General features: G+C 44.8%; 56 protein-coding genes and 6 pseudogenes (1 of these 62 running past the window's edge). 34 read left to right on the top strand and 28 right to left on the bottom strand.

The window, feature by feature from the left end; translation table 11 throughout:
• From FPZ49_RS25815 to FPZ49_RS25835, 6 genes are all read left to right on the top strand, one after another.
• A partial coding sequence (locus FPZ49_RS25815; RefSeq protein WP_261381615.1) for a group II intron maturase-specific domain-containing protein occupies positions 1 to 609 on the top strand: 609 nt, incomplete at its 5' end.
• A 217-nt stretch (positions 610 to 826) separates the two neighbouring features.
• Entirely contained in the window at positions 827 to 1,762 is a 936-nt protein-coding gene (locus FPZ49_RS25820; RefSeq protein WP_144852609.1) for an ABC transporter ATP-binding protein, read from the top strand.
• The gene (locus tag FPZ49_RS25825; RefSeq protein ID WP_144852611.1) at positions 1,740 to 2,687 is read left to right on the top strand and encodes an ABC transporter permease; all 948 of its coding nucleotides are present in this window, start codon (positions 1,740 to 1,742) and stop codon (positions 2,685 to 2,687) included. The genes FPZ49_RS25820 and FPZ49_RS25825 overlap by 23 nt, the downstream gene beginning before the upstream one ends.
• Positions 2,688 to 2,711: 24 nt before the next feature.
• On the top strand, positions 2,712 to 2,876 hold the full coding sequence (locus FPZ49_RS36050) for a hypothetical protein (RefSeq protein ID WP_186446101.1): 165 nt from the start codon (positions 2,712 to 2,714) through the stop codon (positions 2,874 to 2,876).
• Between the two features lie 230 nt (positions 2,877 to 3,106).
• Positions 3,107 to 3,826: a response regulator transcription factor gene (locus tag FPZ49_RS25830; RefSeq protein ID WP_144852613.1), complete on the top strand. Its 720-nt coding sequence runs from the start codon at positions 3,107 to 3,109 to the stop codon at positions 3,824 to 3,826.
• Positions 3,816 to 5,189, top strand: a complete 1,374-nt coding sequence (locus FPZ49_RS25835; RefSeq protein ID WP_144852615.1) for a sensor histidine kinase — start codon at positions 3,816 to 3,818, stop codon at positions 5,187 to 5,189. Before FPZ49_RS25830 ends, FPZ49_RS25835 begins: the two co-directional genes overlap by 11 nt.
• 22 nt (positions 5,190 to 5,211) lie before the next feature.
• Here the strand turns inward: FPZ49_RS25835 and FPZ49_RS25840 are convergent, their stop codons facing one another.
• The 6 genes from FPZ49_RS25840 to FPZ49_RS25865 all read right to left on the bottom strand — a co-directional run bounded on the left by FPZ49_RS25840 (position 5,212) and on the right by FPZ49_RS25865 (position 11,024).
• A complete protein-coding gene (locus FPZ49_RS25840; protein WP_144852616.1) occupies positions 5,212 to 5,976 on the bottom strand; it encodes a YheC/YheD family protein in 765 nt (254 codons plus the stop codon).
• A complete protein-coding gene (locus tag FPZ49_RS25845; RefSeq protein WP_186446103.1) occupies positions 5,918 to 7,114 on the bottom strand; it encodes a glycosyltransferase family 4 protein in 1,197 nt (398 codons plus the stop codon). Before FPZ49_RS25845 ends, FPZ49_RS25840 begins: the two co-directional genes overlap by 59 nt.
• A gap of 303 nt (positions 7,115 to 7,417) precedes the next feature.
• Positions 7,418 to 8,209 (bottom strand): COG4705 family protein, encoded by a 792-nt coding sequence (locus tag FPZ49_RS25850; protein ID WP_144852620.1) that lies wholly within the window; start codon positions 8,207 to 8,209, stop codon positions 7,418 to 7,420.
• A gap of 99 nt (positions 8,210 to 8,308) precedes the next feature.
• The gene (locus FPZ49_RS25855) at positions 8,309 to 9,106 is read right to left on the bottom strand and encodes a polysaccharide deacetylase family protein (RefSeq protein ID WP_144852622.1); all 798 of its coding nucleotides are present in this window, start codon (positions 9,104 to 9,106) and stop codon (positions 8,309 to 8,311) included.
• Positions 9,107 to 9,129: 23 nt separating this feature from the next.
• Positions 9,130 to 10,326, bottom strand: coding sequence for an MGDG synthase family glycosyltransferase (locus FPZ49_RS25860; protein ID WP_144852623.1), 1,197 nt, complete (start codon positions 10,324 to 10,326; stop codon positions 9,130 to 9,132).
• A gap of 2 nt (positions 10,327 to 10,328) precedes the next feature.
• Complete coding sequence (locus tag FPZ49_RS25865; RefSeq protein ID WP_144852625.1) at positions 10,329 to 11,024, bottom strand: phosphatase PAP2 family protein; 696 nt, start codon at positions 11,022 to 11,024, stop codon at positions 10,329 to 10,331.
• 228 nt (positions 11,025 to 11,252) lie between these two features.
• Between FPZ49_RS25865 and FPZ49_RS25870 the strand changes: the two genes are divergently transcribed.
• The 5 genes from FPZ49_RS25870 to FPZ49_RS25890 all read left to right on the top strand — a co-directional run bounded on the left by FPZ49_RS25870 (position 11,253) and on the right by FPZ49_RS25890 (position 15,502).
• Positions 11,253 to 12,515 (top strand): DUF4097 family beta strand repeat-containing protein, encoded by a 1,263-nt coding sequence (locus FPZ49_RS25870; RefSeq protein WP_144852627.1) that lies wholly within the window; start codon positions 11,253 to 11,255, stop codon positions 12,513 to 12,515.
• The gene (gene liaF / locus FPZ49_RS25875) at positions 12,515 to 13,213 is read left to right on the top strand and encodes a cell wall-active antibiotics response protein LiaF (RefSeq protein WP_261381627.1); all 699 of its coding nucleotides are present in this window, start codon (positions 12,515 to 12,517) and stop codon (positions 13,211 to 13,213) included. The genes FPZ49_RS25870 and liaF overlap by 1 nt, the downstream gene beginning before the upstream one ends.
• On the top strand, positions 13,210 to 14,289 hold the full coding sequence (locus tag FPZ49_RS25880) for a sensor histidine kinase (RefSeq protein ID WP_144852631.1): 1,080 nt from the start codon (positions 13,210 to 13,212) through the stop codon (positions 14,287 to 14,289). Before liaF ends, FPZ49_RS25880 begins: the two co-directional genes overlap by 4 nt.
• On the top strand, positions 14,286 to 14,918 hold the full coding sequence (locus tag FPZ49_RS25885; RefSeq protein ID WP_144852633.1) for a response regulator: 633 nt from the start codon (positions 14,286 to 14,288) through the stop codon (positions 14,916 to 14,918). Before FPZ49_RS25880 ends, FPZ49_RS25885 begins: the two co-directional genes overlap by 4 nt.
• A gap of 131 nt (positions 14,919 to 15,049) precedes the next feature.
• Positions 15,050 to 15,502, top strand: coding sequence for a chromate resistance protein ChrB domain-containing protein (locus tag FPZ49_RS25890; protein WP_144852635.1), 453 nt, complete (start codon positions 15,050 to 15,052; stop codon positions 15,500 to 15,502).
• Between the two features lie 20 nt (positions 15,503 to 15,522).
• On the opposite strand, the gene FPZ49_RS25895 is transcribed toward FPZ49_RS25890, so the two are convergent.
• The 3 genes from FPZ49_RS25895 to FPZ49_RS25905 form a co-directional block, all read right to left on the bottom strand.
• Positions 15,523 to 16,017 (bottom strand): Chromate resistance protein ChrB, encoded by a 495-nt coding sequence (locus FPZ49_RS25895; RefSeq protein WP_144852638.1) that lies wholly within the window; start codon positions 16,015 to 16,017, stop codon positions 15,523 to 15,525.
• A 289-nt stretch (positions 16,018 to 16,306) separates the two neighbouring features.
• Positions 16,307 to 17,083 (bottom strand): COG4280 domain-containing protein, encoded by a 777-nt coding sequence (locus FPZ49_RS25900; protein ID WP_186446104.1) that lies wholly within the window; start codon positions 17,081 to 17,083, stop codon positions 16,307 to 16,309.
• Positions 17,084 to 17,325: 242 nt separating this feature from the next.
• The gene (locus tag FPZ49_RS25905; protein ID WP_186446105.1) at positions 17,326 to 18,042 is read right to left on the bottom strand and encodes a glycosyltransferase; all 717 of its coding nucleotides are present in this window, start codon (positions 18,040 to 18,042) and stop codon (positions 17,326 to 17,328) included.
• Between the two features lie 597 nt (positions 18,043 to 18,639).
• Here FPZ49_RS25905 and FPZ49_RS25910 point away from each other — a divergent pair.
• Complete coding sequence (locus tag FPZ49_RS25910) at positions 18,640 to 19,665, top strand: HoxN/HupN/NixA family nickel/cobalt transporter (protein ID WP_144852643.1); 1,026 nt, start codon at positions 18,640 to 18,642, stop codon at positions 19,663 to 19,665.
• Between the two features lie 60 nt (positions 19,666 to 19,725).
• On the opposite strand, the gene FPZ49_RS25915 is transcribed toward FPZ49_RS25910, so the two are convergent.
• Positions 19,726 to 20,769 (bottom strand): IS1595 family transposase, encoded by a 1,044-nt coding sequence (locus FPZ49_RS25915; RefSeq protein ID WP_144852645.1) that lies wholly within the window; start codon positions 20,767 to 20,769, stop codon positions 19,726 to 19,728.
• A gap of 298 nt (positions 20,770 to 21,067) precedes the next feature.
• Between FPZ49_RS25915 and FPZ49_RS25920 the strand changes: the two genes are divergently transcribed.
• The 5 genes from FPZ49_RS25920 to FPZ49_RS37015 all read left to right on the top strand — a co-directional run bounded on the left by FPZ49_RS25920 (position 21,068) and on the right by FPZ49_RS37015 (position 24,041).
• Positions 21,068 to 21,655, top strand: coding sequence for a DedA family protein (locus FPZ49_RS25920; protein WP_144852647.1), 588 nt, complete (start codon positions 21,068 to 21,070; stop codon positions 21,653 to 21,655).
• Positions 21,656 to 21,949: 294 nt separating this feature from the next.
• Entirely contained in the window at positions 21,950 to 22,624 is a 675-nt protein-coding gene (locus FPZ49_RS25925; RefSeq protein ID WP_144852649.1) for a response regulator transcription factor, read from the top strand.
• Positions 22,621 to 23,028, top strand: coding sequence for a hypothetical protein (locus FPZ49_RS37005; protein ID WP_261381616.1), 408 nt, complete (start codon positions 22,621 to 22,623; stop codon positions 23,026 to 23,028). The genes FPZ49_RS25925 and FPZ49_RS37005 overlap by 4 nt, the downstream gene beginning before the upstream one ends.
• A gap of 155 nt (positions 23,029 to 23,183) precedes the next feature.
• Positions 23,184 to 23,651 carry a histidine kinase dimerization/phospho-acceptor domain-containing protein gene (locus tag FPZ49_RS37010; protein ID WP_261381628.1) on the top strand — a complete coding sequence of 156 codons (468 nt, stop codon included), beginning with the start codon at positions 23,184 to 23,186 and terminating at the stop codon, positions 23,649 to 23,651.
• Between the two features lie 36 nt (positions 23,652 to 23,687).
• Complete coding sequence (locus tag FPZ49_RS37015; protein ID WP_261381617.1) at positions 23,688 to 24,041, top strand: sensor histidine kinase; 354 nt, start codon at positions 23,688 to 23,690, stop codon at positions 24,039 to 24,041.
• 298 nt (positions 24,042 to 24,339) lie between these two features.
• Here FPZ49_RS37015 and FPZ49_RS25935 read toward each other — a convergent pair whose 3' ends face one another.
• A complete protein-coding gene (locus tag FPZ49_RS25935; protein WP_144852651.1) occupies positions 24,340 to 25,353 on the bottom strand; it encodes a sensor histidine kinase in 1,014 nt (337 codons plus the stop codon).
• A complete protein-coding gene (locus tag FPZ49_RS25940) occupies positions 25,350 to 26,042 on the bottom strand; it encodes a response regulator transcription factor (protein ID WP_144852653.1) in 693 nt (230 codons plus the stop codon). Before FPZ49_RS25940 ends, FPZ49_RS25935 begins: the two co-directional genes overlap by 4 nt.
• Before the next feature lie 143 nt (positions 26,043 to 26,185).
• On the opposite strand from FPZ49_RS25940, the gene FPZ49_RS25945 reads away from it, so the two are divergent.
• Positions 26,186 to 27,727 carry a multicopper oxidase family protein gene (locus FPZ49_RS25945; protein ID WP_144852655.1) on the top strand — a complete coding sequence of 514 codons (1,542 nt, stop codon included), beginning with the start codon at positions 26,186 to 26,188 and terminating at the stop codon, positions 27,725 to 27,727.
• A gap of 290 nt (positions 27,728 to 28,017) precedes the next feature.
• Here the strand turns inward: FPZ49_RS25945 and FPZ49_RS25950 are convergent, their stop codons facing one another.
• The 5 genes and pseudogenes from FPZ49_RS25950 to FPZ49_RS37620 all read right to left on the bottom strand — a co-directional run bounded on the left by FPZ49_RS25950 (position 28,018) and on the right by FPZ49_RS37620 (position 32,283).
• Positions 28,018 to 28,260, bottom strand: a complete 243-nt coding sequence (locus FPZ49_RS25950; RefSeq protein ID WP_144852657.1) for a spore germination protein — start codon at positions 28,258 to 28,260, stop codon at positions 28,018 to 28,020.
• Between the two features lie 265 nt (positions 28,261 to 28,525).
• Positions 28,526 to 29,233, bottom strand: coding sequence for an ExeA family protein (locus FPZ49_RS25955; RefSeq protein ID WP_261381618.1), 708 nt, complete (start codon positions 29,231 to 29,233; stop codon positions 28,526 to 28,528).
• An 88-nt stretch (positions 29,234 to 29,321) separates the two neighbouring features.
• A pseudogene (locus tag FPZ49_RS25960) lies at positions 29,322 to 30,697 on the bottom strand (DDE-type integrase/transposase/recombinase).
• An 878-nt stretch (positions 30,698 to 31,575) separates the two neighbouring features.
• Positions 31,576 to 31,941 (bottom strand): annotated as a pseudogene (locus FPZ49_RS25965) (glycosyltransferase); the annotation flags it as partial.
• A gap of 105 nt (positions 31,942 to 32,046) precedes the next feature.
• Positions 32,047 to 32,283, bottom strand: coding sequence for an MGDG synthase family glycosyltransferase (locus FPZ49_RS37620; protein WP_391563871.1), 237 nt, complete (start codon positions 32,281 to 32,283; stop codon positions 32,047 to 32,049).
• Between the two features lie 518 nt (positions 32,284 to 32,801).
• Here FPZ49_RS37620 and FPZ49_RS25975 point away from each other — a divergent pair.
• The 3 genes from FPZ49_RS25975 to FPZ49_RS25985 all read left to right on the top strand — a co-directional run bounded on the left by FPZ49_RS25975 (position 32,802) and on the right by FPZ49_RS25985 (position 36,441).
• Complete coding sequence (locus FPZ49_RS25975; RefSeq protein WP_261381621.1) at positions 32,802 to 33,836, top strand: alkaline phosphatase family protein; 1,035 nt, start codon at positions 32,802 to 32,804, stop codon at positions 33,834 to 33,836.
• A gap of 80 nt (positions 33,837 to 33,916) precedes the next feature.
• Positions 33,917 to 34,726, top strand: a complete 810-nt coding sequence (gene bacA / locus FPZ49_RS25980) for an undecaprenyl-diphosphate phosphatase (RefSeq protein WP_144852663.1) — start codon at positions 33,917 to 33,919, stop codon at positions 34,724 to 34,726.
• A gap of 1,031 nt (positions 34,727 to 35,757) precedes the next feature.
• Positions 35,758 to 36,441, top strand: coding sequence for a response regulator transcription factor (locus FPZ49_RS25985; RefSeq protein WP_144852665.1), 684 nt, complete (start codon positions 35,758 to 35,760; stop codon positions 36,439 to 36,441).
• 402 nt (positions 36,442 to 36,843) lie between these two features.
• Here FPZ49_RS25985 and FPZ49_RS25990 read toward each other — a convergent pair whose 3' ends face one another.
• Positions 36,844 to 38,046 (bottom strand): threonine synthase, encoded by a 1,203-nt coding sequence (locus FPZ49_RS25990; protein WP_144852667.1) that lies wholly within the window; start codon positions 38,044 to 38,046, stop codon positions 36,844 to 36,846.
• A 782-nt stretch (positions 38,047 to 38,828) separates the two neighbouring features.
• Here FPZ49_RS25990 and FPZ49_RS37625 point away from each other — a divergent pair.
• Positions 38,829 to 38,879 (top strand): annotated as a pseudogene (locus FPZ49_RS37625) (hypothetical protein); the annotation flags it as partial.
• 46 nt (positions 38,880 to 38,925) lie between these two features.
• Here FPZ49_RS37625 and FPZ49_RS37025 read toward each other — a convergent pair.
• Positions 38,926 to 39,105 carry a hypothetical protein gene (locus FPZ49_RS37025; protein WP_261381622.1) on the bottom strand — a complete coding sequence of 60 codons (180 nt, stop codon included), beginning with the start codon at positions 39,103 to 39,105 and terminating at the stop codon, positions 38,926 to 38,928.
• A gap of 144 nt (positions 39,106 to 39,249) precedes the next feature.
• On the opposite strand from FPZ49_RS37025, the gene FPZ49_RS26000 reads away from it, so the two are divergent.
• Both FPZ49_RS26000 and FPZ49_RS37920 read left to right on the top strand, forming a co-directional pair.
• Positions 39,250 to 40,218: a C40 family peptidase gene (locus tag FPZ49_RS26000; protein WP_144852671.1), complete on the top strand. Its 969-nt coding sequence runs from the start codon at positions 39,250 to 39,252 to the stop codon at positions 40,216 to 40,218.
• Between the two features lie 914 nt (positions 40,219 to 41,132).
• Positions 41,133 to 42,028: pseudogene (locus FPZ49_RS37920) on the top strand (transposase).
• 75 nt (positions 42,029 to 42,103) lie between these two features.
• Here FPZ49_RS37920 and FPZ49_RS26010 read toward each other — a convergent pair.
• The gene (locus FPZ49_RS26010; RefSeq protein ID WP_144852673.1) at positions 42,104 to 42,898 is read right to left on the bottom strand and encodes a YheC/YheD family protein; all 795 of its coding nucleotides are present in this window, start codon (positions 42,896 to 42,898) and stop codon (positions 42,104 to 42,106) included.
• 628 nt (positions 42,899 to 43,526) lie between these two features.
• Between FPZ49_RS26010 and FPZ49_RS37925 the strand changes: the two are divergent.
• Positions 43,527 to 44,154: pseudogene (locus FPZ49_RS37925) on the top strand (transposase).
• A gap of 434 nt (positions 44,155 to 44,588) precedes the next feature.
• Here FPZ49_RS37925 and FPZ49_RS26020 read toward each other — a convergent pair.
• Both FPZ49_RS26020 and FPZ49_RS37040 read right to left on the bottom strand, forming a co-directional pair.
• Positions 44,589 to 45,179, bottom strand: a complete 591-nt coding sequence (locus FPZ49_RS26020) for a C40 family peptidase (protein WP_261381624.1) — start codon at positions 45,177 to 45,179, stop codon at positions 44,589 to 44,591.
• Positions 45,180 to 45,431: 252 nt separating this feature from the next.
• Positions 45,432 to 45,545 (bottom strand): phosphatase PAP2 family protein, encoded by a 114-nt coding sequence (locus FPZ49_RS37040; protein ID WP_261381625.1) that lies wholly within the window; start codon positions 45,543 to 45,545, stop codon positions 45,432 to 45,434.
• Between FPZ49_RS37040 and FPZ49_RS37045 the strand changes: the two genes are divergently transcribed.
• The 6 genes and pseudogenes from FPZ49_RS37045 to FPZ49_RS37930 all read left to right on the top strand — a co-directional run bounded on the left by FPZ49_RS37045 (position 45,514) and on the right by FPZ49_RS37930 (position 51,578).
• Positions 45,514 to 45,732: a hypothetical protein gene (locus FPZ49_RS37045; protein ID WP_261381631.1), complete on the top strand. Its 219-nt coding sequence runs from the start codon at positions 45,514 to 45,516 to the stop codon at positions 45,730 to 45,732. The two genes, FPZ49_RS37040 and FPZ49_RS37045, sit on opposite strands and share 32 nt — an antisense overlap.
• Positions 45,733 to 46,807: 1,075 nt before the next feature.
• Positions 46,808 to 47,092, top strand: coding sequence for a hypothetical protein (locus tag FPZ49_RS26030; RefSeq protein ID WP_144852675.1), 285 nt, complete (start codon positions 46,808 to 46,810; stop codon positions 47,090 to 47,092).
• Positions 47,093 to 47,221: 129 nt separating this feature from the next.
• A complete protein-coding gene (locus tag FPZ49_RS26035; RefSeq protein WP_144852677.1) occupies positions 47,222 to 47,920 on the top strand; it encodes a response regulator transcription factor in 699 nt (232 codons plus the stop codon).
• A complete protein-coding gene (locus FPZ49_RS26040; protein ID WP_144852679.1) occupies positions 47,917 to 49,284 on the top strand; it encodes a sensor histidine kinase in 1,368 nt (455 codons plus the stop codon). The genes FPZ49_RS26035 and FPZ49_RS26040 overlap by 4 nt, the downstream gene beginning before the upstream one ends.
• A 772-nt stretch (positions 49,285 to 50,056) precedes the next feature.
• Positions 50,057 to 50,587: a DedA family protein gene (locus FPZ49_RS26045; RefSeq protein WP_144852681.1), complete on the top strand. Its 531-nt coding sequence runs from the start codon at positions 50,057 to 50,059 to the stop codon at positions 50,585 to 50,587.
• A gap of 542 nt (positions 50,588 to 51,129) precedes the next feature.
• Positions 51,130 to 51,578, top strand: a pseudogene (locus FPZ49_RS37930) (CBM96 family carbohydrate-binding protein).
• A gap of 411 nt (positions 51,579 to 51,989) precedes the next feature.
• Here FPZ49_RS37930 and FPZ49_RS26055 read toward each other — a convergent pair.
• On the bottom strand, positions 51,990 to 52,334 hold the full coding sequence (locus tag FPZ49_RS26055; RefSeq protein WP_144852685.1) for a helix-turn-helix domain-containing protein: 345 nt from the start codon (positions 52,332 to 52,334) through the stop codon (positions 51,990 to 51,992).
• A 134-nt stretch (positions 52,335 to 52,468) separates the two neighbouring features.
• Here FPZ49_RS26055 and FPZ49_RS26060 point away from each other — a divergent pair, with 134 nt between their 5' ends.
• Positions 52,469 to 52,792, top strand: coding sequence for a hypothetical protein (locus FPZ49_RS26060; RefSeq protein WP_144852687.1), 324 nt, complete (start codon positions 52,469 to 52,471; stop codon positions 52,790 to 52,792).
• Here FPZ49_RS26060 and FPZ49_RS26065 read toward each other — a convergent pair.
• Both FPZ49_RS26065 and FPZ49_RS26070 read right to left on the bottom strand, forming a co-directional pair.
• On the bottom strand, positions 52,789 to 53,001 hold the full coding sequence (locus tag FPZ49_RS26065; RefSeq protein ID WP_144852689.1) for a helix-turn-helix domain-containing protein: 213 nt from the start codon (positions 52,999 to 53,001) through the stop codon (positions 52,789 to 52,791). The genes FPZ49_RS26060 and FPZ49_RS26065 overlap by 4 nt on opposite strands.
• Positions 53,002 to 53,053: 52 nt before the next feature.
• Positions 53,054 to 54,409, bottom strand: a complete 1,356-nt coding sequence (locus FPZ49_RS26070; RefSeq protein WP_144852691.1) for an IS4 family transposase — start codon at positions 54,407 to 54,409, stop codon at positions 53,054 to 53,056.
• Positions 54,410 to 54,905: 496 nt separating this feature from the next.
• Between FPZ49_RS26070 and FPZ49_RS26075 the strand changes: the two genes are divergently transcribed.
• Both FPZ49_RS26075 and FPZ49_RS26080 read left to right on the top strand, forming a co-directional pair.
• Entirely contained in the window at positions 54,906 to 55,559 is a 654-nt protein-coding gene (locus FPZ49_RS26075) for a TnsA endonuclease N-terminal domain-containing protein (protein WP_144852693.1), read from the top strand.
• Complete coding sequence (locus tag FPZ49_RS26080; protein ID WP_144852695.1) at positions 55,552 to 55,977, top strand: hypothetical protein; 426 nt, start codon at positions 55,552 to 55,554, stop codon at positions 55,975 to 55,977. Before FPZ49_RS26075 ends, FPZ49_RS26080 begins: the two co-directional genes overlap by 8 nt.
• 281 nt (positions 55,978 to 56,258) lie before the next feature.
• Here FPZ49_RS26080 and FPZ49_RS26085 read toward each other — a convergent pair whose 3' ends face one another.
• The 3 genes from FPZ49_RS26085 to FPZ49_RS26095 all read right to left on the bottom strand — a co-directional run.
• Entirely contained in the window at positions 56,259 to 56,504 is a 246-nt protein-coding gene (locus FPZ49_RS26085; RefSeq protein WP_144852697.1) for a hypothetical protein, read from the bottom strand.
• A gap of 196 nt (positions 56,505 to 56,700) precedes the next feature.
• Positions 56,701 to 57,009, bottom strand: coding sequence for a tyrosine-type recombinase/integrase (locus FPZ49_RS37640; protein WP_186446110.1), 309 nt, complete (start codon positions 57,007 to 57,009; stop codon positions 56,701 to 56,703).
• On the bottom strand, positions 56,940 to 57,671 hold the 3' portion of the coding sequence (locus tag FPZ49_RS26095) for a tyrosine-type recombinase/integrase (protein WP_144852699.1). It continues 45 nt past the right edge of the window; the window shows 732 of its 777 coding nt (coding positions 46–777); the start codon falls outside the window, past its right edge; the stop codon is at positions 56,940 to 56,942. Before FPZ49_RS26095 ends, FPZ49_RS37640 begins: the two co-directional genes overlap by 70 nt.

Consider the following 57,671-nt stretch of genomic DNA (forward strand, 5'->3'; position numbering starts at 1 on the left):
GATCAGTTCCATGAAACGGTAATCGGGTCACCGCAGGGCGGAGTGATATCTCCACTGCTTGCAAACATTTATTTGAATCATTTCGATTGGAGTATGAAGGAATTGGGCTTCGCCGTAGTACGGTATGCAGATGACGCAGTCATCCTTTGTAAAACGAAGGAAGCAGCAGGAGCAGCCTATGAAGCGGCGAAGAGCATTCTGGAAGAGGAACTCCATCTAAGAATGCATCCGGAGAAAACGAAGATCGTGCACTTCGATGAAGGATTCCGCTTTTTAGGGTTCGACTTTTGGAAGGGATATCTTTTACTTCCCGAAACGAAAGTGAAGAAGTACAAGGATAAAATTCGTAAGATCACCAGAAGACAACAAGGGAATAACCTTGACGAGATGATAAAGCAATTAAATGAAGTGGTGCGAGGATTTGGCAACTATTTCGGGATAGGAAACGTAAAGAAAAAGTTTCTGGCATTAGACAAATGGACACGGATGAGGGTTCGCGCCTTTATACGGAAAAAGAAGTCGACGGTTTCAAATTCACTGCTTCCAAACAAGTTGTTAGAGGAAGTGGGAATGGTATTTCTAACAAATTTACTCACCACACGTTTCTAATTCAGGAATGAAATTTGCAGCCTGGCGACGGGTGAAGACGACTCGCTCCTGAAGATGGGGAACTGACAAAGGAAAGCCGTGTGCGGGAAATCCGCATGCACGGTTTGACGGGGAGTCCGAGGGAGTAATCCCTCGTCTTACCCTACTTTCTTCTCATTAAAATTTCATTTGGCTACTTTATAATGAGGACAGCATTTGAGCGTAGGAGGGGACGTAGATGGCTGAGCCAATTCTTAAGATATCTAATTTATCGAAAAAAATCGGAAATAAGCGCATTGTCGACCAACTGAATTTCGAAGTTCCCCGTGGAGAAATTTTCGGGTTTCTCGGACCCAATGGTGCGGGAAAAACGACAACGATTCGCATGATGGTGGGCTTGATGAGCATTACCGAAGGTGACATTTTAATTGATGGAGTAAGCATTTCGCAAGAATTCAGCAAGGCGATTGTCAAAGTAGGAGCCATTGTCGAAAACCCAGAGATGTATAAGTATTTGAGCGGGTATCATAATTTGCTCCATTTTGCTCGGATGGTTCCCGGAGTAACGAAGGAACGAATCCAAGAGGTCGTTCGATTGGTCGGTTTGGAAAAGCAAATCCACGATAAGGTTAGAACTTTCTCGCTTGGGATGAGACAGCGCTTAGGCGTGGCGCAAGCTTTACTGCATAAGCCGTCCGTCTTGATTCTAGATGAGCCTACAAATGGTCTTGATCCGGCAGGCATTCGAGAATTACGCGATTATTTATATAATTTGACGCGAAATGAAGGAATATCCGTCGTCGTCTCCAGCCACCTACTGTCGGAAATGGAACTGATGTGCGATCGAGTAGCCATTCTTCAGCAAGGCAAGCTAGTAGCCATTAAAACTGTTAAAGATTTAATGGGTGAGGGGACGTTGGGTTCCGTCGTATTTGATGTCGATCAGCCGGAAAAGGCTTATCAAATTCTTGCGAATTATCCATCCGCTCAGACGAGAAAAGCAGAAAACGGGATCGAATGCCGGCTGGAGAAAGAAGAGATTGCCGATGCCAATGAATTGTTGATTCGCGGCGGAGTCAGAGTGTACGGAATTAAGCGTATCACCGCTACATTGGAAGATGAGTTCCTGAAAATGACTGGAGGTGAACGGCTTGTTCAACCTGCTGCTAAATGAAAATATGAAGATTTACCGGCGTACTCGGACATGGATGATTATCGTTGGGCTTGTGTTAACCGTCATCGGATTTCTCATTGCCCAGCAATATAGTGTTAAGCCTTTTCAAACAGCGAATGCGGATTGGAAGGTCAACATGCAAAAGCAGGTACAAAATGATCAGCAGCTGCTCGCCAATATGGATCGGGGGGCTGACTGGAAAGCTCATGTAACAAGCCGTATTCTGGTCAATCAGTATCACATTGATCATAATATTCCGCCTACGGAAGACACCCTGTGGGGAAATATATTGCAAGCAGCTGATCTGATGGTCGTGGTGACGGTCTTAACCGTGATTATTTCCGGCGAAAGTGTGGCTGGTGAATATACGGATGGTACGATCAAGCTGCTATTGATTCGCCCGGTATCGCGTACCAAAATATTATTTTCCAAATACATTGCATCTATCATGTTTTCAGTCCTATTGTTCAGCGTGCTTTTTGTCAGTGCGTTCATCGTTTCGGGTGTGATCCACGGTTTTCATGATCTCGGCGTATCCTATGTATTTGCTTCGAACGACGGCATAGTACATGAAACCAATATCGTTCAGCATGCAATTAGCACTTACTTGTATCAAGCGGTGCAAATGGTCATGGTTGTTACACTGTCGTTTATGATCTCTGTTTTGTCCCGGAGCAGTGCTTTCGCCATCGCGCTTTCGATTGGTACGATGTTTGCGGGAACTAGTATCGTTGGATTTTTGTCGCAATTTCAATGGGCCAAATTTTATTTGTTCGAAAACACGGATTTAACCCAGTTTCTAACCGGCTCTCCCAATATTCCAGGAATGACCATGTTGTTTTCGATCACGATGATCGCAGTATACTTCATATTATTTCATGTGCTGGCATGGGCCGTATTTAAGAAACGAGATATTACAGCCTAAAGCAATAAACATGGAGGGATGAGTATGTCAAACGCTAATGAAGGAGATATCGAGCAATTTTTGGCTCAGGTACATCAAATACAAAGCAAAGTGAAGCATTTGATTGAAAAGTCCGATTTATCGCAGGAAGAGAAGCAATTTATATTGGAAAATATTATTATCATCCCTGTCCAGAAGGAGTACGGGTGACAAGGAAGCAGGATAACAGAATTTCTAACTGATTTCTCATTTTCGGCGTGCGATTTATAGTGCATTCTTCCTTTAAATTTCATATCTTATAGTGATAACAATCTCATAATCCCTTATGTCCCTCTTATGAAATAAGGGGGCTTTTTTTACTATGGATGAACATTAACATAGGAATTTACATTTTCTGTACACATAAGATGGGATATGAGGAAGGATGGAGGACCGGAAGAATGAGTGCTCAGATTCTAATTATCGAAGATGAAGAGAAAATTTCCAGATTACTCGAAATGGAACTTAATTTTGAAGGCTATGTAACGGGTAAAGCGGTTTCAGGCATAGAAGGCTTAGAGAAGGCGTTGATCGGAGGCTGGACTGTGATCCTCCTAGATATCATGCTCCCCAAGCTTAGCGGCATTGAAGTGCTTCGGCGTCTTCGTCAAGCGCAAGTGAGTACCCCCATCATTTTGCTTACGGCCCGAGATACGACTTCTGACATCGTACATGGATTAGATTTAGGCGCTAACGATTATGTGAAAAAACCTTTTAAAATGGAGGAACTTCTGGCACGTATCCGAACCTGCATCCGGAACCAACAGCTGATTACATCGCTGCGTTCTCCCAAAGAAGGCGAGAGCGATGTCATTGAGTTCGATGATTTGTCAATTTATCGCTTGAATAGAACGGTAATGCGTCAAAATGTCCGAATCGACTTAACTCCTAAGGAATTCGATTTGCTCCTTTATCTCGTCAGACATCGAAATCAAGTCCAAACTCGGGAGCAGCTTATTAACCATGTTTGGGGTTACGAGTTCGTAGGTGATACCAACATTGTGGATGTGTATATCCGTTATTTACGGAAGAAAATCGATTACCCCTTTAAAGGACAGCTCATTCAAACTTGCCGCGGCGTAGGTTATTGTATCAAAGAGGGGGAGACGCGTGAGGATTAAAACGAAAATCACCCTATTGACCACATCCTGGCTTATTGGGATACTGCTCGCTATGAACGTTGGAGTTTATTTTGCTTTTCTTAATATGACGACGGATAGCGAGCGGGATTGGCTATGCAGTAGGGTTGATCTTCTCATGAAGAAAGCTTCGATTGCCGAGTTCTTTGATCCAGGCAACAATGATTTGCTTCAAAGCTATTTGCCGGATCACGGGATGATTCGAGTATTGGACGCCTCCGGAGTTCCGGTCAAAACTTTTTATAGTCACGATGAACTGAAATCCGTACCAATCATGCCGGTCATGAAAAGACAGTCCTCCTTAGTATCGGGACCCGTGCTACCTCTGTTAATATTTCGAAATCCGATAACGGAGAATGACCGTGTTATTGGCACATTGGAGTTCGGTGAAGAGCTTGACGCGCTGGATGAGAACATCAGCATACTTATCCTTATTCAAATTTGTTCTTCCCTTGGTGCAATTGTGCTATGTTTTCTAGGCGGTTCGATTGTGGCAAAATGGATTCTAAAGCCTATTACGAAATTAGCTCTTACTATGGAAAGCATTGAGCGGAGTTTAGTATTCCAGAAAATTCACGTGGTAAATAAAGGGCATGACGAGATCAAAGCGCTTGCAGTTACATTCAATCGAATGATTGACCGCATTGAGGAGAGCTTTGCCAAGCAGCGCCAGTTTGTGTCCGATGCATCGCATGAATTGAAGACGCCCTTAACCATTATCGAAGGGTATGCGAGCTTGCTTCTCAGGTGGGGGCTGGAGGATGAAAAGAGCGGACGGGAGGCTGCGGAGTCCATTTATTCCGAAGCGCTAAGAATGAGGCAAATGACAATGCAACTGCTTCAACTGGCCGCATCGGAACAAATTGCTCCTATTACAGAAACCGTTGATATGGTCCAGCTTTGCGCTGAAACGATAACTCGCCTACGACATATGGTTCAAAGGGACATTCAGCTAGTAACGAAAGTAAGCCAGCTCATTGTGGAAGCCGATCCGCTGCAGATGAAGCAGATGCTTATCCTTCTTCTGGACAATGCGATTAAGTATAGTTCAGATTTAATACACGTCGAGCTTCTAGCCCAATCTGTAAATGCTGAGGAGACCATAGGTCTGGAAATTCGGGTAAAAGACCACGGAATCGGGATACCTAAGGAAGAATTGGCTCAAGTATTTGAACGCTTTTATCGTGTTGATCCATCCCGAGACCGGAAAACCGGAGGTACCGGGTTAGGCTTGTCCATAGCACGAAATATCGTGAATATGAACAGCGGGACGATTCGTATTAAATCCGAAGTCAATGTCGGCACTGAAGTGATTGTGTTTTTTCCTTTTCGAATTAAGCAATAGACGATGGCATAGCCACCATCGTCTATTGCTTTTTGCGAAATCTTCCGTTCGCTCGTGAATATCGGATCACGGTTTGAAACATACGCTTATTCTTTAATTGTTTAAATATGAAAGGATCGGGGGCCGTATTGACTTCAAAAACCCACGGGTGTAAATCCGAGTTAAACCCCAGATCGACACCAATTTCCCTGAACCCTGGGTGACTTTTTTGCAGATGCTCTGCAATACGTAGTCCTAATTTGCTAATTAGTGAGATAAATTCTTTAGTGGTAGCCTGGGATAGGTAAGGGCTTAGCAACGTTTCTAATGCAAGTGGTTTCCCTTGGCTATGATAGTTCGTCACAATCTTTTTTGGGGAGGCGAGTCTGCCAATATAACCGGTCACCTTCCATGGGAGACTTTTAGTCCGCTGAACCATCACCCGTACATCAAACGGCCGGGACTTGTATTTTAGCATTCGAATCCCTTTCTGAACTAAATAGTGTTTTTTCAGTTTGTTTTGGAGAATTGACTGATACATCTCGTCATACGTGGCAAAAGAAAGCTCTTTCAACCCATGCTGATAGAGATATATAACTCCTTCCTCGTTTGTCGTCTTTTTCACACACATCACACCAATACCAAAGGAACCATGAACAGGCTTAATGTACACCATGTTGTATTTATTAAGCATAGATAACAGATTTTTTCTGGAAAATCGTCGAGTTTCAGGAACAAAATGACTGAGGTCACGGTTTTTCAGTAGTAATTTCGTCTTGATCCACTTGCTCCCTAACGTTGTTTGCATTTGATATAACTCCTTTATCTTCTTTCTTTGAGCTATAAATTTTTATTAGCTTATTTGCGGTGTTCTTCCAGCTGAAGCGGGCAAGCACGTCTTCTCTGGCTTGCTTTGCCAATCTCTTAGCGATCTTTGAATTGTGGGCAACACGTATGATTTGCTTGGCAAATTGTTTCGGGTTACTAAAATCATCTACTAAGAGGCCATTTTGATCGTGTTTGATGATCTCCGCAATGCCTCCATTTTTTGACGCAATACATGGCAAGCCGGATGCCATAGCCTCCACATTTACAAGTCCGAAGGCTTCAAGACCTTGAGAAGGACACACAAAGCAATCGCCTGACCAGTAGAAACGGGGCATTTCGCTCCGTGAAACATAGCCCTTGAAAGAAACTGGGATGTTTAAAGTCTGGCCCAGCCTCTGTAAATAAGCTTTATAAGCACGCTTTCCTGTACCGCCAGCAACCAGAAGCTTAACGGAAGGGACAGATTTTTGAACAGTTTTTACCGCCTTCATTAGAACAGGGATACCTTTTCGAGGTATGAGTCGTCCTGCAAAAAGAATAGCAAATCTTCCGCTGACCTTATGCTTTCGCCTAGCGTGTATGCGTACTTGTAAAGTAGGGGGGCGGTATTCCTTCAGATTCACACCCAGGTGAACATAATGAACTTTATTCCGAAGATTTGGAAAACGCTTAAGAATGGTTTTTTTCAGTGAACTGCTGTTTCCAATGATTAAATCGGCATAACCTAGATCATTAGCTGCTTGTTTTAACGAGGTCATGGGAGGCGAAATAAAGGTGACGGAGTGCAAAAAGACAGCGATTGGAGTTGTTGGAAAGACCTTTCTGACGCGTTTTACAAATCGGGGTCTATTGTCAATTTGAATCATATCATAATGGCGGTGTGCAACTTTCTTGAGTGCATTCCTCAAATACGAGTCCCGGGTACTTCCTTGAACCCGAATAATGGTAACATTTCCCAATGAACTTTTGTAGGGTAAATTCGCACGCCGTTTACTTAGGATTGTCACTTTATGTTCGCTAGAGATGTTCTTGGCTATCGAATAAATGCTGTGCTCAACGGAACCACCCACGGAAGGGGGGACCGAAAGTTGCTCGGGAGCAATGATTAAAAGTCTCATCGTGCACCTCCATTTTGTGAAGAGCATTCATTTGACAATATATTCTTTCGCGGCAGCAATTAATGGGTATTAGCCCAAAACATCTCCATTCTAATGTAATTCTCATTAAAACGAATCTATTTGCCTTCATGAAGGGGATTTCGTAATTTCGGGAGGATAATCCATTATGACGGTCTGTTTTGCTATCCAATTTGTATTTTCCGACACTCGGGATTCTGTTCATACGAGAAATAGACACAGCTCTTGTTAATACCAAGAACTGTGTCCACTTACATTTCAGAAAACGGGATATTGCTGTGGCATTTAAGATGTTAAACTCGCTTCATTTAAGATTAACTTCTCTTGATTTATGTCTTTTTTAGTGAATCCAACATAGGCCACTAGAACAATAATAAAGATCGTTAACACCATACTAACTGTCCCCTGGTTATACCCAAGACCTCCATGTTTAGAAGGTGAACACATCCAATCCGTAAAGGAAGCGCCAGCCGGTCTTGTCATGATATAGGCAAACCAAAACGTTAAAATTTTATTTAAATTAAAAATGCGATTTAGCACAGCAGGTACAATTAATAGGATTGTGAAGATAATACCTGAATTCAAAAACCCTAAATGAAGTTTTTGTGCAAACATATCCCCAGCAGCTGTACCAAGCGCAAAGGTCGCAAATACCATAGCCCAATAAAAGCCTTCCCGGCGAGATGTATTTATACTATCGACCGACAATGTTTTCTCTTTCTTATACCAAACAATAAAAATAACTGCTAAAAGAGCAGCATAAAACACCGTTGATACAATTGGAGATCTTCCTAATGCGAAACTCATAATATCAGCAATCATGGTACCAAATATACTAATCATGGTTACTAGAAGCCAGTAGATCCAAGACACATACTTTTTCGCTTTCATTTGAAGAAGAAATGATCCAATAAGTAACACTGCTGTAACTGCACCTGCGACCACACCAAATTGATGATCTAAGTAATCAGAAAATATTTCGCCCATTCCCGTTGTTAAAACCTTTATAATCCAAAAATAAATAGTTACTTCTGGAACTTTTTTTGCCAAAACTGCTAATTTTGAATCTGTTCCCATACAGCATCCTCCTTTGTAAATGCAACTAGATCTGAAGCGAGTTTGATATGAACAATATAAATAATCTACATTAAAGATTAATGAGATTTTTAAATGTTTTTAGTTGAGCAGAGGCGATTTGTGTTCGTTTCGGCTATCAGGGAATGCTGAAACCTCGTGATCGTCGTGTACCACGTGTACTTCACTTAAAGTCAATGTCATTTCGTCCAGACGGACATAATGGAGCTTGGAATTCTTGAGCTCGTTTAACACGCTTTCCAAGGCGAGCAGCATGTATTTCGGCGCGTCAGGATCTGCGCCCCATGTGTTGCCACAATCGTGAAGCAGCACAACAGAGCCAGCGGAAGCGGAAGTAATTTGCCGTAGTAGCGTATCCTTTAGATTGTTCTCAGCGCTATTGCGCCTCCAATCGAAGCCCATGACAGACCAGAGTGCGAACTTGTAATGTTTGGCTAGCAGCAAATCAGCTAAAGAAAGAATCCCCCACGGTGGTCGGTAATAGTGAGGCCGCTCACCGGTGATAGCCTCGATCGCGTTCGCAGACCGTTCTAACTCTCGTCGGACAACCCATGGCGGCGTTAAGATGTTCATTTTATGGGTGTAATTATGAATACCGATAAGATGCCCATCTTGCTGCATGCGGAGGATTAATTCCGGGTGCTGTTCGGCTTTTTCACCAAGAACGAAAAAGGTAGCTTTGACCCTGTGCTTGGACATCAAATCGAGCAAGAGTGGAGTGTAAACCGGGTCCGGCCCATCGTCAAAGGTGAAGCTGACTTCTTGTGGATCCGCACCTTTGCAGATGGCGCCAACGCCGATTAAACGCGTAAGAACTAAGGGAAGAATCACATACAATAAAACAAAAGTGATAATAATGTAAGTAGAGAGATCTAGCATGACTACTTCATCCTTTCCAGTTATTACGCCTTCGCCGCGATGATAAACGAGTTCTCACCATTTCTCGAGGAAACATAGCGATTGTCCATTGTCATAATTGCGTCTAATGCGGTGGCGGCGCCGTGTTTTCGGCTAATCCGCTGCGCTGCCATCCTCATGCCATTTAACAAAGAGTCGTTCGATAACACATTCAGTAAGAAATCTGTTAACTCCCTTTCGTCGGATGCCTCCAGAGCTGCACCCGCACCCACAAGGTAAGCGGCATTGGCTTGTTCTTGGCCAGGCAGTGGTTTAAAAAGCAGCATTGGCAGTTCAAGGGAAAGTGCCTCGGTAACGGTGAGCCCTCCCGGTTTGGTCACGATCAAGTCGGATAAAGCCATAAGCTCATGAATTTCGTTAATGTACCCCATGATCCGGAAGTTGTGCAGAGCACCAATCGTTTCACCGAGGTACAATACTTCTTCCTCCATTAACATCTGCAGTTTCTTGTTACGGCCGCAAACGATAACGAATTGTGTATTTCTTGGCAAACCGCCGCTTATCAGCTTATTCAACAGATCCTTGCCGATTAATCCGAAGCCACCCCCCATGATAAGAACGACAGGTTGATTCGGAGATAAACCATATTTTACTCGTAGCTGATCTCGGTCATATTCTTTAGAGAATGGTTCACGGATGGGAATGCCAGTCAATTTGATTTGAGTATCCCGCACTCCGTACTGCAATAGCGCTTCCTTTACATGCTCGGCCCCTACCAGATAGCAGTCAGTGAAAGGATGGATCCAGTAGCTGTGATCGGTATAGTCCGTGATGACTGTGGCTGTCGCAACTTCTGTGAAACCGGCTGAACGTAGGAAAGACATCGCCGCCGCGGCTCCCGGAAACGTACTGACGACCTTCGTTGGTTGAATACTTTGCAGGAGTTCCAGCATCCGATACGTACGGAATGAGCGAATGCGCTTGAACAAGGCAGACCATTTGTTGTCGCTTCTCGTTTTGCGGTATAAGTATCCGTACACGGACGGCAAGTTCTTGACCCACTGCAAGTAGCAGAACTGACCGACCGAATGAAGGTACGGATGGGTCCATTCCATAAAATCGACTGCGACGATTTCCGCTTCCGGATGATGCAATTTCGCAGCTTCCATAATAGCTTTCGCAGCCTGAATGTGGCCGTCGCCCAGTGATCCGGTTAACAGCAATATTTTGTCACGTTTCATCTTTAAGCACCTCGTTTCAATGGTTGGACAGACTGTGGCAATTCCACTTCCAGTTTCAAAATGTCCGCGGCAGGAGTGCTTCGAAGAAAGTATTGCCGAACGCGCTTCAAAGTAAAGATAACCACTTCGGCAACAGCGATGGCGCCTGCAATATCAAGTAAAACATGTTGTTTAATGAATTGAGTAGAAGCAATGATGAGCAAGGATATGACTGTCACGGAAACACGGATCGACCTTGAGGCGGATGTAGCCCGAAGGTATGCCTTCATCATCAAGTAAGATGTCAGAACGTGTGTGCTGGGGAAACAGTTAAGAGGTTCGTCGAAGCTGTAAGCCATACGAACGATATTTGTCAGAAAGCTGCTTCCCACAAGCTCGGGCCTCGGTACATACGTTTGATAAAGGAAGTACACGGTATAGCAGGCGAGAAGTCCAAGGATGAACTGCAGGAGCGTCTCGTAATAAATCTCCCGCTGCTTCACGGCCAAATAAATGAAAGCAAACGGCAGAAATACGTACCATCCCATATAAGGGAGAATAAAAATTTTTAAAAATGGTATCGCCCGGTCCAGATCGGTAACAAGGCTGTTGGTAGGTCCGCCTGAATGATTTAAATAAACGTAGATCGCTCCAAGGAGCGGGATAATCAATAATGAAGTTAAAGCCAGTATAAGCTGCGTGGTCCTTTTTACGTTCATTAGGATTTCCTCCTGCGCAATTCATTATATCTGTAATGGTAAAATACAAGAGCATTTCATAAAACGTACCCGGGTAGTAACTTCATATAAGACTGTTTTGTAAAATAACTAAGACCACGGTCTTAGTACAAATCAAACCATAGCTCGTAGGGAATTTGCAGCCGTTCCAATATACTGAATGTATTAAAATGAACGAGTGTCGAATTCGTGAAAGAGGGAGACCGGGCTATGAGCCGTATTGTTGGAATAATCGCTATGCTGTTCGGCTTCATCTTGCTCGTCTTGTCTATGCCAGATCATTGGCCGACTTGGGGGGTGAAGGTAGAACGGGCTCCGATCCATAGCGTACAAGAGGTCCAGATTGACACTTCAGATGTCGATGTCCATATTGTTGAGGAAGATAGAGAGGATCTGGCTGTTACGTTAGAAGGAAATACTGAAGTGAAGCTGACTCCTCAAGGAACGGGTTTGGGCATCTTGATTACCCGCAAACCACTTTCCTTGTTCCCATGTGATGCTGTGGCGGTGATCCACCTACCGCAAACCTACGGCCGCAATATTTCGATAGCGGCCAATCACGGTGAGGTTACACTGGCTGGATTATCGGAGCAGCACAAACTTGGACTCAAACGTTTAAATGTCAGGGTTGACCATGGGGAGTTAGCGTTAACCGATGTGACGTTAGAAGACCTTCAATTTGCTATGGATAAAGGAAGGCTGCTTATCAGACAATCCTCATTGGGGAATAGCACGATGAAAATCCAATCTGGGAAAGTCGATTTAAACAAAGTAAACGGAAGACTCTACACTGAGCTCTCGACAGGAGTCTTCGAAGCGGATTCGGTGACGTCAGATAATGCGGAATTGACGGTTGGTAAGGGAGACATCAGCCTATCTCAATTTACAGGGGATTGGAACGCGTCCTTATCAGCTGGACATATGATCGTTAAAGGCGGTTCAGGCGGGAAAGGCGTTGTAACGATTGACAAAGGAGATTTCAATCTTGCCAGTTTTAAGGGGAAATTAGAAACAACCATAAACAAGGGCAATATGAATATTTCCGATTTCAGTGGAGACTTTAAGTCTTCTATTATTAATGGAAATTTTAATGCGCAGCGGATGATGGCAGGTGAGGGTGTGATTGATGCAGGAAACGGAAAAATCAATATCTCCGATTATACCGGAGGGCTTCAGGCAGACCTTCAAAAGGGGCAAATCAATATCGGGCTCAAAGAGGCTGTGAAAGCCATAGAGGTGAAAGCGGCTTCCGGAGATATTACTTTTGGGCTGCCACCAAATGGCGATTTTACAATCGATGCTTCAGCGGTCAAAGGAATGGTGGATAACGGCTCCAGGTTGTCGAATACGGGGGGAGCCGGGAATAATAAGACGTTACACGCCATTAGCGGCCAAGGCGTCGTACCTATTAGGTTAAATTCGAATGATGGAGATATTCATATTCACTCGAAAGGAGGCTCTGACAGTCGGTGATGAGACTTGTATGGAATCCTTGGACCCAGTTCATCCTTATTTTTACTGCTGCTTATGCCGTCGTTTTCCTGAGCCATGGGGGTGGCGAACTACTGGATCCTCTCTTTTGGGGTGGCGTCGGATATCTGCTATGCAGAACCGTTTGGTCTTGGATCGGGTTACCTGCATTTATGCTGGCAGGTTATCATACGGCCGTGTTTATGCAAATGAGCATCCTAGGTACTGTAGTAGGGACGGCACTCGTGTTTTCTGGATTATTGCTTGTATTAAAAAGGAGACCTGCTGCTGTAGTACTGTTATGGAAGAAGCTGGTACTTAGGGGAAGGTCCTTGTCTGGAGAAGATGGAGGCTTCGCAGCATTGTTTTCGGTTTTTAAACGTGAGTTAATGCATAAGTTAAACGGACTGAAGCTCTCGCATAAATTCGGTGATTTACATCTTGATCTATCCAAAATGCTGATATCTGAAGGGGAGCAGCAAGTTGTTATTGGGAAATGGGTAGGCAGCATAAGTATTTACGTCCCGTACGATCTTGAGGTTTCGATTACCTGTACGACGAATGTTGGCACAATTGATTTGTTCGGCGCACGGAAAAAATTGCGCGGCCAATTTCTAACGCCCGGTTACGCCGATACGGAGAGAAAGGTCATGCTGATCGTAGCTACCGGGATCGGGGATGTGACCGTGAGACGGCTATGAATCATCGACCAATTGCAAGTATCCGCTGGAAGCTTGCGGCATTATGCAGTATCGTAACCTTACTTGTTTTTGTGCTGTCCACCGGTACGTTCCTATTTGTATTTGACCTGTCACTGAGAGTGATATTCCTCGTTGAATGGCTTAATTTCCCTGTTCTATTGTGGATTGGCGTCATTGTAAACCTTATAGGGACTTCTGCCGGGTATATCATCGGACGAAATATGAAGGAGCGACTGGAAGAACTAGACGATGCGGTATATAAGTATGGAAGAGGACATTTTGGACATAGGCTACAAATCGAGGTCAGCAGCAAATTAGATGAGATCGGGCTGACTGCTCTACATTTGAACGAAATGGCCGAACAAATTGAGCGGCAGGTCGCCTCGCTTCAGAAGCTGTCTACGAAAAATGTGGAGCTTCTGGAGCAGTCCAATCGGACCGTCGTGCTGGAAGAGCGGCAGCGGATTGCCCGCGAGCTGCACGATGCGGTTAGCCAGCAACTTTTCGCTATCGCGATGATGACAGCGGCAATTTTGGAAAGCGATGAGCTGGGGGAAGGAAAGTTGCGAAAACGAATCGCAGCTGTGGAGAAGTTGGCAGAGACGGCGCAAAACGAAATGAGAGCTCTTCTGATGCAGCTGAGGCCACCGACGCTGGCTGATAAAAGCTTGAAAGAAGCCATTGAGCAGTTCCTTCATGAATGTGTCGAAAAGCAGCATCAGCTTAAGTTGCACTGGGAATTGGAGCAATTGCCGGAGTTGTCGAAGGGGATTGAAGATCACCTGTTCCGGATGGTACAGGAGGGAATGTCGAACATTCTGCGTCATTCAGAGGCAACCTCGGCGTCCGTGAGGCTTCGAGTAGTGGACGGACGTATGCTCCATTTGAGAGTTTCGGATAACGGGATTGGATTCGAGGTAAGCGTAATCAAAAACTCATCTTTCGGGCTAAAGACGTTACAAGAGCGTGCGAACGAAATTGGAGGGGTGGTTGATATCATTTCAGCACCGGGAAAAGGAACCCAAGTTGATGTAAAAGTACCTATTGTGATTAAAGGGGAGATAGAGGAGTCATGATACGAGTGTTATTGATCGACGATCACGAGATGGTACGAATGGGTTTAGCCGCTTATTTGGATACTCAAAAGGATATCGATGTAGTAGGGGAGGCGGCAAATGGAGCTGAGGGAGTGCGAGCGGCCACGGAATTGAACCCGGATGTGATTCTGATGGATCTAGTCATGGAAGTAATGAACGGAATTGAGGCTACAAAGGAAATTGTGCGGAACCGACCGGCTGCGAAAATTATTGTCCTTACGAGCTTTATCGACGACGATAAAGTGTATCCTGTGCTGGAAGCGGGGGCTTTGAGCTATCTTCTCAAGACGACGAAGGCCAAAGAGATCGCGGATGCAATTCGCGCGGCCGCCAAGGGAGAACCAGTGCTTGAAGCCAAAGTGACTGGGAAAGTACTGTCCCGGATGAGAAGCACTGCCGATGAGCGGCGTCCACACGAGGAGCTTACGGCAAGGGAATTGGAAGTATTGCAACTCATCGCCGAAGGTCGGACCAATACAGAGATCGCTGATGAGTTAAGCATCGCCATAAAAACAGTTAAAACGCATATTACGAATATTCTGGCCAAGTTGGAAGTTGACGACAGGACACAGGCAGCTGTGTATGCGCATCGTAATGGGCTTGTTTAGCGTAGTAGTATGGCCGTTGCGTTTTAGAGCGCTTAACTGAAGAGGTTCTACCAACCAAATTTCGAATAGCTGTCTTGTTCATCGTAGTATATAATGAAGAAAGTTATAAAGCTGTCAGGAGTTGGGATAGAGTGAAATGGGTCACGAGAGAACATGCGAATGTAGAGCGGGTGGCTTGTCCATGGCTCATATTAAAATTTATTGACCCGGAGGCGACCTTCGAGTTTGTCCCGAACGATACAAATCCGGCGTTGATTACGGATGGGACTCCGTTTGATATGAAGGGTGTTGAACTCGGTCATCACTATGGACGGTGCAGCTTTGAATCGATACTGATTAAATATACGCTGAACGAAAATCCAGCCTTAGCCATGATGGGCTCAATTATTCATGGGGCGGATATCCCGATCGATATCGATATAACTCCGGAATCCGCAGGGCTGCGGGCCATCGCCTTCGGATTCTATTACCTTGGGATTAGTGATCATGAAAAAATTAAACTGCAGCTTCCCATGTATGATGCGTTATATGCCTGGTGCGAACGTAAGACCGGCGAGAGGAAGTCGTCTAAGTCGTCTACATAAGTAATACACGTTTACTATCATTAAAAGCTGAGGAGCTGTCTTCGTAATTGATCCAGTTGCAGGCGCACATTTCGGCCCATGTCTGATTCGAAATAATCCCTGGATTCAATGCTTTGGAATTGCCTCATCAACTTCTGGAATTCTTCACGAATTTTCTGCATCTGCTCGTCATCGAATTCCCAGCTTTCCTCTTCTTCTAGTAAGCCCTTCAGCTTGCGAATGCCAGGGAGAAGTTCGGTATATTCCTCTGTACGGACAGTATTAAATTGCTCTACCATTACTTGATCTTTATCAGTTGTAAAAGTGGTTGAGAGTAGGGTATATTCCTGACCGCCAAACTCCTGGACCTTCTCGCCAAGCGCACCAATAAACAAATGTACGTCGTCCGCATCGGGCAGCAGGCAGACGCCGTCCTGTAAATAAATTGCGCCAAATCGTTTGAGCTCACGCCACAAATAGGTTCGATATTTGGTTGGCTTCGGAGGCACTTTATAAATAAATACGATCCATTTCATTTGCGTGTTTCTCCTTCATATCCACGTACATTTTGATATTACTTATTATAATACCACACAACAAAAACAGCGGCACCTTCACCGATCATGAACGGTAAGGGTGCCGCTGCTGCTTGCTTAGTGGCTTATCCTGTTCTTTTTGCGAAACTCCATTGCTAGACTTAGAATTAAAGTTCCAACTGTAAGTATAGTCAGCAGCCATGAGGCAAATATAGGCTCAAAGCCGCTTTGCAGCATTATTCCGGTAATTGTTATCGATGCAATTAGCCCGATTGCCAACCACCAATCATCAATGATGAGCCCCAATACGGTCTTGAGCACTGCCTTCACGGAGATTCACCTTCCGATTCTGTAGATTTCGCAATATCCCAACGCAAACAAATGATAGAACAAACAAGATGGCTATTAGTACGAGAATGGAAATGTCTTCATGCCACCATTCCACTCCTAAACCTTCACCGACCCAGAAAACGCCGAAGCCGCTAAGCATCAAGCCGACTACAAATTTCATCGTATTTTCCGGAATCATGGCAAGCGGTTTCCGGAGCATAACACCTGCAATTACTACAATGACTAAACCGAGCACGCTGCCAAGGATAGAGGATACCAATGAATCTGCAGCTAGACCTAGCGTAAGCACGATGAAAATAGCCTCGATGCCTTCTAGCAGCACTATATTAAACGTAGTCATAAACCCAAACCAATTCATTTTCTTGCCTTCCGTCCCATCATCACGTTGCCGCGCCAATTCCTCCTCAAAAGCCTCATTTTCTAAATGCAAAGCTTTCAACCCGGAATAACGAAGGATCGCTTTACGAAGCCAGCGCATGCCGAACAAGGTCATTAGAATACCGATCACGAGCTGAAATGTACCCAAGTGGACGAGACTCATCAGCGGCACACCAAACAAAGCCACCAAAGCAACTAAACAAACAATGGCGAGCGCCATACCGGAGAGAGAGCTCTTCCAACCCTTTACTACACCAACAGCGAGTACGATCGTTAAGGCTTCAACGAATTCTACGGCCGTACCAAGAAAGCTGGCTAAAATCAAATAAAAGTTCAATTTCGATCCCCCTAGCAATGTAATAGTAGTTACATTGTAACCGTTGTTACATTTATGATAGTGGAGAAGGTGGAATTTGTAAATATATTTTTTTCAGTTAGTCTTGGAATGATGGCTTAGGTGGACAGTTAAGTAACCTTCTACATTGCTTTAATCCCTCAAGTCACCGCGTTAATTCCATGTGACTGTAGGGTCTTTTTACTGTCAATCATAATGAAAATACCTTTGTGCATGAAATCGTATCATCTAGTCACAAGCTTCTTAAAGAAGCGGGTGCGTCTGACAAGCCTACTATGCTTTAGCCAGTAACGATCACGGACTTTCATTGAATGACTTTTTCGATTTTTTCTTCGGATGTAAACATAATTAAATCTATCTGTAGAATTGATTTTATAGCCCATAGCTCTACATGTTTTTAAGAAGCGTGCATCTTCTCCTAATGATACATTTGCAAATTTCACACGAGGGTAAACATTTCTTTTAAACATAATGGTTCCCCCGGCTACAAATCCGGCAAGCCGATCTCTTCGGTTTGGATAACGAATATACAAACAATTTCTTGATTCCAGATATACGAAAACAGAACTTTTCCATACTACATCCAAATTTTTTCCCTTTAAAATTCGCATCGATCTTCTTAAGTAATTCGGGGCATAGAAATCATCATCATCAAACTTCGCTATAAATTTGTATCTAGCCTTGCTAATGCCATAATTCAAACAGTTACCTAGCGAAGTTTTTTCAGGTAATCGACAAATGGTTACATTGCTTAAATATTTAGCTTTTTTTCGGTAAGGAGCCAGGCTGATATGATCTCGATTCACTATAATAATTAACTCTTTGCGGCGCTCAAGTTGGTTTAAAAAATTTTTAAATAGATTATTTAAAAACCTAGATTTATTCGTACATGTTATGACAGAGACACCATTCTTAAACTTTTGTTTATTGTGTTTTCTCAAGGGTATCAACCTTCTTTCATTGAGAAAAAGCTGATACCATACTATGGAATGCTTATAAAAAAATTGCTGATTATTACCTGCCGTGAAACTGAAAATTTTCTCATGAATTTTCTGGAGGAAGATTGGGATTATGTGCTGAATGTGAACTTGAGGAAAGTATGGCTGCTCAACCGGCAAACCGGAATGTACAGTGCTGAGGCAAAAGGGTATCATCAACGTGATATGATTCTCACCTAAATCTAATATTGTTTGGTCAAAGCATATGGGCTGCTGCCTAAGCAGGAACTTATTGAAACCATATCATGATATTGTCAAACTCATGATCCCTCTCCCTCGTCAAAGATAATGGGGGAGAGCATTTTTTATTTTATTGGCTATGTTAATCCTTAATGTTGATATTCAGCCAAAAATAAACCGCCCTGTAATGTGAAGGGTGGTTTATTATGCTATCGTACCCGTCGGAAAGACCATTATTTTCACCTTAGAGTTTATTAATAATTTCATCCTACGACAAAAAATGTGTTACAAAATCCCCAATACGTGTTACTATATATCTGGAAATATTATCTGCTTAATCAATGAGAGAGGAAGACAGCTGTGGGACAAAAATTGAAAAGTTATTATCGTTGGAAAGGATATGCGGTAGTCGTTGTCTTATTACATATTGTTGGTATTGCATTTTTACTATTATCTGTTGGTAATCATCCAGCTCTCATGGGATTAGGGTTTATCGCTTATACCTTGGGCTTACGGCATGCTTTCGACGCTGACCATATTGCAGCCATTGACAATACCGTTCGCAAACTCGTTCAACAGGATAAAAATCCAGTTGGGGTAGGGTTCTTCTTTTCTTTAGGACATTCATCCGTTGTATGTTGTATGGCTATTGTAACTGCATTTGCTGCGAAATGGGCAGAAACCAATATGCCCGAACTACAGGAGATTGGGGGAATTATTGGAGCTTCGGTTTCTGGTGTTTTCTTAGTTCTAATTGGGGTTTTAAACCTATTTATCCTCAAGAACATTTATCAAGTATTTTTAAAGATGCGTCAAAAATCATTTAACGAAAACAAACTTGAAGAATTGCTTCATTCCCGTGGGTTAATGTCACGTTTGCTAAATCCACTCTTCAAATTTGTCGCCAAAAGCTGGCATGTATACCCCATTGGATTTCTTTTTGGATTAGGATTTGATACTGCTAGTGAGGTTGCATTAATGGCTATCTCTGCTGGTGCAGCAAATAGTTCTATTCCTTTAATGGGGATCCTAGCGCTGCCTATTCTGTTCGCTGCAGGCATGAGTTTATTAGACACTGCCGATGGTATATTCATGACTACAGCCTACCGCTGGGCATTCCGTACACCTATTCGGAAAGTTTATTATAATCTAACGATTACAGCTTTATCCGTTGTGGCTGCCTTGGTTATTGGTATCATTGAACTGTTGCAGGTACTTACGCCTAAGATCGGCTTAACGGGGGTTTTCTGGGAGTGGATTGAAGATTTAGACTTCGGTAGTCTTGGTTATATTTTGGTTGCAGTATTTGTCTTGTCATGGGCTATCTCATTTGGAATTTGGAAATTCATGAAAATTGAAGAACGATGGGTACGAAATGAAACATAATAATAGTTATAAGCGCTGTATTTGTTAACTCCGTTGCGCAATCCTGCCCGATCGTATAGCTCAACAGTAAGCCATCCGTCGCAATCTGGCGTTCGTATCATTCACAGAAAACAGGCACGAAGACACCAACATGTTCTTCTTATTCGACGTTGTGTTCTCATAGTCCTTGCTGTCGAGGTAGCGGAACCATGCCAAATAATGATCCAAATACTTGGTTGCAACTCCATTGAAGCGATCCATCCATTTTTTCAGACGGCTATGGTAACTGTTGACGTTCTGGATATGGTAAACGCCTTTGACGCGTAGTTTTCCATCAGATTTGAATCGGTAATGCGCCAATCCTCTTTGGTTAGCATATGAACTGAACGCACGCCAGGAATCCGTACAAAGCACGTTGGAGTTCAACAGGTGAGAGCCGATTGCTTCATCCAGCTTCGTTGTACGGATGCGCCCGCGCCCAAGAACGCCCGAGAAGGTCATTTTCTGACGGTCACGAGCGACCAGCACACAAACTTGGTCGTTGCTGATACCACGGTGCTTAGCTTTACCGCCGCGTTTACGAGGCTTGCGTTCGGTAATATTTCGCCTGCCCTTTTCCGAATACAGGAAATAGGTCTCGTCCATTTCGACAATACCTTGGAATGCTTCGGTTGGAATCTGTTTCAGGGCAGCGAGAATCTTATGTCGCCAGTAAAACAGGGTCACAAACGAGACCTCTTCGTACATCAGTTCGGCGCATTTGCGTAGCGAAAAACCCTCAATCATGAGTTCGATAAATCGAACCCACAGATGAGGTCGCCGTGTCCGTTGGAGAGGGCTGTTCGTAAGGTCATTGAATGTTTGAAAGCATATTTTGCAACGATAACGCTGGCGCTTAACCGCGCCCGATCGTGTTTTAATGACGTACTTTCCGAAGCGCACGACGGCTCTGTTATGGCAATGCGGGCAGACCAGTCCCTCTCTATGCTTTTGCTCTTGGATTTCATCAATTACTCGTATGGGTGCCGCACCACCGTTGGTTTCTGACTGCAAAAAGAGAATAAGCTGTTGCTTATCCTTATTGTCCAATCCCTTAGCAAGTTTAATCAGTTCCTTCAAATCCATAAGGTAATCATCTCCGAGCTATATGATTACCCTAATTATAGAACAAATGTTCGAAAACTTCAAATAGCAACATTAAGATTTAACATAGCCATTTTATTAATAGCGATAGACGTTTCGTGGCAAAAACGAGGAATGTGAGTGTTGTTGATTGAGAAAAGTCAAGTATACGAACTATCATTAAAGAAGATTTTAAGTGACAGAACCATCTTTTTTCTATCGTTTTTCTCATCATTTATTCATTTAGCGCATGTTTAGTGGTAGCGTGTGAACAAGGAATAAATGAAAAGGATGTTGACGGATGGTACAACAATTGTTGCAGTCGATTGTGTCACTTGGTTATTTCGGCGTTATTTTAGGTTTAGCAATTGAAGTCATTCCTAGCGAGATTGTTCTTGCTTATACCGGGTTTATGGTCTTTGAGGGTCATCTCGGCTTCTGGGGGGCCGTCGCGGCTGGGACGATAGGTGGACTTGTGGCACAGGGTATCGTATACGTAATTGGCCGCTATGGCGGAAGACCGTTTTTTATGAAATATGGAAAGTTTATCTTTATTAAACAGACCCACATTCACCAAGCCGATCGATGGTTTGATCGCTATGGCTCTTCTGTTGTATTTTTTGCGCGTTTTATTCCGATTGTGCGCCATGCGATCTCCATTCCAGCTGGCATCACGAAGATGAACATATGGAAATTCAGCATTTACACGCTAGCTGCAACCTTACCTTGGTCTATCATATTTATTAAAATTGGCACGCAATTGGGAGCGAATTGGGATCATGTAAAAAATCAATCGCATACCCAACTGTTCGTGGCAGTAGGCTTTTCTGGTTTACTGATTGTATTTATGCTCCATAAGCTCATTGCTAACAAAAAGAATAGAGCATAAATCATTATGCTCACGCTGATTCGCCGAGTAAAAACGCAGAAAAGCGTTATGCACGGCAGGCCGGTGCCAAATGAGTGCTGTTTTATTTGAGTTGTCATGAAGATTAAATTTTATTCTTGGAAGGAAATACTACTATTTTCTTATACAAATTCCTTAAATCCAGCTCCAAGTGGATCAGCGAATCGCAAAAATCTGATTTGTTTGGAAGGAAGCGAAACCATTGATTTTGGAAAATATAATAAATAATTAATGGCACGCCTAGATTTCAATCGTTAGGATAAGGGACGTTATCGGATGAAACGCATTTTACTGATTGAAGATGAGAAAAATCTGGCTTTGTTTATCGAGTTGGAATTAAAGCATGAATCGTTCGCTGTAACCAAAGCGTTTGACGGATTATCGGGATTAAAGCTGGCATTGGAGCAAGATTGGGATCTGATTCTGCTGGACATTATGCTGCCAGAGCTGAACGGCATAGAAGTGTGCCGACGAATTCGTGCGGTGAAGCCGACTCCGATCATGATGCTTACTGCCAGGGACAGCACCCAAGATCGGGTGTCCGGTCTAGACAGCGGCGCGGATGATTATATTCCTAAGCCCTTCGCCATTGAGGAATTAATGGCTCGGATGCGCTCGTTGTTTCGTCGGTTGGAGATGCCAATCGACGCTGATCGAGAAATCATCACCCACCGCGACCTTTATCTGAATCTCGTTGCGCATATCGTTACCCGATATGGGGAAGTGATTGAGCTTACGAAGCGAGAGTTTGCTATGCTGGCTGTCTTTATGCAAAATCCAAACATTGTGCTTTCGCGGGACGTGTTGCTCGAAAAAATCTGGGGCTACGATACCGAAGTAGAGACAAATGTGGTGGATGTGTATGTGCGATATTTGCGAAATAAGCTGGACGAGCCCAATCAAGAGAGCTTGATCCAGACGGTTCGCGGGATAGGATATGTGATGCGATGATGGATCGTCTGCGTACCGCCATCCCCAGGCTTCCGATAAAATGGAGAATCGTACTGATGTCCACTGTCATCCTGTGCCTGTTGTTCATGCTGTACAATGTTGTTCAGTTCGTAACGATCGGACGTTGGCTGACGAATCAAGAGAAGATCTCTATGCAGCGAACCATGGCTCAGATTGATAATTACTTTCAAGAGAAAAATTCAGTCGATGATCCCAACCTGTTTCAAAAAAGCCAAGGTTACGTGGAAAAATTGATCGAGAAGAAGCAGCTCATTCGTGTCCTAGATCAGAGTGGCACACCTGTACTTACCGTATCCAACCACTTACCTGAAGATTGGGTACATCCCGAATCGGCTCAGCGGCTACAGCAAATAACGTCCGGCACGACAACGAGCATTTACTGATTTTGAGGGCACCGATTACGACCAATCATTCTCAAGGTACGATCGAGATCATAAATAATATGGAGACGCTGGACCATATCTCCAACCTCATTCTTATTGTTATGATCGTGGCAGGGATTGGCTCGGTTTTTCTAAGTGGATTGGGAGGACTTGTGTTGTCTAAGCAATTGCTGACTCCCATTCAGTCCTTGGCCGAAACGATCCAGAACATCAAGACCAGAGGATTGCACGAGCGTGTTCGGCCCATGAATAACAACGATGAGCTCTCCCGGCTGGCTCAGCATTTTAATGACATGATGGATCAGCTGGAGGCTGCATTCCAGCAGCAGAAGCAATTTGTCGAAGACGCATCGCATGAACTGAGAACGCCGCTAACGATTATGAAAGGGCATCTGTCTTTATTACAGCGATGGGGAAAAGACGATCCTCTGGTGCTGAATATCTCGCTGGAGGCGGCGTTACAGGAATTTAAGCGGATGGAGGGCATTGTTCAAGAACTTCTGGAGCTTACTCGTGCGGAAAACCAGTCCTCAACCGCCCTAAGAGAGAGTGTTGCACTGAGGTCTTTTATCCAATATACTTTGAACCGTTTTGCAGCTGCACACCCCAGTCTGCAGGTATAGTCAGAGCTGAATTTCATAGATGCGGATACGATTGTCGTGGTACCGCATCAGCTAGAGCAGATCTTACTTATTTTGCTCGACAATGCTATGAAATACTCCAACGAAAGATATATCATTAAAGTTGAAGGGACGACTCGTGAGAAGTTCGTCGAACTAAAAGTCATTGATTTTGGAATAGGGATTCCCGAAAAAGATTTGCCTTATGTATTTGACCGCTTCTATCGTGTGGATAAAGCCAGAAGCCGTCTGCAGGGAGGGACAGGGCTGGGACTCGCGATCGCCAAGCGCTTGGCGGAGTGTAATCTAGGTCAAATTTCAATCACTAGCAAAGAAAATGAGGGAACGACAGTAACGGTTCGATTTCCTTTAGCAGAAAAGAGAGTCCCGTAACCTAAAATTAATATTACCGGAGCTGGGTGTTACTCAAAGCTTAAAGAGTCCTTAGCAGTGATTCTTAACGGAGTTTTTCTCTAAATAAAACACCGATGATCCGCTACAAAATGTAGTGGGTCATCGGTGTTCGTATTTCTAAATGTAGAATAACCAAATGAATAAATATCATTTGTCAACAGTCCCCTTATTAGATGGTCTTTTAGCTCCTTTAGTAAGAAAGTACACTGCTTTGGGTATTATAGGCGCCACGGCTTCCGCCGAGCCTTTCGATGATGCTGTTCACAATGGACACCTGTTATTTTACGTCCACGACAGTCGCTGTAAACTCATATGATGGCAAGTAGATCCGGAATGTCGTGCCTTTCTCAATCGTGCTTTCTACGGTTATGAAGCCTTGATGTGCTTCTACGAACTCCTTGGCAATGGCAAGTCCAAGACCGGTTCCGCCCGTATCCCGATTTCTCGCATCTTCGACGCGATAAAACCTCCGAAACAAGCTGGTCAAATGTTCGGGGGCGATGCCGATTCCCGAATCTTCGATGCTAACGCAAACGTAGTGGGTATCTACATCATCACTCTTTTTGTAATCACCAAGTTCAATCCGAATTTTTCCGCCATCGCCTGTATATTGGATCGCGTTGTTCAAGACATTCATCAAAACTTGCTTCATTCGGTTACGGTCTACGCTGACTGTCGTTTTAGTAAGCGTCGTTTGAACCGTTGTCTCAATCCGCTTGCCGTCCAGTTCATATTGATAAATATTTACAATCCCTTCGACAAGATCAAGTAGGTTCACGGGTTCTTTGTCAAGCGAAAGTTTTCCAGCGTCAGCCATTGATAATAAATGAAGCTCATTCACCAATTTTGCCAGTCGCATGACCTCATCCTGCATCGGCAATAGCATCTCGGGAGGGATGGGTTTGCCGTTCTCTTGGAAAAGCTCTAACTGACCTGAAATAATGGCGAGAGGCGTTCTTATACTGTATTCGTCATTGCTTGCTAATTGCATGGACACAGAGAAATCATTGACAGTAAAGCGTTTGATGGCATCCGTAATCTGATGTAGCGGTTTCGTCAATTTTTGGGACAGCCAAACCCCAATCAACAGCATTACCAGGATGGATATTAATACTCCTTTGAGTTGGGCCCATAATAAAGATTGATGAAAATGTTTCTGGGAAACTTGAATAACATCCGCATACCGCTCAAGCAGGTTAGCTAGGTATACTTGGGAAATTACCATGAATAAGAAGCCGGTGAAAATGACCAGTGCCGTCATCGCAATAAATAGTTTCGCCCTAACACTCATTTCTGATCACCGAACCGATAGCCAAAGCCGTACACCGTCTGGATGAATACTGGTTCCGAAGGGTTGTCCTCGATTTTTTTGCGCAAATTTCGGATATGGGCATCTACGGTGCGTTCGTAATTTTGAAAATCGTCATCCATGGCTACCCGCAGAAGCTGCAGACGGCTGAATACAACGCCTGGTTTTTTGCAAAGCGTAATTAGCATTTTATTCTCCGTTGGGGTGAGCGATATTTCCGTATCATTTTTCCATACCAAACATTTTTCTTCGGAAATGGTAAATGGTCCCCGAATCAGGTCCGATTCCTGGACGAATTGAAAGCTCACATTCATTCGCCTCAGCAGGGAACGAATACGGGCGGCAAGCTCGCGCAGGCTGAAAGGCTTGGCCAAATAATCGTCAGCCCCAACTTCGAGCCCAACAACGCGGTCGGTTTCCTCTGTTTTTGCGGTCACCATAATAATGCCCACAGGTCCCATCCGCCGAAGTTCACGGCAAACGTCAATGCCTGACATTCCAGGAAGCATCCAATCCAGAATAACGACAGAGGGGTTCTGGGTTCTAGCCAAATCCAATGCGTGATTGCCGTTTTGAGCCGTTATGGTTTTGAAACCTTCTCTATTTAGGTAATTCTCCATCACTTCAAGCAATTTCAGTTCATCGTCTACAAGTAGTAGGGTCGGTTCCATTTGCAGCCCCCTTTCTACCGTATTATACCTTGTTTTCGCTTGAGCATATAAACTTCAACGAACAAACGGAAGTTTTTCACAAGTTCTCAACAATTGCCTGCTAAAATGTGTATGTATGCAGACAAGAGCGGAGGAATGAAGCTATGAAATCTAAAACAAAGTTTGTTTTTAATATGCTGCTAGGCTTGTTATTGCTGTTCGGAGTGGGGATCTATTCGTTGGCCAAGTTATCCGAGCAACCGGTCTCCATGAATATGGCGAACATGCCATCAGGCAAGCATGACATGCAACAAATGAGTTCTAGTGGCATAAGTGTTACGAAGCTCACAGAGGACACCGTGGAGTCACCCGTTAAGACCTTCGATTTAACAGCGGAGGAAGCTGTGATTGATATTGGTAACGGAAAAACTATACAAGCTTGGACATTTAACGGGACAGTGCCTGGACCCGAGATTAGAGTTCAAGAGGGAGACCGCGTTATCGTTCATGTTAAAAATACGCTCAAGGAAGGCGTCACAATTCACTGGCACGGAGTAGAATTGCCGAATGCCGAGGATGGGGTTGCCGGCGTTACGCAAGATGCGATTCCGCCAGGCAGCGATTTCACCTATAACTTTATTGCCAAACATGCGGGTACTTACTGGTACCACTCCCATCAGGAAAGCGAGAAAGAAACGGGGAAGGGTCTATATGGCGCATTTATCGTCGAGACTAAGCATCCGACAACTGTCTATCAAAGAGAGATTGTTTCTATTTTGCATGAGTGGGATCGCAGTACGTTTACTGTCGACGGTACGAGTCTCGGGGCGAAATACGCCGCAAAACCTGGCGATTTGGTTCTTTTACGTCTGATAAACAGCGGCGATGCAACCTATAACATGACATTAACGGGGAGCCCATTTTTGGTGTCCGCCATCGATGCCCATGACATTAACGAACCGACTGAATTGAATGAGCGGATCATAGAGATCGGTTCCGGGCAGCGTTATGATCTAGTGTTTCGAATGCCCGAGAGCAGTGGTGTCAAACTCGTAAACGTAGATAAGAACGAGAAACAGTCCAACATCGTGAAACGGTTGTTTTTTACATCTTCGAGTACCGCGAAAAATCGGATGCTGCAAGCCACATTCGGAGACGGTGAAGTGACGGGGAATGTCAATGTGCTAGCTCAGCAGCCCTTTTTCGACATGACGACTTATGGCAGTCCTGTTCTTCAAGGAAATGATCCCCTTTCTATTAATGCCAAATTTGACGCCCAATACGATCTGACGCTGGGCAACATGCTGGGATTCTTTAACGGCGTCTTTACGATGAAATTTACGATAAACGGCCAAACATTCCCAAATATACCGATGCTGATCGTCAAGAAGGGCGATTGGGTGAGGATCCATATTCAGAATAATTCCCCGGATAACGACCATCCGATTCATCTGCACGGCCATTCTTTTAAAGTACTTACGCATAACGGGGAGCCTTTAAGCGGTAGTCCGATTTATCTAAGTACAATCCTGGTGAAACCGCAAGAATCGTATGATATTGCCTTCGTAGCCGATAATCCGGGTCTTTGGATGATACATTGCCATATCTTGGGCCATGCAGCCAATGGCATGGATATGATGGTGAACTACGAAGGGGTGTCCACACCTTACTCGGTCGGTTCGAAATCGGGCAATCGTCCAGATTAACGTCTTTTAAATATTATTTGCTTTTCTTTCACCAGCCCACTCATAGTGTCTAAGATAGAAGAAAAGACAGAAAATATAATGGAAAAACAGAGTGTTGAGTACGTTCACATTGGACTTCTCGGCACTTTTATTTTATTTGGTGGCTTTCATCTCGACGAAGAAAAATTCATTTAAAAAGATCTAAGAGCCAACTTTTTATGCTGAAAATCATGAAAACCAACCACGGTAAATTAATAGGGGGTTTCTCTCCAGCCTGAGCTCCCCAAAGGGAGTCTTGCCGGTAAACATTTTTAAGCTTGGTTAAAAACCTCGGTTGGAGGATTACCCAATTGACCTTGATCGCTTACATCCATATCCTGCACCCCATTAGACATCAACGAAGTAGATGGTGAAAAATCGCCAACTGCAATGTTTCCTCCGACAATTTTGGAGTATGCGTTGTGCCCAGACTGTACGACGTTACCGAAGTCCAAGTTCGCGTTACTCGTGACTCCGTTTACTTTTATATTAAAGATATTAAATATGAAAGCCATAGCAAGCCTCCTTTTAGACATCTTTCCACTAAAAACATTACAATGTAATTATTATGATGGATGGTGTTTTAAAATAACGTCATTAAAATATTCTCATGAGGTAATGTAATTGTTGGTGTGATTACTTTATTTAGACTTGTTGCCGCTCACGTTGTTTGACGGTGTCGTAATCACCGCCAATGACGTGAGCGTTTGTGTGTCATTCATGTCATAGCTGTAAGCGGTAGCCCGCCAATCAATCGACATATGTAATACGGACAACGGGTTACCCCGTTGCCCCTCGCTGCCGATCAAGATCAGACAGTACTCGTCCCACATGAGCTTCTTCCACTGCATCGTGCCCCTTGCCTTGCGCATCAAACAACGCTTGCCCACAGATTTGGTTAACCACTCGCGGGATTCCTTGACTTGCGGAATAGACCATATGCATAGCGCTTTCGGAGAAGACTGGACGCGTTAATCCTGCTGTATTCAGATGGTGCCGAATGTAAGCTGACGTCTCGTCCCGAGTCATACCAGCCAGATGGTACTGCATGCCGATGCGCTGCGCTATCGCTTCATATTTCTTTAGTCGGAGAAGTTTGCGGAGTTCAGGCTGCCCTGCCAGAATCACGGGGAATAGTGAACACGAATCCATGTGGTAGCTCATCACAAAACGCAGCTCGAGCAGCATCGCCTCGGTCATCTCATGCGCTTCATCGAGAATCACGATGATCCCGCGTTCGCCTTGCGCTTGCCGCTGTAAAACAACCTCTTGCCATAATCGCTTCGCTTTGGCAACTCCATACGGAGACTCTTCTCCGACGTGCCGCAGTAATTCCGCATAGAAATCACGAGGCTTCAGCCCTGCCTGACCCAAATAGATCGGCAACGTCTTCATGGGATCGAGCGACCTTGTAAGACGTCGAAGGAGTGCAGATTTGCCGCTGCCCACTTCCCCAGTCAGCACGCCCAAGTATCGTTCCTGAACCACAAGGGAAAGTCAGGCGAACGCCTCTTCATGGCCCCGAGATTCGTAGTAGGCGATGGTATCGAGTTCCCGGGTGAACGGCCTTACGGATTCACTCATGCTTACCACCGCCTTGATCCGCATACCGCAGTTCTCCTTGCTGCAATTGCGTCTTTCGCTTACGCTTCGCAAGCTCCGTGAAAGAAAGTTGTCCATCCGGATTTTCCTGAATCTGCAGTTCCGTCTGAACACGGCGGTCACGAACTCGCCGTACTTCAGAAGGACGCGCATCGGACAGGCGTCGTTCTTCATCCCATACCTGGATGACGGTCAGATCAAATGGATCGTAACGAAGCTTCACTTTGTGGCCGGCTGTAACTCCTGTCGCCTCATAGGTGTTGCCCAAGAGCTTACACACCCTGTTTTGTTTACGGTTCGCCGTTCCTCCCATAGAAACACCTCATTTAATTCAAGCAAAGAGGGGCGTTTCCCGGCAGTACGATCACGCTCGAAACGACCTCGCGGCGACTCATTCGTGCCCCCGTGCTTTCGCTCATGGTAATAAGCTTCGAGCCAGGCTTGAAAAGCCTCATTCAGTTCATCCAGCGTGGTCATACCGCCAGCGGACATGGCCGCTTGTACCTCCGGTCGAAAGCTCGTATCAACAAATTGGAAGAAACGTTCAATTTTCCCGCGCCCTTGGGGGCGATATGGTCTGCTATGGACAAGCCGGATGCCTAGCTTGCCGCAAATTCGGGCCAAATGATGGGAAGAAAACACCGAGCCGTTATCGCAGTAGAATGTCTCCGGTACGCCATGCTTCAGGATCGCTTTCTTAAGACAATCCTCGAGTCGCGGAAGCTTCTCATCCCAATAGAACTGCGCATGGACGATGAAACGGCTGCAATCGTCCAGCACCGCGCACAGCATCGCTTTTCGCTTCCTTTTCGGGTCTTTCGGATCGGGTAAATGGACGAAGTGCTTGAAATCCGACTGCCACAACATCATTACCACCGCAGCCTCAAAGCGGTTAAAGAGAGTAGCCGATGAATCGCAGGCCAGTTGCTTACGGCTCAGTCCGGCCTTGCGAAGATGGCGAGCCAGTGTGCTGGAAGCTACACTTCCATACGGTGCGATGCCGCTTTCCTCAAGCAGAAATATAATTTGTTCCACACTACGCTCAGGTCGCTCCTGTCGAAGTACAATCGCTTTCTGCAAGATGGAAGAGGGCAGCTTGGAAGGGCCTGCAGGGCGCCCCTTGGGTTTCAGCGCATCCCAGCCTCCGCGACGGTACAAGGCCAGATATCTCTCCAAAGTACGCATGCTCACGGTCTGACGAACGCTGCCCGGGAGATCGTATTCCCGGCTGGATGTTTCCTTTAGCCAAGCAGCAAGCTCCCCCGGTGCAAACGGTGTCTGACGACTAACGACAGGAGCAATGAGAGCGTACCGAGCGGCGGCAATTTGTTCTTGTTGTATTGGATCCATGGATGAAATGCCTCCTTTGAGAAGTTAGGGATTACCCCTGTTCCCATTGTGGCGGCAACCCATACGAATCGTTACGGACAAGTTTTGTGGAGTCTGCAGGCTAGGCCGCCAATTTCGCAGAACGCTCCTGTTTCAGCAATAGCCGCAAAACGCTTTCCGGCAGGAGCTCCTCTTGAGCGGTTCGCTCCCAATTGTGTACGATGACTTTGGTGAGAGCCGGTGACGAATAGGAAGACATGGCGGCCAAACCATATGTAGTCTTCCTATTCGGTCTTTCATCGCCCCCCGCAGCCCTCCTAACGAATGATTGTCGGTAGTATGCAGTATCTCCACCGCCAATCACAACGCCATCATTCCGTCAACAAAAATGAAAAATCGCCACTCGTTTCCCGACAAGGAACGTGAGCGGCGACAGACTTTTGAAAATAAAGTTAGGTTAGGATTTTCCGGTCTCCCCTAGTATTTTCCATAAAATATGTTTATAACAGTTCCAAAAAGAGTGAAATAAGTGATAATATAGTTGACTTTGCTGACTCATTCGCGTCTCGTTAGTTTACTATTTTGACGTGAAGAAATGCACATGTCCTCTTCGTGAGAGGTGTTACAAGCCGGGGTCCAAAAGCAAAACCTACTCCATCCAAATGATTGCTTAGCACAATCAAGTGCAAATTGAATTTGAGCTTATCCAAACATTATGATCAATAAAGGGTCTGCGCTTAATCCGCTCTTTGCCAAGCGAATGGTTAGTTTAATCGAACAGAAGCAGCCCGTCCTCGGATAGGAACGAGCTGCTTATTTCTTTACATTACCAGTTTAGAGTTTTATTTTTCATAAGAAAGGCTTTTGCTGTGCTCTTTTATGTGGCTTTTCGGCTTGGCTTAAACCGGCAGAAGCAATTGCTGGTTCATGGTTTGCAAAATATCTTCGACAATACGATCCGCTGCATTTACCTTGCGAAGTGGCGTCATTCGAAGCTGCATTGCTTTGGCGTAAGCTTCGTCGGATAAAAACGTCAAAAGCTGTTCTTCCAGCTCTTGCACACTGTAGGAGATTCTTGCGATCCCTTTACTTTGAAAAAATAGCGCATTCTCCTTCTCCTGCCCCCCGAAAGGCTTATAAATAAACACGGGGAGCGATAAGGTTAGGGCCTCCGTCAGGGTAAGTCCTCCCGCCTTGGCTACAATACGAGAGGAGAGGGCCATGAGCTCTTGCATATTGTCAATAAATCCGAGGATATGAATGTTGGTAAAGCCTGCATAATCTTAAGTTGCGAAGCCATCTTCTTATTCCGGCCACAAACGATCGCAAACAGACAATCGGGTCTCGAAATCAAAGATTGGATCATGCCTTCAATTTCCGCCAAAACTCCGTAGGCTCCTCCAGCAATTTAGCACTGGAGTCGCAACAAAATATTTATCGGTTCCAGGATGGACCCAGCGCGCGTGTAAAGCATAGTCGGTTAAGACGGTAAAGCTTAAAATGTCCGACTCATGCGCAATCTCCGGGGCGGCTCCAAAAGGAAAGACGTTGATGATCGCATCCGGGCGCTTCGCTTCGATCATTTTCCGCAGCTTTTTTTCGCCCAGATAGTTGAAGTATCTGCGTCAAGGGTTATGCTGTCTTAAACGGTCGGCTGAACAGCCGACTGTTTTCTCATGGATTCATTCATTGTGACGACACGAAATTTTCTCATAGAATTTTCATCTTTTCGGAGTACAGTAGAGCTGGACGAACATTTAGAGTAAATGTGGAGGTATGCATCTTACCTAGATCTTGACAGCAAGCTTTGGTGATGGGTATTGGCAAGTCTCCAAGTTGCATCAAGGATCCTCGAAATTGTATCTATATTGCACGAAAGCCGCATCCATGGGCTTCGATTATTGTGGATGGAGCTATTATCGATCTTGGTTCCATAAGAAGGACAGCCTCCTATCAAAAATAAATCAATCATATCGGTAAAAAATCGTAAAAATCGATCGTAAACAGCTATAGCAGCCTGCAATATTGTCGGTTATATCATCAGGCAGCTGGGGGCTTCAAATATTTTCACGCCGAACAAAGAGAAAACGGATTTCCCTTTGGGGAGAGAAAGGAATCTATCCTTATGAATAAAAAATTAACCGTTCTCTTCATTGCACTAGGGTTTCTGGCGTCAGGCTGTTCGCTTCATTCAAGCCAGGAGGGAAGGTCGGGAGAAAGCAATCCAACTACTACCACCACACCTTCGTCTCAGGCAAAACCCGCTCCGATCTCAGTTACGCCCGTACCCTCCGTTACGCCGTCTGCAGGAGCAACAGCCGGATCACAACCTGACTCAACACGCAAAGAAACAGCGGTTGCCAACGTTCAATCAGCGGCTACAGCTGCCAGAATGGACAAATTACCAAAGCCAGATCATGTCGTGATCGTGATTGAAGAAAACCATGCATACGAGCAAATTGTCGATAGGGCAAAGGCACCTTACTTTAACAGCCTGATTGAACAAGGAGCATTAATGACGGCCTCTTATGCGGTTACTCATCCGAGTCAACCTAACTATTTGGCGTTGTTCTCTGGTTCTACTCAAGGAATGACAAGCGATAGCTGCGGAAAAACGTACGATGCTCCAAATTTGGCTAGTGAGCTACTCGCCGACAAGCTGACTTTTACAGGGTACTCAGAAGATATGCCAAAGGCTGGTTATAGTGGCTGCTCCTACAAAGGATACGCTCGGAAGCATAATCCTTGGGTGCAGTTTACAAACGTACCTGCAGAGTTGAATCAACCACTGAGCTCGTTTCCTTCGGATTATTCATCCTTACCTACCATATCCTTCGTTATTCCAAACCATCAAGACGACATGCATGACGGTACGGTTGAGCAAGCAGACGCTTGGCTTCAAAAGCATCTAGGCGGTTATGTGGAATGGGCATCGACCCATAACAGTTTATTAATCATCACTTGGGATGAAGATGATAATGCAAAGAAAAATCATATCCCAACTCTTTTTGTCGGATCCATGGTGAACAAAGGTCGTTATGACAATGTTTCCAATCATTACTCCGTACTGAGGACGATCACCGATATGTATGGACTGAAGTCGTTAGGTGACAGCGCGAAGGAGAAACCAATCCAATCTATTTGGAAATTTTCTCATTAAATTTTCATGTACCCATGATAACCTTCAGATGGGGTGGAAAATGCCATCGGATTATGAATTGAATGGAGGATTTAATTATCATGCACCAAATCTGGGTTGCAGTTATTCAAGGCATCATTGAGGGACTAACCGAATTTTTACCGGTTTCCTCAACGGGGCATTTGATTTTAAGTGGTAATTTGATGGGGTTTAATGGAGAAAAAGCCGACACTTTCGAGGTGGTCATTCAGCTAGGCGCAATTTTGGCAATCATCGTGTTGTACTGGAAGAGATATTTGACTCTTCTTAGAATCGGAAGACGGAGTCAAACGGGACGAGATGATCACGGTCTAAAACTTGGGCACATCATTGTCGCCTGTCTGCCTGCTATGGTCATGGGACTAGCCCTGCATAAAATAATTAAAACCTACCTATTTTCTCCCTATACCGTCTTGGTCGGTCTCGTAATCGGAGGGGTCTTCATGATCTTGGCTGAGCGAAGAATCAAAAGAACAACAGCGGAAACGGTGGATTCTTTAACCTATAAGCAAGCCTTTCAGATCGGACTATTTCAATGCTTAGCTTTGTGGCCTGGTTTTTCTCGCTCAGGCGCGACAATTGCTGGTGGCTTGCTGATTGGGGCGAGCTATCGTGCAGCGACTAATTTCTCGTTTCTTATCGCGGTTCCGATGATGGTGGCCGCTAGCGGATATGACATGCTGAAAAGCTACAAGATGTTGGCTGCATCGGATATAGTTTTTTTTGGAGTTGGGTTTGTCGTTGCTTTTATCGTAGCCCTTTTGGCCGTGGCAGGATTCTTGAAGCTTCTTGAGCGCATGAAGTTATCTTCGTTTGCATATTATCGATTTGCATTAGCCATCGTCTATGGGATTTATCTTTTTGCACGTTAGAAAACGAAAAGCCTAAAAAATGGAATTTAGGGATCTTGAAAATTAGTAAACCCCACTTCGCAAAGTAAGACGAATCACTACCACACCTAGAGAAGTTGTCCCTAAATATTAGACGAACTTCAAATGCCGAGTACATAAAGAAGACGTCATCCAGTGGGGGTGATGTCTTCTTTATGTACTCCCAGCATGGCGTCGTCTATACGTGAGGAAGATCACGACAAAAATTTTGTAGTATATCGTACAGGCGTTGGAATTATTTTGGGTTTGACTATGTATGGGCTCTGATGATCGTTATGGTTTTAGTGATGGTTGTATATTTCAAGAAAAAAAAGTGGATTTAAACATTTAGACAATAGGGTGTTGCTTAGAGTGACAGTAACTGACCAGATATTATTATAAATAAGTTTTTGAGATGTCCTCGTTAGGTGAGGCTCCTTTACGAACACACACCACTGCCCGGAAACATCGATAGATTCCAATATCGTTTGGCGGCAGCTGGAGATTTATTATTTATTTCGGCATCTTCCTATTCGTCTGGTGCCATCATGGATCCGTGAAGACTTTTCGTTCAATAAAGTTCGTTCCCAATTGCGCATTATGCGACTAAGAAATGGTTCACAGAACTAATGTTCTCCCTATTTTGAGCCTTGAAAAAAAGGAATCAAATCCAGATACAACTAGAAGAAAACACCGCCGCGGCATCGTTTGAAAAATAAATATTGCGTAAAAATTACATTCGTACATTGAAGTTAAGCTCGTTTAAGGTGAATTGCTGTTCTCACGGCTACATTTTCTTACTCTATGGTAATCTTGCGAGCCAAGAAGTCTTGATGTCCCGGCATGAAAAAAGAGGTAGGACGCATTATATTGTATTGGAGTGACGACATAGATAATAATTGGCATGTTCAACATGGACATTCGCGAAGCCTCTTTTCGCGCTACGGTTTTAAGGTAATTTCAATAATTAATCCGTATACTGAATACAAGTTGTTAAGTATACCAGGCATTACATTCAAACGGAGGTAGGTCATATGAAGGTATTGGTCGTCGAAGATGATCTTTCTCTGCTGAGTGCGATCCAAGAAATCTTTCAGAACGAGGCATTTGTAGCCGATGTTGCATCTACTGGGGATGAGGGATACATTAAAGCGGAGCAATCCACCTATGATCTTATTATCCTCGATGTCATGCTTCCTGGAATGGATGGACTAGAAATCGTAAGAAGACTGAGAAAAAACAAAATCTCGACCCCCATCATTTTAGTGACAGCCAAAGACAGCGTAGAAGATTGCGTAAAGGGCTTGGACGCGGGTGCGGATGATTATGTCATTAAGCCTTTTGCTGTCAGTATACTTCTCGCAAGAGCCCGAGGCGCCCTCAGAAAGTACGGAACGTTGGTCCATAAAGGAAAACTGTCCTGCGGGTTGCTCCGTTTAGATCCTTCACTGCGGGATGCCATGGCGGGAGAGAAATCTTTAGAGCTGTCAGCCAAAGAATATGACCTGCTCGAGTTTTTCGTATGCAATCAGGAACAAATCTTAACCCGGGAGCAGATTTCCGACCAAATTTGGGGATTTGATTCGGATTTCGCCTCTTCGGCCGTCGATGATTACGTCCATCATTTACGAAAGAAATTAGAGCTGTATGGCGTAGACGAATATTTGAGAACGATCCGAGGGGTAGGCTATTTATTCAAGGAGGAGCTCAATATTTAGCAAAATTAGATTGAGGTTGCTACTCTTGTATGCCAGCGTGCTCATTCTAATTTTGCTTGCGATAGGCCCTATTGATATACAGATGCAGTTCAAACTGACTCGTGCCGATGAAGCTCTTGGGCTTATCAAGCATGTGCTAGTTGCATTATCATTCTGCGCCCGCTAACGGATAGGAGAGACAAACACGATCTCTTGATTTATGATACTGTTCACCGCGCTGTCTGTAACGGCAAGTTTTTAGGCCATCCCTTTGCGGGATGGCCCATTCTAAGTAGAACGTGTCTTATCTTAACTAACGTTTTCCGTAACATTTGCTGGCTCAGCATAGCAGTTTTGGGCATACCGGCAGAATACGGGTATCCCTCGAATAGAATCGATTCTGGTTTCATTTCCGGAATGGCTCTAATTTCTCTTCCAATGGACAAAATTGGCATAGGTCCGGATTACCGGCACCGTCGGTTTAGGCTGTAAGGATTCATATTTTATAGCGTGAGAAGTATTGAACAGCACGACACTGTCATCCGTGCCTATCCAGCCTTCCTCGATAAGCCTCATCAAACCGGCCCATGTAGCCGCCCCCTCAGGCGATGCCGAGATCCCTTGCTTTCCGAGGGCCTGCTGCGCTTTCATTATCTCTCCTTGCGTTACGGCCACGGCAGTTCCCTTCGTCTGTTTCAGAAGCTCAGCAATAATCCCACAATCCGGCGGCTCAGGCACGCGAAGTCCGGTAGGCAGCGTATCACTGGACGAACCGCCTGCGCCGAATCCCTGCACCGCATCGACAATCGGTTGACAGCCCGCTTCCTGTACGCTCACCAGCCGGGGCAGTTCGCCATGTACCCAGCCCAGCTCTTTCAGTTCGCGGAATGCCTTCCACAGCCCGATAATCCCTGAGCCGCCGCCGGTCGGATAAACGATGACATCCGGCAGTTGCCATTCCAGTTGCTCCGCCATCTCTAGCCCCATCGTTTTTTTTCCTTCCACCCGTCCGGGCTCCCTCATCGTGCCGGTGTTAAACCAGCCCTCCGTTGCCTTCCCTTCTTCAACGATCCGACCGGCATCATGGATGAAACCGTCCACTAGGTATACGTGTGCCCCATAATTGAGACATTCTTGGATTATCAGTTCCGGACAGTCCTGAGGAACGAACACATAGGCCTCCATACCTGCCCTTGCACAATAAGCGGCAAGCGCAGAAGCGGCGTTGCCATTGGAAGGAACCGCCGCTTTCGCAATTCCTCTTTCGTGCAGCAATGAGACAGCACTGGAGAAGCCTCTGGATTTAAAGCTGCCCGTCGGATTTTGCTCCTCCCGTTTTACGTATAGCCGCTTCAAAGGTAGCTGCGCTTCCGCCCGCGTCATTCGAATTAGGGGCGTCCAGCCCTCACCGAGCGATACAACCGCGTTTTCTCGCTGAACCGGCAGCAGTTCTATATATCGCCACATCGAGGAGGCTCGGTCCGCCAGCGCTTCTTTAGTTAGGGTCCGCTTTGCGAGCTCCAGATCGTACTCCACCGCTAATAAGCCTCCGCATGCGCACCTAGAAACTAGTCCCATCGGCTGTGTCTGCGCACACTTCATACATGTTAACCAACATTTGATCATGATGCACCTCCACTTTTTATGACAGACTGTTTGTCAGCAAAGAACCGTTCTGAGAAGGTAGGAAACGTCAATATCACGATACAAAAGCGAAGACGATTCCGGAACGGCTGCCACCTAGAATGAGACAGTTCTCATCCTGTTATTCTGGTGACGGTAGGCATGAAGTCCCCAAAGAATGGAAGGAATCATCTTTTGATATTTACGAGGTAGAGCTTGAGCGCCAACGGAGCACGAGCCATACGAAGAAGGGCATTTGATTCGTTCGGACTTAATAAAAACTAAGCATTACGTTCCTTGTGGGGATGGAAGCGATTTTTATCGCTCTGACCTTAGGTTTGAGTTCAAATGTCGACCCAGTCAATGCTCATGCAATAAACATTATGGCTGTTCTTGTTGTTCTGGCTGCCGGTTTGATTTTACGCAATCCGCTTGCCACAGTACCAGAGTATACCATGAGGTTCATCGCTAGCGTGACTTGGGCCGGCCACTACTTAGTGCGTTCATCATCTGGGCTGGAATGGTAGTATCTCAGCTTCGACGTAAAACGAGTAAAACGACGGATGTAACGGAATTTTGTCCTCCCCAAGCGAAACGGTCAGCTGAGAACAGCCGACCGTTTTTTAGGCTAGGCGCAATTTTGGCGATCATCGTGTTGTACTGGAGAAGATATTTAACTCTCTTCTTAGAATTGGAAAACGGAGGCACACGGGGCAATATGAACACGGCTAAAACTTGGGCACATCATTGTGGCCTGTCTGCCTGCTATGGTCATGGGACTGGCCATGCATAAAATAATTAAGACCTACTTATTTTCTCCCTATACCGTCTTGGTCAGTCTCGTAATCGGAGGGATCTTCATGATCATGGCTGAGCGAAGAGTCAAAACAATAACAGCGGAAACGGTCGCGGACGTTGTCTCCGAAATTCGCCCTCAGCTTCATCCACTAATTCATACCTTAGCTGCAGAAAAAAGTACTCGACTTGGTCGAGAAATTCCGCCTGAAGCACTTCCGCGCGACGCAAAATGAGAATGTCCTGCTTCGTATTGATGATTCTCAATCTACACACCTCCTGAAATGAAAATGACCCCTCGAAATGGGGTCTTGATGTGTTGGAACACTTTCATTAATTTTGAGTCTTTAAGTTCCATTCCCCAACCTCACAGAATATAAAGAAGTATCCAGATTCTCAGGTGGGATTAAAATGATTGCGTTACAAAAACTTCAAATGAGTATCATACTGTTTCAGAAGGACTTCTTTGAAAATAAGCGAAAAATTTTCAAAAATAAAATCCTTATACTCAAAGGGGGCATCCGGTACCTAGCTTTGGCCGATGTGCTGGAGATTCTGGAGTATGATTTAAAAGGGAGAAATGCGAAGTTCCTTTTTGCTACAGATGGATCTGAATTTTTATCGCTTCCACGTACAGGAGGAATAGCACGAAGGGAGGGAGTTAACTTCCGCATAGATCCTATAATAAACCATCAAGGAAAATTTTACGTGAGTTTACGATCCATCAACAGGCTCTTTAACGTAGATTTATCTGTAGACATGGTGAAAAGACAAGTTTTTATTCGCCAACCTGGGCTAATCTTCATTACCTTTAGAGGAGATACTATACGTAGCTTAACCAATTTGTTAAATACAACAGCCAAGCGATTACTTGCTGTTAATAAAAATTTAATAGAACCAATTCCAGCAGGTACACGTATTCTTATTCCAACAGTGCAACCCAATTCTCCGACGTTAGAAAATAGAAATAAAACCGTGAAAATCAAACAGACAGAAAAAGCACCGAACATAATTTCTCTTGGCAGGAATTTGATAGGAACGCCTTATCGCTTCGGTGCAGGGCCCTACCCAAGGTCAAGGAGATTTGACTGCTCTTCATATTTACAATACATTTTTGGGAAAAACGGTATCGCATTACCAAGAACCGCTAGAGCTCAATCAAGGAGGGGAAGTAGGATCGGGCAAAGGGATATTGAACCCGGTGATTTAATTTTCTTCCGTAGACCTCGTTATTCCGATAACCGGGTTGGTCATTGTGGAGTCGATATCGGAAACGGTCATATGCTGAATACGTATCAATCCCCTCCGGGTGTTACGATAACCAGATGGAAAGACCCTTACTGGTTAAACAGGTACATTACAGCTCGGGAGGTTTTGTAGGCTAGCAAAATCAGCAATTGAGAATACAGTGCTACCCAAAAGAGGCCATCCCGCAAAAGGATGGCCTTAAAACTTGCCGTTACAGACAGCGCGGATCACAAATAGTGGTAAAGCGGTAAATGGGAATGAATTTTTAACTAGGATACGAATTTGTAAATTAAATTAGCAGTGCAAGGAAATAAACCCCAGTGGAAGCTTAAGGCGCGAGGATTCTCGGTCGCCGTTTCGCTCCTGAAATAGCGCGGTATAGACAAAGTGGCATCAATGCTAATAGCAAGGCGATTGGCCGCTTACGCTGCTCGAGCAGGGATGGAGGCTTTTGTATTTGTTCCGAAGGACTGCACGAAGCTGATTTTGGCCGAGAGTGTTCATTACGTGCTAGAATTTATTCAGTAAATGGATGGACTCATCCACGATGTCGGAACATTGCGTGAGCCCTGAAGAGCGAAGGCAAGAAAACGATGGGATCGAACTTTGCGGAGCTACTTGGATGGAAAATGCCGAGTGTCAGTATTTACCCGATTGGGGGAGGATCTGGCATTATCGGCCTGTGGCGGGCCTCTTCCAAAAGACGAACTGGCCAATTTAGGAATGACCTCATCCTTCGAAGGGACGGCATCTTGGGCGAGCTTCTACGACTTTGCGAAGGAAGCTACTCCTTATGAGACGGTTGTCTGGTTCAATACCTCGCATGAAACTAAATATGGGACTTTCGCCTTCTGCTGTGCAGTTCCAGTCATAAACTAGCTACGAGGATTCAAGCGCCACCACCCCAAAGGAACCGTCGAACGACCAATAAAGAGGGTGTTCCAAAAGCCCTCAAACTGGCTGGGATGCCTTCTCTTTAATTTAATACAACAAAAAGAAACCGTTCCTTGGTAAAATGGAGGTACTTTACTAAGGAGACGGTTTCTTTGTACATTCAATATACCATGGATCAACTTTGCCTGCCAATGGATTTAGAAGAAGGCATTCCTCAGAATCACATCGTTCGTGTTGTTAACGCCGGCGTCAAACGTCTCGACGATGCCATCTTCGACGCAGCCTATCCAGGAGGTGGACGAGACAGCTATCACCCCAAAATGCTAACCAAAGTCATCATCTATGCCTACACCCAGCGGATTTATTCCTCCCGACAGATTGCCAAAGCTGTTCGCGAAAACATCATGTTCATGTGGATCGCGGGAAGGCAACGACCGGATTTCCGCACCATTAATAGGTTCCGCTCGGAGCGGATGAAAACAGTACTGGAGACTGTGTTTACCTCAGTTCTTCAATTTTTGGCAGAAGAGAACTACGACTATTTGGAGCAAAACAAAGTCGAGGCCATTGTGAAATACAGTAACTACCATCGCGAAAAAAGTAAGGCATGGCAAAAGGACATTAGTAAAATTGACAACTGGAACTATGACGCTTGAGTTGAGTAAGGAGAAAACGGACAGTGGCTACAAAATTGAATACCGTCATTACCGAAGTGCCGGATCTGAAGATTGTCCGCTAAAATCGCAATGCACGAAGGCACCGGGTGATCGCGAAGTCAAGGTCAGCCTGAAGTACTTACGGATAAAGAACCAGGCAAGACAAAGACTCCGAAGTGAAACAGGTTATGCGCTGGCAGTCCGGCGTATGATCGAGCCGGAGCCCGTGTTTGGCGATATAAAAAACAACCGAGGCTTTAAAAGGTTTCTGCTTCGAGGCTTACCCAAAGTAAGTCGGAGAGGTTGGATGGCTTTCGCTTGCCCACAATATGCTCAAGAAAGCAGCGGTGGACTCAAAAAAGCAAGGAGCTAAGCGAGAACATGCCGCTTAGCTCCTTACTTATTCAACTGTTTTCCTTGTTTGTCGCTAAGATTGTCTAATTAGTTTGAGACAGCCTCTTTGTTGATTAAATGATCCGTTTATGTTTACGTCGGTATGACGAGTACAGCCGACCGATGCGTCGAAAGAAGGTTTTGTCGTTCAGCTTATTAAACAATCCATGTGAGGGGTTGTGTAGATTGACCTCGATTACCCACACTCTACCCTTTCTGTCAACAGCCAAATCTAGTCCACACTGGAAAGAAAAGAATGGATATTGCTCGGAAGCTTGCATAATATTACGGCTTAACTGGATAAGCTCTTTCTTGATATTTCTCACCTGCTGCGTCGAGCAATGAAGTGACCGTCTAATGGCATGCTCAACCGTTGTCACGTAACCTCCACCCCGACGTACATTGGAAACAACGCTTCCCGGGCCTGTTACTTTGACAACCATTCCCGCGTAATTCCACTTTCGCTCTCCATCACGCATCATCATGACTCGGATGTCGAAGTCGCGCCCGTTCAGCTTCGACAGATCTATCGCTTTCTGTACGATAAAGGATCGCTGTGGGTACATATTGTGAATGCGCCGATAAAGATCATGAGCAGAGGTGGCATGCCGGATCTCACCCCGGACAATTACAAACTTGTAACCATTATCCGCCTTCCACGCTTTAATGATCCCTTTCCCGGTGTGGACTGTACTGGCCTTAATATAAACGACTTTATATAGCCTGAGGAACCTGTCGAGTGTTTCTGGGGTCAACAATGCAGTTGGCGGTAAATACCGGGCGATGCGCGGATACTTCAAATAAAAACGATGCAGTTTCCACTTGGCCAAACGGGCTAGCTTCTGCTGAACAGTTTCCATCGGATTCATTCCTTTGCAAGTAATCTCCCACTAGGATATCGCAAAATCCGGCAAAGAGACACGGCTTTTGCCGGATTTTGCGATATATTACCCTAAATAACGAAGCGATTCTTTTTAACCGGGTTGTATGGACGCGCCCAGGGTAGGATCCAACGCAAAAAGAACTGGTGCTGGTAATTTAAGTAGTATACAAGTAGACAAGAAAAAAGGTTACGATAAGATTTTTTCTATTGGCTGGATAATCAAAGTAAGTATAAGGGTTTTCACAGGAGCAGGTATTCTGACACAATCAGATCTGAAATGTTGGCGTCGTCGTTATGGGGTGGGACCCGCCTGTGGTAACTTAATTCGTTTGTGAGGGACCATACTAGCTTTCTCATTAATTTCTCATCTGAATATCCCGATGTACTGGGCTCTTGTCTAGACAACCGTATTTTTAAACCATAACATGGTATAGTCGAACTCATGATTTTACTCCCTCGGTAATTATAGAGGGAGCTTTTTTTGTAATCGAGCATTTTGCATTAACCTGAGCCCTTACCACGCAAGGGTTTTTGAACATAAAAATGGGACTTCACCCCGACTTGGAGAAGTTTTCAAGTGACCAAACCAGAAAACCCAAGGGAGGGAAGTCACTTTGTACATTCTCCAAGAAAGCCTATTTTCCTTTAACGAACTTCAAAAACTTGAATCTAAAGAACGGTTGCCTATCTTCTTTAGCGTCCTTGACTTACGACCTTATGCTAAAGAATTGAGAAGCCCTTCACCCCGAGGCGCCGATGACATTGCAGACAAGGAATTCTTCGTGCACTGCTCGCCGCACCGCTTGAAAACATCGATACCTTTACCGGTCTGCATCGCCGTTTGGATATGGATTTTCGATTCCGTTATCAATGCGGACTGCGGCTGGATCGGGAAGCTCCCTCGGTAGCGACATTAAGTCGCGTTTTCGCCGAGTTGACAATAAGGGATTAGCTAAGCGCCTGTTCGTTGACCTCTTCAAACTATCGAATGGTTGTTAAAATCGTTACGTCAACCGATTTACGCCGCTATTCGAGCCCGCATCGGGACACGAAACCTTGGAAGGAGCTCTACAATGAAAGAACGAGTGTAGAACGATGCAACTCCCGGATGAAAACGTACTTGACCGCTGACGCCATGCACATCTGGGGAATCCAGAAAGCAACCACTCACCTCTGAACGCGATTGTGCTGTTGGTTTCTGCATTAGCAATGGCTCGTCAGACAAGCAAAGTCGCAGCTTAAATTTGAGATTGAACAAAAAATTCTGCAGGTCTGCCCATTTTTGAATCTAAGTCGCCCGAGTAGAAAATTTATCCCTGACTGATCACTGATTCTGCTGCCACATTTTCAATTATGGATTTATGCAAAATGCTCAATCAAAATGCACGAAAAATACCAGTGAATATCAAGATGGCGTACAATCTTCTGGGATCATACGCCATTCGTTTCACTACGTGAAATCAAGAGATATTATAAAAGAACTCGAAAAACATTTCTGCAACGTGGCCTGCGGTAGACATATAATGTGACACATCATATAAAAAGCCCTAAATCTAACCGTTTTCACTGAATAGAGGTTTTTAAACAGTAAACACAAGCACTATATACGAGCTGTACTGGTTGGGTTAATAGAAATAAGATCCAGAGCGAATGATTTCCGCTCTGGCTCCCGATGGTTACACGCGCCGTCCTGTGATGTAATGACTTGTCCAATAAGAGCTGTTGAAGTTAGAGATTACCACGCCTTGGTGAGGCAGGTTGTTAATAAACTGTCCGTTGCCGATGTAGATTCCGACGTGATTAATTTGACCCGGGGTGCTAACGCTGAACATGACCAAGTCGCCCGGCTGCAGCTGATTTCGCGGCACATATGTGCCTACATGCGCTTGCGCCTTCGAGCCCCACGGAATAGGCTTGCCATTCAGTTGAAATACATACTGCGTGTAAGAGGAACAATCAAAAATCAGGTGGCTTTGGTCCCGAACGCCAAACACGTACCGCACTTTTCCCTGCAACGATTTAGCGGTATTCACGATCCCATTGCTGCTTACGCTGCTCGATGCCGGAGCGGAGAACGCTCTCTGCGTAGTGGTCGGAGTGTAAGTCGCGGCTACCCTTGTATTCGCTGTGTACCCATTTCCTTCATCTTGCTGCCCTTGCTGCTGAGAAGAGGCAAAGGCTGCAGTGGACATTCCCGCGAACATCGTTGTAGCTAAGCTCAAGGTTACAGCAGATTTACCAAGGCGGTTGTTCTTCATAAATTTCATGACTCAGTTCCTCCTTAAGGATCGTAGTAGTAGGCGCTTAGCCTGATAGCAGTTTAGCACAAGCCGCGTCTCCTACTATTTTCCTATCAGGGCACGGTCCCTTGGGAATCCTATTACGATTAGGCTTTATTAGAATTACATTAGAGTATCATGAGCGAATTCCCTTGACAGGTAATAATTGCGATTTATGACCGGTTAACGTCCGGGGGTACTTTCTCCTGATATCGCTTTGATAGAACGATATGGAAATGGCTAGCCAACAACCGCTGCTAAGAACCCGCCCAGAACATCGCTCGGATAGTGCACCCCGAGATAGACCCGGCTGATCCCTATCATGAGAATTATCGAGGAGCTGCATAGAATCAAAATGCTGCCGCCGATAGAAGTGGGTACGTGCCGCCAAACCAGAAAAGCAAATATTCCCTATAAGCTAAAAGCCGCCATGGAATGTCCGCTGGGGAAACTGAATCAGTTTGCATTGACGATTCTATGCAATGTGGGGACGCTCGTTAAAGCCGTAGATTCAAATCCTTGGACCAATGAAATGAGCTGATTATCAAACCTGTTTATTTGATGATCCGAGATGAGAACCGCAATGTTGCCAAAACCTATTGCACACAAACCGCTAATGATCAATGCCAGGGTAAGTTGCCGCTATAAGGAATTCCACTTTTCTCCTCTGACCCATTCGTTAACGATCTTAAATGGAGCTAATTTTTAATAAGATGAGAAAGTTTTCATCTGCTGCAACTGCCATATACCCGTAGGCTTTATTCCGCTTCTGAATATCCTGTAGCATCAAAGATGTGTCCGGGGGAAGGAGTGGAATATCGTTATGAAACCTACTGCCGGCACATTACTGGATCATGGGTTATATAAGAAAGTTCGGTAAACAGACGGGCTACGAGAATATAGACTGCTACGATCAAGCGGCGAAGGAGCTTGGCTTGTAGTCGTTCTACATGTCTCTGCGGCACGTAGGCAACACCTCGGTCCATGGGTTTATTCCACGTCGTAAAGGGTACAGGCTAGTCATACAGGCTAGTCAGGCGCCGAATTCCTAAAGTCGTTCAAGCTGGCGGCTACCTCCATCCTCTTTAATCGCATCATTCGATTCGGGAAGGATACAATTCATCAGTTGCTAATGAAAATCGTTCCTTGCGACTTACTTGCTTGCAACGCTAGCTTATTCGAAAGCAAATTTGAAACAAGCGATGCTATGATGTATTGTTTGTAAAGCCGGTTAGCGGGAGCGTAGGAAAAGGCATCATTAAGTTATCAAGAGAAAGCGACGCTCTTTGGGGATCCACAGGAAAAAAGGGGCGCCTACTTATAAGTCGCGGCGAAGCACATTGGCCTACCTGGAACGATTCGTTGGACAGAAGAGGTACCTTATCCAAGAAGATTCCGCAAGCGCAATAGAGCACAGATGCATCAAACGTTCTATCAAGCATACGAAACCCCTCTTCGATACGCCAAGCATTTATTGAAGACAACGGTGACTAAGAAACCCTGAGCGAAAACTCAGCCATTTCTCATGAAACTCTCAGCTGAATCACAGGGTATTCCTATTTATTTAGGCTAAGCTAAGTGGGTAAGGATACCCAGCTTAGGAGGAATGATGGAACATGAAGAAATGGCTAGTCATGGGCATGGCGGTTCTGGTGCTTGGAGGAGCGACGGGGATCGCTTACGCAACTTCGTCTAAGTCGGGATCGCCGGCAGTGTCTTCGATAAGCGCAACGCAGAAGCAAGAAAGTGTAACGGCTGAGAACGAAAACGATGGAGAAGTACCGGATTCCATCGAGCAAGCCAACGCTCCTCAGCCGACCGCTGCTCTGAACGAAGCTCAAGCAGGCAAGAGCGATAGCAGCTCGAGCCAAGACAACGATCAAGAAACGAATGACGACTAAGTATCGAAATTAAACGGTGGCCTTCCTCAGCAACTGCGGGAGGCTTTTTCTCATTGCGAATTCATATAAATCTCATCTGATTTGGCTATAATCGAAGAGACGAGGCTGAACGAGAAGGGATGAAGCGATATGGAGCGAATTCTCATCATAGAAGACGAGGACAAGATCGCCCGGCTGCTGGAGATGGAGCTTGGTTACGAAGGATATACCGTCGACTGCGCCCTAACGGGCAGGGAGGGATTGAGAAAGGCGGCCTCCGGTCAATGGGACGTCATTCTGCTCGACATTATGCTGCCGGAGTTAAGCGGATTAGAGGTGCTTAGACGCTTGCGGCAGACGGACGAATTTACGCCTATCATCTTACTGACGGCTCGCGGCTCTACGCCGGATAAGGTAAGCGGGCTGAACCTCGGCGCCAACGATTATATGACCAAACCCTTTGAGATCGAGGAGGTACTGGCAAGAATTAGGGCATGCATCCGCACCCGAAAATCGAATCAGCAAGCGGCAGCGGGAAGCCATCCACTGCTCTTGTTAGATGATTTGACCATAAACACAAGGTCGAGAGAAGTCGTTCGGGGCGGAGTGCCCGTTGAGCTCACACCGAAGGAATTCGCACTGCTCCTATACCTAGTGGAAAACCGAAATCAGGTTCTCAGCCGAGAACAGATCATTAACGAAGTATGGGGATACGATTTCGTCGGTGATACGAATGTAGTGGATGTTTATATTCGCTATATCCGCAAAAAAGTGGATTATCCGTTCCCAAAGCAGCTTATCCATACGTTCCGCGGGGTTGGCTATTGCATCAAGGAGAGCGAAGCATGAGCATCAAATATAAAATCGCATGGCTGACCACCCTGTGGCTGACAGGGATTTTGCTCGTTGTTAATGTCACCATTTATATCGCTTTTTTGGAGATTACGACCGACAATGAACGGGATTACTTGACGACCCGGGCAGAAACGCTGTTGCAAAAAGTACCGTTTGCAAATGCCGTGGAGGGAAAGGACATAGATATTGTACAAAGCTTTCTCCCGGATTACGGACTCATTCGATGGATAGACCCGATGGGCCAAATTGTGCGTCAGGTTCAAACGGACGACCAAGTAACCCAAATTAAATCCAAGTTTGTCCAGAGTGCCCAAACAGAGTTGTATCAACTTGAAGGGCAGAAGGTGTTAGCGGCTCGAATACCGACATTTGTAGAAGGACAAACTGTAGGAACACTGGAAATTTTAGAGAAGATGGACTCCCTCACCGAGAATATAAGCATTCTCATTTCGATCCTCACGCTGACAACGTTCGGCGCTGTAGGTATGAGTATTCTCGGAGGATTCTGGATGTCCAAATGGATTTTGCGACCGATTTCAGGCATGGCTAAAACAATGGAGCATATTGAGAAGAGTCTTGTTTTCCGGAAAATTCCCATTCGCGAAGGCGGACATGACGAATTACATGCACTGGCATCGACCTTTAACCGGATGATGGATCGTATTCAGGAAAGCTTTGTTCGGCAGCAGCAATTTGTATCCGACGCCTCCCATGAGATGAAGACGCCGCTAACGATTATAGAAGGTTATGCAAGAATGCTGCAGCGATGGGGCTTACAGGATGAGACCAAAGGTAGAGAGGCGATAGTGAACATATATACTGAAGCCGTTAGAATGAAAGGACTTACGCAACAATTATTAGACCTGGCGTCCATGAAGCAAGAGGAGAAATTGATGCTCGAGCAGGTAGAGCTGGTGTCCTTGTGTAAGAACACGGCGGAATTGATGCAAGTCGCCTATCATCGACCGGTAGTTGTGCAAACTTCGGCCACGCCCATCTTTCTTCGTGCCGATACGTCCAGAATAAAACAACTGCTTATGATCTTGCTCGATAATGCGTTAAAATACAGCAAGGAGGAGGTTTTCATCCAGCTAGCGCGAATTGAATCGACTGACTGTAAGGACAGTGGGGTTGAATTAAGGGTTAAGGACCGCGGAGTCGGCATTCCTAGTGAAGAATTGGCGCGCGTTTTTGAACGATTTTACCGGGTGGATCCTTCTCGACACCGTAAGACAGGGGGCGCTGGGCTTGGCCTGTCCATAGCGAAAGAGATTGTTGCGCTTCACGGAGGCTCCATTAGGATTGAAAGCGAGCAGCAGGCGGGCTCAGAAGTCATCGTACAGCTCCCCGCGCATTAACGGCTTCCGTGGGAAGAACGGAGCAATTGCGCGATACTTCTCCCTCCACGGAGATGACAGGATTCAAACCTGCGATCTCTTGGTCCCGATAATGATGTCTTAGGCTCCTGCAGCAAGTAGGAGGGACATCCCATGAGTCAGATAGTTATTATTTTCAGCTACATAGGCCAAATCTACGCAAAAAGTCCGAGGAGCACCCGACTCGGCCGCGTTTTATAGCTACCGAGCCTGGAAACAGGTATAGGTTTCTTAGTAGGGATTAGTGTGATTTATTGGTGTTCAGGCAGCATTATCAGTAGTAAATCGGCTGTAACTTTATTGAGCCGGTTGTACCTCGTCCATAATTTATATGACGGCGACTGACCGATCTAATTTTTAAGTTTTCGTGCATGTTTTTATCCCGAGTACTACGATGAAGATGCCGAATCATTTTATATAAGCAGCAAGGAAGGACGTGATCGCGGTTCGCGGACTCGTCATTGATGTCGCGTGGAGAGTATTCGTTGATTACCGTGAAGTGTCGCTCATAACTAAGGAGATCGATCTGCTGCATTAGCTGGCGTTCCACTGTGAGATTGGATGCCCATGGCGAGCCCAGACCGTCACCGTCCATATCTGGAAACAGTGGGAGAAAATCGAGGTGGATACTGACAATTCACAGTATTAGATTATAATTAAATTATTTAAGGGAGTCTTGCAGGTGCATTTTCACATTGGACACTTGATCCACCAGTATGGGGTATGGGGAATATTTTTCATCTAGCTTGTGGAGATGATCGGTATTCCTTTTCCGGCAGAAACAACTCTGACCTTTTCCGGGATTGCATTGGCCAAAGGGGAATTCCGCTTGATTCCGCTGATCCTTGCCGCCATCGTCGGAAATGTGTTCGGATCAAGTATCGCGTATGTTATCGGCCGTTTCTTGGGTAGAGCGGTAATCTTAAGATATGGTAAGGTGATTGGATTGACCGAGGAGAGGTTATCCAAGGCGGAGGAGCGGTTTATGAATCACCAGGTTTCCATCCTGCTGATCTCCAAGTTCATTGCCGGCATTCGTGTGCTCACACCTTACTTGGCTGGACTCAACGGGATTCCGTTTCCTGTGTTCACTCTATACAACTCAATCGGAGCGGTGATCTGGGTAGAGGTGTTCGTATTTCTGGGCAGGTATGTGGATGTCGCATGGGCTCGGTATCATGCCTTTATGCATAGGAATCTGTTGCCGCTGATCCTGATCGCATTGGTGATTGGAGGGGCTGTGGCATGTATTAAATTACGGGTGAAGAAAAATGCGGCGAAGTAAAACCGAGTCCTCATTAATGAGGGCTTTTATTAATTTACTATGAGAATATCGGTTCTCGAGATGTCGCTTCAATCCCTTTGGATGGGATCGAAACTGGAATCGTGGGTAAAATAAGGGAAACCTTTCCGTTTCTACGTAAGAAAGCCGACAATCTGGACAACAACAAAAAGTCACTGCGAGAAATGCTTTTTCATAGCTCCGATTTCAATTCATGCGATTTTAATGCCGGTGACGCCGTTATCGGCTTTTTTATAGGAAAATGTAGTTTCCTTTTTCTTTTCGCGGCATGTAATCCCAACCCAACACTTGATAAGGGGTGTTCTCTCGTTTAGCAATCCTCTATTTGACTCGTTCAAAATAAAACATTCATGACCTCCCGGTCACAGGCTATGATGAAAACTTCATAGTAGCTGCTTTTCTTTTTCACAGGACTCGCTTTGCTTGGAGCCCACCACGGTGTTCAGCGGAACCAGCAGCGGCACGACGACGGCGCTGGCGCGACCACTCCGCCGTTGTCTTCCAATACTGCTACATTGACTCCGATGGAGGATGCCTATACAAGAGATGATACGAACGCGGATATCAATTACGGCAGCGATACGATGCTATATTTGAAAAGCGGATCGGCCGGCGCCAACCGCAACTCTTACCTGATGTTTGATCTGAGCGGGATCACTTCGGTGACAGCGCCAAGCTTCGGATCTATGCCACCTCATCGGCCGCGACAACGGTCACCGCTTACCAGACGAGCGATGATTGGAGCCAGGACACGATCACTTGGAACAATGCCCCAACGACCGGAACGGCGGCGGGAAGCGTCAATACGAATACGACGCAGCAGTATTATGAAATCGACGTGACGTCTTACGTCCAGGCGCAGGTTGCGGGCGACAAAACCGTTTCGTTCGTCCTGGCCGAGAGCGCAGGCAAGTATACGCAGATTAACAGCTCGGAGAATGGGGCGAATAAGCCGCAGCTGAAAATTAACTAACGTAGTGTGAAAAGCCTAGGTGAAGCTGTACTAACAGCCATTCGCCTAGGCCTTTTTTTATTCCGATTCGGGTTCGAGCCATATGTAGGTTAAACATTTTACGGTACTGGTTGGGTGTGACGTTCATGACCTTTTTAAATACCGTGCACCGATAGGGGATGTTAGGTAAGCCAACACGTCTTGAAGACGTTTTCAAAAGCAAGCAAACCTTCGGATCCGCTGGTTAGCCAAGTAGGCGGAGATGCTTTCCCCCGTGTCAGCATTTCGTTGTTGTTCGTTAAAGGAATTCATACAATAACAGGATCGAGTAAAGGTTCCTCTATTGATATGTTCTGTTCGTTAACCCCACACATAATTTAGCGAAACAAAACAAATAAATGCCACCTCGTTTGAGAAAACGATAGATGGCATTTATTTGTTTTGGAACAACTGAGTTATAAGAAGCTGAATTTTCTTTAAATCTGAAAGTTGCATTTCTATAAGTTGCTCATGGATCTGGTTCAATAGTATATCTTTTTCTGTATTACTTGTGCGTACCCGTTTTGTAAACAGAAAAAGTTCGTGAATAGGAACGCAAAGCCCATCTGCTATTTTTTGAAGATTAATTAGAGAGATGTTTTTTTCGGCACGCTCTACACCACCGATATAAGAAAAATGAAAACCAGCTATTTCTCCAAGTTCTTCTTGAGACAGATCTTTTTGCTTCCGCAAATCACGTATTCGACTACCTACAGATTTCAATACAGCTTTGTCCATTGTTACACCTCATTTGTAGTGTAAGCTATGAACAAAATTCGATACACATTGATTTAAATATCAAAATAAATATTTAATACTTATATGTATTAATTATTGCTGAGATGTCTATAACTATTCATGAGGTGATTAATATGACAAATAAGACCGAAGAATTTCAATTCGGCCTGGCTACGATTACAGCCATAGGGATAAAATTTCAAGATAAATTGTATTCCAATGCTATGATGATAAAAAATCAGTTATTTCATTTGGCTCAGATAGAAGGGGAATGGCAAATCCCCGTATTGTATATGGAAACAAAACCAGATCTGTTAGTGTTATTAGATCTGAGTAATATAGCAATAGCCACTGCAATTGAAGTTTATAAAATTGACAATCCTGAAATTCGTCAGGCATATTTTGAGGCAATTAATAATTTAAAGTCACAACTATCACACAAGAAAAATAAGAACTAAACAAGCAGTTCCCTTATGTTCATACCAAAAGTTTCTGCCAACTGATATAGTACATGCAATTGTATACGATGCCTTCCAACTTCAATGTTAGAAATTGAAGCGCGAGATAACCTTAATATTTCGCAAAGTTCGTCTTGTGTCATGTTTTTTGCAATGCGTGCTTGTCTTATACGAAACCCAACCGTTTTATAAATTTCCTCTTCATTCATTTTTCTTCCCCCTGAAATCTCTTTTCTATCTTAGTAATTCCAAATTATTAACTCAAGTTTCGCAGCACAAATTTGGCACTAAAGCCTTGATGTAGCTGGGTAAACCTGAAATCCATTGATGCACTTGACTGAAAACGGCAGACTTCTCCCGTTTGGTCTTTGTTTGAGAAAGCTCAAGGAAAAAGCTGACGATTTGTTGTAACGCCGTTTTCAAATCCAGATTTCGGACTTCATCCGAAAACAAGAAGAATAAGCCGCCCAAAGAGCGTTGATCCTGATGCTCACGTCGTTCCCATTCCATCAACAGATAACGGGTAAAGACAATGGTAGTATGGCTGATCAACATGTCAAAAGAGCGCCCTTGAAACTCGGTTCCCAGTTTCAAGTAAGATTTGGTGAACTTGAAGAAAGTTTCGATGCTCCATCTCATGCCGTAAATACGGACAACTTCAGTATCCGTGAGCTCAATATCCGTACTTAAAATAGCAAGCCATTCCCTACGGCAATTACGGTTCTGGACGAAAACCAACTTGATCGGCAATCCACAGTCGGTTCGGGCGATAATCGAACCCAAGACCTCCAATTTGGAAGATCGGGGAAGCGCCGCGTGCAATTCTTTTAGCGTCATTCGCTTGTCGCCTACTCGGTAGCGCTGTTTCATATCTTTAATCATGCCAATGACGTGCAAGCCCTTAGACATCAGAGCGCGTAACAGCGGGGCTTGGGTAAACCAGCTATCCATCAGGATAAAATCCGCTGCAAAGCCAGCTTTAATTGCACGATCCAGCAGAGCCATAACCGCATCGGGCTTCCGAGAGAATGCTTCGAGACGCCGCTTATAGCCTTGCGTACGTTTGGATAGCTGTTCCTTCATTTCACAGAAACGATTCGCTAGCTTCGCCGAACTGAGCATGACAAAATCGATGGGGGCAAAGCTGAACCCATCCGACCACCCGAGGGTCAACATGTTGTAACCACGTACGAAACGACCGGTGGTATGGTCATGTACCCGAGCCAGCAGTTCTGCCTTCTTGCAGCGGTTCCGCTTTAGAACGGAATCGTCTACGATGAACACACGAACTCGTGTAGTGGAAGTTAGAGATTCAAAGCGCTGAATAACGTTCAAACTTAACGTCTGAAAGAAGCGACGCCAAGCAAAACCAGGATGATTCAAGAAACGATAGACTACATCTTTACCTGGCAGTGTAGAACGGCTACTTTCAAGCAGACGAGACCAACTGCGTTGCTGGAAAATTAATGTGAAAATGAGCTGGAAAACGGAAAGAGCCGGAAGACCAAACGATTTGCGAATGCCAGCCTGACGAAGTAAATGTCCAATTCTCAAAGTAGAAAACATGGTTGAAAAACGTTCTTCACACTTTTCAGATAGGGAGTTGTGGTGTAACATAGGGTTACGCACCTTTCTGTTTGGAATGGTAAGCTCGACACTTCCATTTTACCAAACGTGAAAGGTGTTTTTCTGTCAAGTTTGCTAATTTTATGCCACAATCCCAGTAACATCAACATCTAAGCGCATTTTTCAAGGTGCGAAACTTGAGTTATTAAGCTATCTAAATTTTTTTTTCTAGTTTTCAAGATTATTATTTTTTGAATTTTATTCAGGTTTTGAGAGATTCCATCTGTAATATTTTTTTAAAACATGCCGGTCTAGTTGATTTCCCATCAGTTTGTACTTTATCTAAAATCTCTTTTATCCCTAAAAATCAGTAACTTTAAACATAGTATTTCCAAATTAATAGCTTTCTAGTTATTAATTAGAAAAGGAATTTAGTAACTTTTCATGTGAATGTTTATAAATCTGAAATTTGGAAAAAACGTAGCAATAAGGATACTCCAATGCAGTTTCGTCCGTTGAAACGCGAAAATATTAGGAGGCTTAGTTTATGCAAAAACCAAAGATCATGCCTAGAGCAGCTAAATATGGTAATAATTATTGGAATTCTGATGGTCCTAAGGTGGGGATGAGAGAGGTAACTCTTTATAGCGATCTTGAATTCGATCATTGGGTCAGCATTGAAACTAATCCAGATGTAGAAACATACTGCGAACAATACCCTGAAATTTCTTTTGTACAAAATGATGAGCTCCATACAAGTGTATTTGATATGTGGCTTAAACTTCGAGATGGAACGGTGATATGCCGTGAAGTCAAATATGAATCGGAGTTGAATCCTGAAGACCGATGCAACGTAAGGACGCTTAGACAAATTGAAGCTCAACAAATTTATTGCAAAGAAAATGGGGTCCTTTATGAAATAATAACCGACAAGCTTTTGCGAAAAAGTCACAATGAGTTAGAAAATCGCTTGAAGATCATTTCTTTTGTAAAGAACAATCCAGAGCCAAAAGAAGCTCCACAAATTTATAAAGCCGTTCGACGTGAGCGAGTAGATCTGCAAACATTATCAGAATTATTATCAATTCCATATATGCTAGTGCACGATGCGTGCTTATGGTTGTTTTATCAAGGATTAATTCACCTAAACATTGACGAAATAATCATTTGCAAACGATCGGAGGCTTGGTTACGTGAGTAGGGTTAAGGTTATTGACCTCGGTGAATTATCTCAAGCCCAGATTGACCGAGATTTGTGGTATCAAGTTGACGAGACATTGTTGGAAGATGTAGAGGAAAAGGCGGTTTTCTCGAAACGAAAAGAAGCTATTGATCTATATATGGCAAATGAAAAGAGTCATAAGGATATTTATGAACTCACAGGTGTAGATCGAATAAATTTGATTCGTTTATTTAAAAGGTGCATTACTTATGATCCTAATGGTGTCCCTTGGGGATACAGGGGACTGATTCCAAATAAAAAGCTTAAAAAATATGAACTAAACCCTGTTTCGCGAAAATTTAATGAATCAAGAAAAACAGGTGAGTTCGATTTGCTGCTGGAGAAGCAGTTCTTGTCAACCGACAACAAAACCAGCAGTAGCAATGGTTTTAGCTAATTTATAGACTATTGTACAAAATCCGAATTTTGTGAAATAGTTTCGCTTCACAGAGTTTCACAGAGGAAGTAGCAATCAGCCGTTAAATGTTCGGCGACACAAACATATGCGCTTTCGCGACACAAACATATGCGTTTTGCCGTTATAAATCATTTTCATAGTCATCATATATGTCATTGCCCAGTCATCATATATGTCATTGCCTGCTATCGAAGATCTCAAGATAAGAGCGGTTTATTGAAACTATCGTTTCCCGTTTGTTGAGTAATACATCGATTAATTTAACAACTCCCCCCACCCAATCCCTCTTTTCCAAAAATTCCATTACTGCATGATGAGCCGTCTGATTGGTTAGAATCTGATTTTTCATTTTGTGATTCCGATGATTTTTTCATTTCCTCGTCGAATTTGTGAGCTTGCTCAACATCTTTATTTCGTTCATTCTCATCAGACGATGGTCCGCGTGGTGAGCAGCCTGAGAAGCCCAAAATTAAAAGTATAAAAAGAGAAAGAAACAGGATTTTCAAGCACATGGTGCCCCCTTTAAGTCAAGATGCAGCTATTGTTCCCTAGATCTCTGGTAAAAATTACTGCACCATTTCACAAAACACCAACTCTCGTGGCCATTTTGTTTCGTCCTCTAATCTATAGGGAATCGCTTTACTTTAAATGCTCCTCTTTAATTGCGGCCTTTCTTTGGCGCTCTACCGACGCCTAATCGTGCTATTGGCGATACGGCCGCGTGCTTCTCCTGCATCGCTTCTGTACGCGTTTTGACGTATTTACGAGTCGTTTCAAATCCGCATGGCCAGCGATCCTTTGCAGGGTGAACACATCGCCGCCATTCTCGAGGTACGCCGTACAAAAGTAGTGACGGAACGTGTGCGGGCTTACTCGTACTTGACCGTGTATGCCTGACTTAACCCCGTAATCATGCAGCCTCTTTCGAAAGTGATCGGCCTTCAGCGGCTCGCCGTAATTGGCGACAAATATATACTCCGTCTTGAAATACGCCTTATTCTCGTTAACCAACTCGAGGACTTGCGAACGACTTCGTTCGATACCGGTACAATCCTCGGCTTCCGGTTCATATTCATCGATGCCGGTAGCGTTATACAGCGCGATCTCATATCAAAATGTTCGGTGGTTAAGCGTAAGGCTTCGTTTATACGTAAGCCGGTATCAGCAAGCAGCAACATGAGCACCTTGTCCCGAAAGCCGGCGTAAGAACGTACGTCAGGCGCCGCTAATAGCAAACGTACCTGCTCGTCCGTGAACGCATCAATGTCGTCCTCGTCTTGCCGCGGCGGCTTGATCTTTTGCGCCGGGTTAACGTCGATCATCTGCTCACCAGCCCAAAAGTTAAACATCGTTCTAAGCGTCCGCAGCCGGATTGCCACCGTTGTCGGCGACAAGGTTTCGCCGTCTAGCTTCCGGTTATCTACGCCATCATATTTCGTCCTACCTGACGACATATAGATTACGTAGTCTCGAAGCGTAGATTGCGTTATTTCACGCAGTTTTATGCCGGGCTCCGTGGAATCGATCCATTCGCGAAAATAGCGCCAGTGCGCTTTATAATCGGCGAGCGTACGGTCCCGCATTCCCTCCGCTTTCTTTACGTTATAAAAGAGCGTGAACGCATCATCAAGTGTGTGGTCGATCGTTTGCTTGGCGGATGGGCGCCGGCCTCC

Source organism: Paenibacillus cremeus (assembly GCF_007786445.1).
Lineage (GTDB): Bacteria > Bacillota > Bacilli > Paenibacillales > NBRC-103111 > Paenibacillus_G > Paenibacillus_G cremeus.

Bases quoted from the DNA above. Each gene is read 5' to 3' on its own strand.
- FPZ49_RS25820 (WP_144852609.1), top strand. From the start codon at position 827: ATGGCTGAGCCAATTCTTAAGATATCTAATTTATCGAAAAAAATCGGA.
- FPZ49_RS36050 (WP_186446101.1), top strand. From the start codon at position 2,712: ATGTCAAACGCTAATGAAGGAGATATCGAGCAATTTTTGGCTCAGGTA.
- FPZ49_RS25830 (WP_144852613.1), top strand. From the start codon at position 3,107: ATGAGTGCTCAGATTCTAATTATCGAAGATGAAGAGAAAATTTCCAGA.
- FPZ49_RS25840 (WP_144852616.1), bottom strand. From the start codon at position 5,976: ATGCAAACAACGTTAGGGAGCAAGTGGATCAAGACGAAATTACTACTG.
- FPZ49_RS25845 (WP_186446103.1), bottom strand. From the start codon at position 7,114: ATGAGACTTTTAATCATTGCTCCCGAGCAACTTTCGGTCCCCCCTTCC.
- FPZ49_RS25850 (WP_144852620.1), bottom strand. From the start codon at position 8,209: ATGGGAACAGATTCAAAATTAGCAGTTTTGGCAAAAAAAGTTCCAGAA.
- FPZ49_RS25855 (WP_144852622.1), bottom strand. From the start codon at position 9,106: ATGCTAGATCTCTCTACTTACATTATTATCACTTTTGTTTTATTGTAT.
- FPZ49_RS25860 (WP_144852623.1), bottom strand. From the start codon at position 10,326: ATGAAACGTGACAAAATATTGCTGTTAACCGGATCACTGGGCGACGGC.
- FPZ49_RS25865 (WP_144852625.1), bottom strand. From the start codon at position 11,024: ATGAACGTAAAAAGGACCACGCAGCTTATACTGGCTTTAACTTCATTA.
- FPZ49_RS25870 (WP_144852627.1), top strand. From the start codon at position 11,253: ATGAGCCGTATTGTTGGAATAATCGCTATGCTGTTCGGCTTCATCTTG.
- liaF (WP_261381627.1), top strand. From the start codon at position 12,515: ATGAGACTTGTATGGAATCCTTGGACCCAGTTCATCCTTATTTTTACT.
- FPZ49_RS25880 (WP_144852631.1), top strand. From the start codon at position 13,210: ATGAATCATCGACCAATTGCAAGTATCCGCTGGAAGCTTGCGGCATTA.
- FPZ49_RS25885 (WP_144852633.1), top strand. From the start codon at position 14,286: ATGATACGAGTGTTATTGATCGACGATCACGAGATGGTACGAATGGGT.
- FPZ49_RS25895 (WP_144852638.1), bottom strand. From the start codon at position 16,017: ATGAAATGGATCGTATTTATTTATAAAGTGCCTCCGAAGCCAACCAAA.
- FPZ49_RS25915 (WP_144852645.1), bottom strand. From the start codon at position 20,769: ATGGATTTGAAGGAACTGATTAAACTTGCTAAGGGATTGGACAATAAG.
- FPZ49_RS25920 (WP_144852647.1), top strand. From the start codon at position 21,068: ATGGTACAACAATTGTTGCAGTCGATTGTGTCACTTGGTTATTTCGGC.
- FPZ49_RS25925 (WP_144852649.1), top strand. From the start codon at position 21,950: ATGAAACGCATTTTACTGATTGAAGATGAGAAAAATCTGGCTTTGTTT.
- FPZ49_RS37005 (WP_261381616.1), top strand. From the start codon at position 22,621: ATGATGGATCGTCTGCGTACCGCCATCCCCAGGCTTCCGATAAAATGG.
- FPZ49_RS25935 (WP_144852651.1), bottom strand. From the start codon at position 25,353: ATGAGTGTTAGGGCGAAACTATTTATTGCGATGACGGCACTGGTCATT.
- FPZ49_RS25940 (WP_144852653.1), bottom strand. From the start codon at position 26,042: ATGGAACCGACCCTACTACTTGTAGACGATGAACTGAAATTGCTTGAA.
- FPZ49_RS25945 (WP_144852655.1), top strand. From the start codon at position 26,186: ATGAAATCTAAAACAAAGTTTGTTTTTAATATGCTGCTAGGCTTGTTA.
- FPZ49_RS25950 (WP_144852657.1), bottom strand. From the start codon at position 28,260: ATGGCTTTCATATTTAATATCTTTAATATAAAAGTAAACGGAGTCACG.
- FPZ49_RS25975 (WP_261381621.1), top strand. From the start codon at position 32,802: ATGAATAAAAAATTAACCGTTCTCTTCATTGCACTAGGGTTTCTGGCG.
- bacA (WP_144852663.1), top strand. From the start codon at position 33,917: ATGCACCAAATCTGGGTTGCAGTTATTCAAGGCATCATTGAGGGACTA.
- FPZ49_RS25985 (WP_144852665.1), top strand. From the start codon at position 35,758: ATGAAGGTATTGGTCGTCGAAGATGATCTTTCTCTGCTGAGTGCGATC.
- FPZ49_RS25990 (WP_144852667.1), bottom strand. From the start codon at position 38,046: ATGATCAAATGTTGGTTAACATGTATGAAGTGTGCGCAGACACAGCCG.
- FPZ49_RS26000 (WP_144852671.1), top strand. From the start codon at position 39,250: ATGATTGCGTTACAAAAACTTCAAATGAGTATCATACTGTTTCAGAAG.
- FPZ49_RS26010 (WP_144852673.1), bottom strand. From the start codon at position 42,898: ATGAATCCGATGGAAACTGTTCAGCAGAAGCTAGCCCGTTTGGCCAAG.
- FPZ49_RS26020 (WP_261381624.1), bottom strand. From the start codon at position 45,179: ATGAAATTTATGAAGAACAACCGCCTTGGTAAATCTGCTGTAACCTTG.
- FPZ49_RS37045 (WP_261381631.1), top strand. From the start codon at position 45,514: ATGAGAATTATCGAGGAGCTGCATAGAATCAAAATGCTGCCGCCGATA.
- FPZ49_RS26030 (WP_144852675.1), top strand. From the start codon at position 46,808: ATGAAGAAATGGCTAGTCATGGGCATGGCGGTTCTGGTGCTTGGAGGA.
- FPZ49_RS26035 (WP_144852677.1), top strand. From the start codon at position 47,222: ATGGAGCGAATTCTCATCATAGAAGACGAGGACAAGATCGCCCGGCTG.
- FPZ49_RS26040 (WP_144852679.1), top strand. From the start codon at position 47,917: ATGAGCATCAAATATAAAATCGCATGGCTGACCACCCTGTGGCTGACA.
- FPZ49_RS26045 (WP_144852681.1), top strand. From the start codon at position 50,057: ATGATCGGTATTCCTTTTCCGGCAGAAACAACTCTGACCTTTTCCGGG.
- FPZ49_RS26055 (WP_144852685.1), bottom strand. From the start codon at position 52,334: ATGGACAAAGCTGTATTGAAATCTGTAGGTAGTCGAATACGTGATTTG.
- FPZ49_RS26060 (WP_144852687.1), top strand. From the start codon at position 52,469: ATGACAAATAAGACCGAAGAATTTCAATTCGGCCTGGCTACGATTACA.
- FPZ49_RS26065 (WP_144852689.1), bottom strand. From the start codon at position 53,001: ATGAATGAAGAGGAAATTTATAAAACGGTTGGGTTTCGTATAAGACAA.
- FPZ49_RS26070 (WP_144852691.1), bottom strand. From the start codon at position 54,409: ATGTTACACCACAACTCCCTATCTGAAAAGTGTGAAGAACGTTTTTCA.
- FPZ49_RS26075 (WP_144852693.1), top strand. From the start codon at position 54,906: ATGCAAAAACCAAAGATCATGCCTAGAGCAGCTAAATATGGTAATAAT.